The organism is Aeromonas sp. 604282 (assembly GCF_049170575.1).
GTDB lineage: Bacteria > Pseudomonadota > Gammaproteobacteria > Enterobacterales > Aeromonadaceae > Aeromonas > Aeromonas veronii_A.
Window position 1 is genome coordinate 111,899 of the sequence record NZ_JAAKMV010000008.1, and the last position, 57,217, is coordinate 169,115.

General features: G+C 57.3%; 51 protein-coding genes and 1 pseudogene (2 of these 52 cut by a window edge). 24 read left to right on the plus strand and 28 right to left on the minus strand.

Annotated elements, in window-relative coordinates; all coding sequences use genetic code 11:
• Positions 1-1,539 carry the 3' portion of a BCCT family transporter gene (locus tag G5367_RS11565; protein WP_216979519.1) on the plus strand. It extends 60 nt beyond the left edge of the window, so the window shows 1,539 of its 1,599 coding nt (coding positions 61-1,599); the start codon falls outside the window, past its left edge; the stop codon is at positions 1,537-1,539.
• Positions 1,540-1,658: 119 nt separating this feature from the next.
• Here the strand turns inward: G5367_RS11565 and G5367_RS11570 are convergent, their stop codons facing one another.
• On the minus strand, positions 1,659-2,897 hold the full coding sequence (locus G5367_RS11570; protein ID WP_421244394.1) for a multifunctional CCA addition/repair protein: 1,239 nt from the start codon (positions 2,895-2,897) through the stop codon (positions 1,659-1,661).
• Positions 2,898-3,128: 231 nt separating this feature from the next.
• Between G5367_RS11570 and mutY the strand changes: the two genes are divergently transcribed.
• The 3 genes from mutY (at position 3,129) to mltC (ending at position 5,680) form a co-directional block, all read left to right on the plus strand.
• A complete protein-coding gene (gene mutY, locus G5367_RS11575; RefSeq protein ID WP_421244393.1) occupies positions 3,129-4,181 on the plus strand; it encodes an A/G-specific adenine glycosylase in 1,053 nt (350 codons plus the stop codon).
• Positions 4,182-4,189: 8 nt separating this feature from the next.
• Positions 4,190-4,462 carry an oxidative damage protection protein gene (locus tag G5367_RS11580; RefSeq protein WP_005343152.1) on the plus strand — a complete coding sequence of 91 codons (273 nt, stop codon included), beginning with the start codon at positions 4,190-4,192 and terminating at the stop codon, positions 4,460-4,462.
• A gap of 114 nt (positions 4,463-4,576) precedes the next feature.
• On the plus strand, positions 4,577-5,680 hold the full coding sequence (gene mltC, locus G5367_RS11585) for a membrane-bound lytic murein transglycosylase MltC (RefSeq protein ID WP_421244392.1): 1,104 nt from the start codon (positions 4,577-4,579) through the stop codon (positions 5,678-5,680).
• Between the two features lie 85 nt (positions 5,681-5,765).
• Here mltC and G5367_RS11590 read toward each other — a convergent pair whose 3' ends face one another.
• The gene (locus tag G5367_RS11590) at positions 5,766-6,152 is read right to left on the minus strand and encodes a YgiW/YdeI family stress tolerance OB fold protein (protein WP_005335826.1); all 387 of its coding nucleotides are present in this window, start codon (positions 6,150-6,152) and stop codon (positions 5,766-5,768) included.
• Between the two features lie 254 nt (positions 6,153-6,406).
• On the opposite strand from G5367_RS11590, the gene G5367_RS11595 reads away from it, so the two are divergent.
• A complete protein-coding gene (locus G5367_RS11595) occupies positions 6,407-7,444 on the plus strand; it encodes an SGNH/GDSL hydrolase family protein (RefSeq protein WP_421244391.1) in 1,038 nt (345 codons plus the stop codon).
• A 265-nt stretch (positions 7,445-7,709) separates the two neighbouring features.
• Complete coding sequence (ompA, locus tag G5367_RS11600) at positions 7,710-8,747, plus strand: porin OmpA (RefSeq protein WP_216979514.1); 1,038 nt, start codon at positions 7,710-7,712, stop codon at positions 8,745-8,747.
• A 130-nt stretch (positions 8,748-8,877) separates the two neighbouring features.
• Here the strand turns inward: ompA and G5367_RS11605 are convergent, their stop codons facing one another.
• Positions 8,878-9,900, minus strand: coding sequence for a GGDEF domain-containing protein (locus G5367_RS11605; RefSeq protein WP_421244390.1), 1,023 nt, complete (start codon positions 9,898-9,900; stop codon positions 8,878-8,880).
• Between the two features lie 134 nt (positions 9,901-10,034).
• Here G5367_RS11605 and rnr point away from each other — a divergent pair, with 134 nt between their 5' ends.
• From rnr to G5367_RS11625, 4 genes are read left to right on the plus strand one after another with little or no spacing between them, the layout of a single operon-like run.
• Positions 10,035-12,434 (plus strand): ribonuclease R, encoded by a 2,400-nt coding sequence (rnr, locus tag G5367_RS11610; RefSeq protein WP_421244389.1) that lies wholly within the window; start codon positions 10,035-10,037, stop codon positions 12,432-12,434.
• Entirely contained in the window at positions 12,431-13,180 is a 750-nt protein-coding gene (gene rlmB / locus G5367_RS11615; protein WP_005343163.1) for a 23S rRNA (guanosine(2251)-2'-O)-methyltransferase RlmB, read from the plus strand. Before rnr ends, rlmB begins: the two co-directional genes overlap by 4 nt.
• A 2-nt stretch (positions 13,181-13,182) precedes the next feature.
• A complete protein-coding gene (locus G5367_RS11620) occupies positions 13,183-13,755 on the plus strand; it encodes a Crp/Fnr family transcriptional regulator (protein WP_421244388.1) in 573 nt (190 codons plus the stop codon).
• A 56-nt stretch (positions 13,756-13,811) separates the two neighbouring features.
• On the plus strand, positions 13,812-14,267 hold the full coding sequence (locus tag G5367_RS11625; protein ID WP_139410102.1) for a GNAT family N-acetyltransferase: 456 nt from the start codon (positions 13,812-13,814) through the stop codon (positions 14,265-14,267).
• A 72-nt stretch (positions 14,268-14,339) separates the two neighbouring features.
• Here G5367_RS11625 and srmB read toward each other — a convergent pair whose 3' ends face one another.
• Positions 14,340-15,563, minus strand: a complete 1,224-nt coding sequence (srmB, locus tag G5367_RS11630; protein ID WP_005335816.1) for an ATP-dependent RNA helicase SrmB — start codon at positions 15,561-15,563, stop codon at positions 14,340-14,342.
• A 119-nt stretch (positions 15,564-15,682) separates the two neighbouring features.
• Between srmB and G5367_RS11635 the strand changes: the two genes are divergently transcribed.
• The 3 genes from G5367_RS11635 (at position 15,683) to brnQ (G5367_RS11645) (ending at position 19,624) form a co-directional block, all read left to right on the plus strand.
• Positions 15,683-16,393 (plus strand): tRNA1(Val) (adenine(37)-N6)-methyltransferase, encoded by a 711-nt coding sequence (locus G5367_RS11635; RefSeq protein ID WP_270905670.1) that lies wholly within the window; start codon positions 15,683-15,685, stop codon positions 16,391-16,393.
• A 191-nt stretch (positions 16,394-16,584) separates the two neighbouring features.
• Complete coding sequence (gene brnQ, locus G5367_RS11640) at positions 16,585-17,889, plus strand: branched-chain amino acid transport system II carrier protein (RefSeq protein ID WP_157161477.1); 1,305 nt, start codon at positions 16,585-16,587, stop codon at positions 17,887-17,889.
• A gap of 457 nt (positions 17,890-18,346) precedes the next feature.
• Entirely contained in the window at positions 18,347-19,624 is a 1,278-nt protein-coding gene (gene brnQ, locus G5367_RS11645) for a branched-chain amino acid transport system II carrier protein (RefSeq protein WP_421244435.1), read from the plus strand.
• A gap of 73 nt (positions 19,625-19,697) precedes the next feature.
• Here brnQ (G5367_RS11645) and G5367_RS11650 read toward each other — a convergent pair whose 3' ends face one another.
• From G5367_RS11650 to G5367_RS11680, 7 genes are all read right to left on the minus strand, one after another.
• Positions 19,698-19,928: a hypothetical protein gene (locus G5367_RS11650; RefSeq protein ID WP_157161479.1), complete on the minus strand. Its 231-nt coding sequence runs from the start codon at positions 19,926-19,928 to the stop codon at positions 19,698-19,700.
• Positions 19,929-19,932: 4 nt separating this feature from the next.
• The gene (locus G5367_RS11655; RefSeq protein WP_005343179.1) at positions 19,933-20,394 is read right to left on the minus strand and encodes a chemotaxis protein CheX; all 462 of its coding nucleotides are present in this window, start codon (positions 20,392-20,394) and stop codon (positions 19,933-19,935) included.
• Positions 20,384-20,842 carry a zinc uptake transcriptional repressor Zur gene (zur, locus tag G5367_RS11660; protein WP_157161480.1) on the minus strand — a complete coding sequence of 153 codons (459 nt, stop codon included), beginning with the start codon at positions 20,840-20,842 and terminating at the stop codon, positions 20,384-20,386. Before zur ends, G5367_RS11655 begins: the two co-directional genes overlap by 11 nt.
• A 582-nt stretch (positions 20,843-21,424) precedes the next feature.
• Positions 21,425-21,688 (minus strand): pyocin activator PrtN family protein, encoded by a 264-nt coding sequence (locus G5367_RS11665; RefSeq protein ID WP_159157671.1) that lies wholly within the window; start codon positions 21,686-21,688, stop codon positions 21,425-21,427.
• Positions 21,689-21,739: 51 nt separating this feature from the next.
• Positions 21,740-23,422: a DUF927 domain-containing protein gene (locus tag G5367_RS11670; protein WP_421294366.1), complete on the minus strand. Its 1,683-nt coding sequence runs from the start codon at positions 23,420-23,422 to the stop codon at positions 21,740-21,742.
• An 11-nt stretch (positions 23,423-23,433) separates the two neighbouring features.
• On the minus strand, positions 23,434-23,658 hold the full coding sequence (locus G5367_RS11675) for a helix-turn-helix transcriptional regulator (protein WP_421205363.1): 225 nt from the start codon (positions 23,656-23,658) through the stop codon (positions 23,434-23,436).
• A gap of 137 nt (positions 23,659-23,795) precedes the next feature.
• Complete coding sequence (locus G5367_RS11680) at positions 23,796-24,206, minus strand: hypothetical protein (protein ID WP_203470779.1); 411 nt, start codon at positions 24,204-24,206, stop codon at positions 23,796-23,798.
• A gap of 566 nt (positions 24,207-24,772) precedes the next feature.
• Here G5367_RS11680 and G5367_RS11685 point away from each other — a divergent pair.
• Positions 24,773-25,066 (plus strand): annotated as a pseudogene (locus G5367_RS11685) (integrase core domain-containing protein); the annotation flags it as partial.
• A gap of 59 nt (positions 25,067-25,125) precedes the next feature.
• Here the strand turns inward: G5367_RS11685 and G5367_RS11690 are convergent.
• Positions 25,126-26,208 carry a hypothetical protein gene (locus G5367_RS11690; RefSeq protein WP_421287856.1) on the minus strand — a complete coding sequence of 361 codons (1,083 nt, stop codon included), beginning with the start codon at positions 26,206-26,208 and terminating at the stop codon, positions 25,126-25,128.
• Positions 26,205-26,828: a hypothetical protein gene (locus tag G5367_RS11695; RefSeq protein ID WP_203470777.1), complete on the minus strand. Its 624-nt coding sequence runs from the start codon at positions 26,826-26,828 to the stop codon at positions 26,205-26,207. The genes G5367_RS11690 and G5367_RS11695 overlap by 4 nt, the downstream gene beginning before the upstream one ends.
• A 338-nt stretch (positions 26,829-27,166) precedes the next feature.
• Here G5367_RS11695 and G5367_RS11700 point away from each other — a divergent pair, with 338 nt between their 5' ends.
• Entirely contained in the window at positions 27,167-30,916 is a 3,750-nt protein-coding gene (locus tag G5367_RS11700) for a hypothetical protein (protein WP_421294368.1), read from the plus strand.
• Positions 30,917-30,980: 64 nt separating this feature from the next.
• On the opposite strand, the gene G5367_RS11705 is transcribed toward G5367_RS11700, so the two are convergent.
• Positions 30,981-31,943 (minus strand): site-specific integrase, encoded by a 963-nt coding sequence (locus G5367_RS11705; protein ID WP_421294370.1) that lies wholly within the window; start codon positions 31,941-31,943, stop codon positions 30,981-30,983.
• Between the two features lie 232 nt (positions 31,944-32,175).
• Between G5367_RS11705 and dusA the strand changes: the two genes are divergently transcribed.
• Complete coding sequence (gene dusA, locus G5367_RS11710; protein WP_167571279.1) at positions 32,176-33,228, plus strand: tRNA dihydrouridine(20/20a) synthase DusA; 1,053 nt, start codon at positions 32,176-32,178, stop codon at positions 33,226-33,228.
• Between the two features lie 69 nt (positions 33,229-33,297).
• Here the strand turns inward: dusA and G5367_RS11715 are convergent, their stop codons facing one another.
• The 3 genes from G5367_RS11715 to G5367_RS11725 all read right to left on the minus strand — a co-directional run bounded on the left by G5367_RS11715 (position 33,298) and on the right by G5367_RS11725 (position 37,017).
• Complete coding sequence (locus tag G5367_RS11715; RefSeq protein ID WP_421244387.1) at positions 33,298-34,857, minus strand: methyl-accepting chemotaxis protein; 1,560 nt, start codon at positions 34,855-34,857, stop codon at positions 33,298-33,300.
• A gap of 137 nt (positions 34,858-34,994) precedes the next feature.
• Positions 34,995-35,294 (minus strand): hypothetical protein, encoded by a 300-nt coding sequence (locus G5367_RS11720; protein WP_013723462.1) that lies wholly within the window; start codon positions 35,292-35,294, stop codon positions 34,995-34,997.
• Positions 35,295-35,412: 118 nt separating this feature from the next.
• The gene (locus tag G5367_RS11725; protein WP_421244386.1) at positions 35,413-37,017 is read right to left on the minus strand and encodes a peptide ABC transporter substrate-binding protein; all 1,605 of its coding nucleotides are present in this window, start codon (positions 37,015-37,017) and stop codon (positions 35,413-35,415) included.
• A 184-nt stretch (positions 37,018-37,201) separates the two neighbouring features.
• On the opposite strand from G5367_RS11725, the gene G5367_RS11730 reads away from it, so the two are divergent.
• Together G5367_RS11730 and G5367_RS11735 are read left to right on the plus strand one after the other, a co-directional pair.
• Positions 37,202-37,909 carry a ParB-like protein gene (locus G5367_RS11730; protein WP_421213483.1) on the plus strand — a complete coding sequence of 236 codons (708 nt, stop codon included), beginning with the start codon at positions 37,202-37,204 and terminating at the stop codon, positions 37,907-37,909.
• A 209-nt stretch (positions 37,910-38,118) separates the two neighbouring features.
• Positions 38,119-38,547: a DUF2753 family protein gene (locus tag G5367_RS11735; protein WP_005335785.1), complete on the plus strand. Its 429-nt coding sequence runs from the start codon at positions 38,119-38,121 to the stop codon at positions 38,545-38,547.
• An 18-nt stretch (positions 38,548-38,565) separates the two neighbouring features.
• Here G5367_RS11735 and G5367_RS11740 read toward each other — a convergent pair whose 3' ends face one another.
• Complete coding sequence (locus tag G5367_RS11740; RefSeq protein ID WP_421244385.1) at positions 38,566-39,315, minus strand: enoyl-CoA hydratase-related protein; 750 nt, start codon at positions 39,313-39,315, stop codon at positions 38,566-38,568.
• A gap of 90 nt (positions 39,316-39,405) precedes the next feature.
• Between G5367_RS11740 and G5367_RS11745 the strand changes: the two genes are divergently transcribed.
• The 3 genes from G5367_RS11745 (at position 39,406) to G5367_RS11755 (ending at position 41,295) form a co-directional block, all read left to right on the plus strand.
• The gene (locus tag G5367_RS11745; RefSeq protein ID WP_005343188.1) at positions 39,406-39,855 is read left to right on the plus strand and encodes a copper chaperone PCu(A)C; all 450 of its coding nucleotides are present in this window, start codon (positions 39,406-39,408) and stop codon (positions 39,853-39,855) included.
• 95 nt (positions 39,856-39,950) lie between these two features.
• Entirely contained in the window at positions 39,951-40,583 is a 633-nt protein-coding gene (locus G5367_RS11750) for a TIGR04219 family outer membrane beta-barrel protein (protein ID WP_216979502.1), read from the plus strand.
• Positions 40,584-40,614: 31 nt separating this feature from the next.
• Positions 40,615-41,295: an SDR family oxidoreductase gene (locus G5367_RS11755; RefSeq protein WP_157162400.1), complete on the plus strand. Its 681-nt coding sequence runs from the start codon at positions 40,615-40,617 to the stop codon at positions 41,293-41,295.
• Positions 41,296-41,387: 92 nt separating this feature from the next.
• On the opposite strand, the gene G5367_RS11760 is transcribed toward G5367_RS11755, so the two are convergent.
• Complete coding sequence (locus G5367_RS11760; RefSeq protein WP_421213478.1) at positions 41,388-43,112, minus strand: proline--tRNA ligase; 1,725 nt, start codon at positions 43,110-43,112, stop codon at positions 41,388-41,390.
• Positions 43,113-43,385: 273 nt separating this feature from the next.
• Here G5367_RS11760 and rlmD point away from each other — a divergent pair, with 273 nt between their 5' ends.
• Positions 43,386-44,738, plus strand: coding sequence for a 23S rRNA (uracil(1939)-C(5))-methyltransferase RlmD (gene rlmD / locus G5367_RS11765; RefSeq protein ID WP_421294374.1), 1,353 nt, complete (start codon positions 43,386-43,388; stop codon positions 44,736-44,738).
• 78 nt (positions 44,739-44,816) lie between these two features.
• Here the strand turns inward: rlmD and G5367_RS11770 are convergent, their stop codons facing one another.
• The 3 genes from G5367_RS11770 to G5367_RS11780 are packed head-to-tail and all read right to left on the minus strand — an operon-like array spanning position 44,817 to position 48,296.
• Positions 44,817-45,386 (minus strand): PqiC family protein, encoded by a 570-nt coding sequence (locus G5367_RS11770; protein ID WP_421244384.1) that lies wholly within the window; start codon positions 45,384-45,386, stop codon positions 44,817-44,819.
• A complete protein-coding gene (gene pqiB / locus G5367_RS11775; protein WP_005343196.1) occupies positions 45,383-47,032 on the minus strand; it encodes an intermembrane transport protein PqiB in 1,650 nt (549 codons plus the stop codon). The genes G5367_RS11770 and pqiB overlap by 4 nt, the downstream gene beginning before the upstream one ends.
• A complete protein-coding gene (locus G5367_RS11780) occupies positions 47,025-48,296 on the minus strand; it encodes a PqiA/YebS family transporter subunit (RefSeq protein WP_288727194.1) in 1,272 nt (423 codons plus the stop codon). The genes pqiB and G5367_RS11780 overlap by 8 nt, the downstream gene beginning before the upstream one ends.
• 175 nt (positions 48,297-48,471) lie before the next feature.
• Between G5367_RS11780 and hfq the strand changes: the two genes are divergently transcribed.
• Positions 48,472-48,831: an RNA chaperone Hfq gene (gene hfq, locus G5367_RS11785; protein WP_005335772.1), complete on the plus strand. Its 360-nt coding sequence runs from the start codon at positions 48,472-48,474 to the stop codon at positions 48,829-48,831.
• Between the two features lie 131 nt (positions 48,832-48,962).
• Here hfq and G5367_RS11790 read toward each other — a convergent pair whose 3' ends face one another.
• The 6 genes from G5367_RS11790 to G5367_RS11815 form a co-directional block, all read right to left on the minus strand.
• The gene (locus G5367_RS11790; protein WP_421244383.1) at positions 48,963-49,553 is read right to left on the minus strand and encodes an HAD family hydrolase; all 591 of its coding nucleotides are present in this window, start codon (positions 49,551-49,553) and stop codon (positions 48,963-48,965) included.
• A 65-nt stretch (positions 49,554-49,618) separates the two neighbouring features.
• A complete protein-coding gene (locus tag G5367_RS11795; RefSeq protein ID WP_421244382.1) occupies positions 49,619-50,722 on the minus strand; it encodes an EAL and HDOD domain-containing protein in 1,104 nt (367 codons plus the stop codon).
• Between the two features lie 4 nt (positions 50,723-50,726).
• Positions 50,727-52,367 (minus strand): diguanylate cyclase domain-containing protein, encoded by a 1,641-nt coding sequence (locus tag G5367_RS11800; RefSeq protein ID WP_421244381.1) that lies wholly within the window; start codon positions 52,365-52,367, stop codon positions 50,727-50,729.
• A 253-nt stretch (positions 52,368-52,620) separates the two neighbouring features.
• Positions 52,621-54,657 (minus strand): exoribonuclease II, encoded by a 2,037-nt coding sequence (locus G5367_RS11805; protein WP_421244380.1) that lies wholly within the window; start codon positions 54,655-54,657, stop codon positions 52,621-52,623.
• Between the two features lie 99 nt (positions 54,658-54,756).
• Complete coding sequence (locus G5367_RS11810) at positions 54,757-55,656, minus strand: LysR family transcriptional regulator ArgP (RefSeq protein WP_421244379.1); 900 nt, start codon at positions 55,654-55,656, stop codon at positions 54,757-54,759.
• A gap of 199 nt (positions 55,657-55,855) precedes the next feature.
• Positions 55,856-56,506, minus strand: a complete 651-nt coding sequence (locus tag G5367_RS11815; RefSeq protein ID WP_236347198.1) for an acyl-homoserine-lactone synthase — start codon at positions 56,504-56,506, stop codon at positions 55,856-55,858.
• A gap of 62 nt (positions 56,507-56,568) precedes the next feature.
• Here G5367_RS11815 and G5367_RS11820 point away from each other — a divergent pair, with 62 nt between their 5' ends.
• Positions 56,569-57,217, plus strand: partial view of a LuxR family transcriptional regulator gene (locus tag G5367_RS11820; RefSeq protein WP_005343205.1) — the 5' portion only. Its footprint extends 134 nt past the window's final position; 649 of the gene's 783 nt are visible here — the first part of the coding sequence; its start codon is at positions 56,569-56,571; its stop codon lies off the right edge, out of view.

The following is a 57,217-nucleotide window of genomic DNA, read 5'->3' on the forward strand; positions in this document are numbered from 1 at the left end:
ACCGTTATCACCCTGTTTTTACTGTTTGGCGTTTTTGTTCCCGATACCGCAGCCGCCTGGTTTGTCGGTGCCAAGGATCAGATTATTGCCGGGTTCAAGTGGTACTACATTCTGGTGGTCGCCCTGTTCCTGTTCTTCGCTGTCTACCTGATGTTCAGCCGTTTTGGCAGCATCCGACTGGGTGACGACGACCAGGTACCGGAGTTCGGCTACTTCGCCTGGTTCTCCATGCTCTTTAGCGCGGGCATGGGTATCGGTCTGGTGTTCTGGAGCATTGCCGAGCCGATGAACCATCTGCAGGGCAATCCATTCATTACCGAAGGGATGACCCCGGAAGCGGCCCAGATCGCTATGCGCCTCACCTTCTTCCATTGGGGTCTGCACCCTTGGGCAATCTATGTGATCGTTGGCCTGTCGCTGGCCTTCTTCAGTTATCGCCGCAAGTTGCCGCTGGCGATCCGCTCTGTGCTTTATCCCATCCTTGGCGAGCGGATCTACGGCTTCTGGGGCCATGCGGCCGATGTGCTGGCTGTGTTCGGTACCGTGTTCGGGGTGGCGACCTCCCTCGGTCTGGGGGTCTCCCAGATGAATACCGGTCTCAACCAGATGTTCGGCATGGACGTATCGCAATCCAACCAGCTTTGGCTGATTGGTGGCATTAGCCTGATCGCCACTCTGTCCGCAGTCTCCGGGGTCGGGCGCGGGGTGAAGATCCTCTCTGAGCTCAATATCTGGCTGAGCGTATTCGTGCTTGCGCTCTTTCTGGTGTTGGGGCCGACCACCTATATCCTCAACGCCTATGTGCAGAACATTGGTGATTACCTGCAGAACATCGTCAAACTGAGCTTCTGGACCAACACCGAGGCCAACGGCACTTCGGCCTGGCAGTCGAGCTGGACGGCGTTTTACTGGGGCTGGTGGATTGCCTGGGCGCCGTTTGTCGGCATGTTTATCGCCCGCATCTCCAAGGGGCGTACTATCCGCGAGTTTGTGCTCGGCGTGCTGCTGGTGCCCTCGCTGCTCGGCATGTTCTGGCTCACCGTGTTTGGCGGTACGGCGATGAATCTGGAGCTGTTTGGTGGTGGCGGTGTGGTGGCTGCGGTCAATCAGGATGTGACGCTGGCGCTTTACAAGACGGTCGAACTGCTGCACTGGGATACCTTCGGCTGGATCGCCAAGGCTGTGCTGACCCTGCTCATCTGCACCTACTTCATCACCTCCAGTGACTCGGGCACGCTGGTCATCACCACTCTGCTCTCCATCGGTGATCAGGAGCCGCCGGTGTTGCACCGCGCAGTATGGGGTCTTGGGCAGGGGCTGGTTGCGGCCATCCTGCTGGTCTCCGGCGGCCTGGCAGCCTTGCAGGCGGCCAGCATTATAGCCGCGCTTCCGTTCTCGGTGATCATGTTGGCCATGTGCTATTCGCTGATACTGGGGCTCAAGCAAGAGAGCCAGCGCCAGTTCGAGTATCGTCAGAACCTCAAGCGCCACGATGGCTCATCCCATATGAGCCTGATGGAGCGAATTGGTCCCGCATAACGGCATCAGAAGGGGGCTGACACCCCTTCCTATGCAAACCTGGATGCAAAACGGCCGCCCTGGCGATGCTCTCCTTGCGGAGCTCATCATCAGGGCGGCCGTCTGTTATGGGGCCGAGGTTACTCTTCGATAAAGGTCCACTCATCCTTGATGCGGCTGATGGCATCGGTCCGCTTTTTGGCGAGCTGCTCCTTGATCTCTTCCCCTTTGAAACCGGCTGCCACTATCTCTTTCACCGGCACCGCTTGGGCGGCAGCCAACGCTTCGGCCACGTAGTCCGGCTCGGCGTAGACCCGATCCTCGAAACCGGTACGACCGTGGAAGTCGGCGCGACAGGCATCCAGCAGCTGGGCAAAGCGCTCGGGGCGACGCCAGGCATCTGCCTTGTCGAACACCTTGAGCAGGGTGGCGGGCTTGAGCTCAAAGGCGATGTGGATGTGGGTGTGCAGATCGCTCACCAGCAGCGCCAGATCCCGGCACTCGTTGGGTACCCGGAACCGTTCGCACAGGGCGCGAATAAGCGGCAGCCCCTTTTGGCCGTGACCATGATGGCTGGGCCAGAACTCCTTGGGGGTCACTCCCTTGCCGAGATCATGGCAGAGGGCGGCAAAGCGGACGGTCAGCTCGGGGGAGATCCGGCACGCCTGCTCCAGCACCATCAGGGTGTGGATGCCGGTGTCGATCTCCGGGTGCCACTTGGCCGGGGCGGGGACGCCAAACAAGGCATCGATTTCGGGGAAAAGCGCCTTGAGGGCGCCGCACTTGCGCAGCACCTCGATAAAGATCTGCGGGGTTGGCCCCATCAGCACCTTTTCCAGCTCCTTCCAGACTCGCTCCGGCGTGAGGTGGGCCAGCTCGCCAGCGGCCGTCATCTCGCTCATCAGGGCGAGGGTTTCCGGTGCTATGGTAAAGCCCTGAGCGTGGAAGCGGGCGGCGAAGCGGGCAACCCGCAGGATGCGCAATGGATCTTCGGCAAAGGCGGGGGAGACGTGGCGCAGCAGCCGCTTTTCCAAATCCTTGATGCCGCCGTAGGGATCATGGAGCTGGCCCTGATCATCCTCGGCGATGGCGTTGATGGTGAGATCCCGGCGCAGCAAATCCTGTTCCAGCGTCACATCGGGGGCGGCGTGGCATACAAAGCCGGTGTAGCCCTGACCCTGTTTGCGTTCGGTACGGGCGAGGGCATACTCCTGCTGGGTTTTGGGGTGAAGAAACACCGGAAAGTCGCGACCGACCTGGGTAAAACCCAGCGCCAGCATCTGCTCCACGGTGGCACCGACCACCAGATGATCCCTGTCGCCCTGCGGCAATCCCAGCAGGCGATCCCGCACTGCGCCCCCAACCAGATAAGTCTGCAAACCGTCTCTCCCGTCATCAATCGTGGGGCCGAGTATATCGTCTTTGTGACCGCTTTGCTGCCTGACCACCACCTGCCCACAGCGCCAGTCAGCAGGGCTTTGACTTGGGCGTGGCGAGGCCTTACGCTGCCGCACCAGACAGCTGGCGTGCCGGATGACTTTATGCCCGCGCAGGCCAGATGAGCCGAAGGAACCGCAGAGTTCCCCATATATCAACGACATGAGAACAACGTGAATCAATCAACCTTCGCAAGCAGGGTTCTGGAGTGGTACCAGCTTCATGGCCGCAAAACCCTGCCCTGGCAGCAGGAGAAGACCCCTTACCGGGTCTGGGTCTCAGAGATCATGCTGCAGCAGACTCAGGTCGCTACCGTGATCCCCTATTACCAACGTTTTATGGCACGCTTCCCCGATGTGGTGGCACTGGCTGATGCCCCCGTCGACGAGGTGCTGCACCACTGGACCGGGCTTGGCTACTATGCCCGGGCCCGCAATCTGCACAAGGCGGCCCAGCAGATCCGCGATCACCACCACGGCCTCTTTCCCGAGCGCTTTGACGAGGTGGTGGCGCTGCCGGGCATTGGTCGCTCAACCGCCGGGGCCGTGTTGTCGCTCTCTCTTGGTCAGCCTCACGCCATCCTTGATGGCAACGTGAAGCGGGTGCTCACCCGCTGGCTGGCGCTGCCGGGCTGGCCCGGCCAGAAACAGGTGGAGAACGAGCTGTGGGAGATCGCCATCCGGCTCACTCCCAAGCTGGGTGTGGCGCAATACAATCAGGCAATGATGGATATCGGAGCGACGATCTGCACCCGCAGCAAGCCTGCCTGTGATCGCTGTCCGGTGCGGACCGATTGCCAGGGGCTGTCGCAAGGCAAGCCCACCGCCTACCCCAATAGCAAGCCGAAAAAGAGCATTACGGCACGGGATGGCATCATGTTGCTGATCCGCCATGGCGATGAGTTGCTGCTGGAGAAGCGGCCGCCACAGGGGATCTGGGGCGGGCTCTACTGCTTCCCGCAGGCGGCTTCGCTGGCGGAGGTGGAGGGTCTGCTGGCGTCCCTTGGCCTGAGCCATCACGGTTATCGTGAACTGGCCGGGTTTCGCCATACCTTCAGTCACTTCCATCTCGATATCCAGCCGTTGCTGATTGACATTGATGAGGCGCAGCCGCTGCGGCTCATGGAAGCAGATAACCGACTCTGGTATAACTTACGCCATCCTGCCGAGGTGGGGCTGGCGGCCGCCACGGCCCGTCTGCTCGCCTATCCAGAGTTACAACCATAGAGGTCAACATGAGCCGTACTGTATTTTGCCAACGCCTGAAAAAAGAGGGCCCGGGTCTGGATTTCCAACTCTATCCCGGTGAGCTCGGCAAGCGGATTTTTGACAACATCAGCAAGGAAGCCTGGGCCGAGTGGCAGAAGAAGCAGGTGATGCTGATCAACGAGAAAAAGCTCAACATGATGAATCTTGAGCATCGCCAACTGCTGGAAAAAGAGATGGTCAGCTATCTGTTTGATGCAGGTGAAGTGCAGATCGAAGGTTACACCCCTCCCAGCCAGTAAACGATTGAACTGTAGTACCTGTGAGCGGGGAGTGGGCCAAAGGTGGCTAGCCTCCCCTTGTTTACTCGCGGCATATGAATGATGGGCGGCAGTGCCGCCCGGTTTGAGGATCCTATGGGCCGAATTTTCTGGCTGCTGTGCACCCTGCTATTTCTCTCTGCCTGCTCATCCTCCCCCAAGCCCAGCGGGAGTGAGGATGACGATCTCGTCAACGGCAAGGACATCCGCGGTTTTGAACACATGATCAGTGCGCTTTCCCATAATGTGAACGAGATATGGGGACGAGAGGCGCTGTTTGCGGGCAAGTTTGACTACGTCAAATACACGGATCAGTACAAGAGCCGGGCCCATATTGACTTCTCCAGCGGCCATATCATGGTCGAGACTGTCTCCGGCATCGACCCGCGCGCTCACCTGCGTCGCGCCATTATCGAGACCCTGCTTACTCCGGACGATCCAGCCGAAGTGGACCTTTACTCCGATCGGGAAATCATGCCCGGTGGCGAGCCTTTCCTCTACGGTCAGGTGCTGGACAATCAGCGCCAGCCTATTCGTTCATCCTGGCGTGCCGAGCGCTACGCCGACTATCTGCTCAACACTGCGATAAAGAAGCGTACACTGGGGATTCGCACCATCTTCTTCGTCGATATTCCCATGGTGGCCAACCACGAAGACAGGCGGGGCTACAAGTATGCCAGCCTGATCCGTGAAGCTTCCCGCAAATACGGGGTCTCTGAAAGCCTGATCTATGCGGTGATCAAGACCGAGAGCAGCTTCAACCCCTATGCGGTGAGCCATGCCAACGCTTATGGCCTGATGCAGGTGATTCCGGCCACTGCTGGTCGTGACGTTTATGTGCGGGTCAAGGGCAAGAACGGCCAGCCAACCCGGGAGGAGCTGTTCAACCCGGCCTACAACATCGATGTCGGTACAGCCTATCTGCACCTGTTGCAGACCGTCTATCTGGCGGATATCGAGGACCCGCGCTCCCGTCGTTATGCGGTGATCTCCGCCTATAACGGCGGTGCTGGCGGGGTGCTCAACACCTTCTCCAGCGATCGCAAGGCGGCCCCCGGCATGATCAACCAGCTCTCCCCCGAGGCGGTCTATCAGGTACTGACCGAACAGCATCCCAAGGCAGAGGCACGGCGCTATCTCTACAAGGTCAATCAGGCCGAGAAGGGGTTCAAGAGAGCCTTTGCCAGTCGGGCCGGTTAAGCGGTGACGCTGGGTTAACCATGCAAAAGGGCGCTTGATATCAAGCGCCCTTTTAACGTCTGGCGAGTTCGTCGTTGAAGTGGCCTTATTTGGCGATAAAGCCGCCCTTGGTCTGCGGGGCCGCGCCCACTTTCTCCAGGGTTTTCACTTCCACTTCAGTCTTGTTCCAGCTGTGGTCCACTTCACCACGGATGCGGATCTGATCATCCGGGCCCACTTCGGTGCCACGCCACACATCCTGATCCACTTCGACCTCCACCTCACCGCTGGCATCGCGGAACAGATAGTTCTCGCCGCCCAGGTGCTTGACCAGTTTCCCTTCCAGGGTGGCCCAGCTGTCATCGGCCAGATCTTTCAGTTGAGCAACGGAAACCTTGTTCTGCTCTTGCGGGCCGGTATAGGCCGCCATGGCAAAAGAGGAGACAGACATCAGGGTCAACAGTCCGATTACGCTTGCGCTTGCCTTGTTCATTTCATACTCCTGTCGTTGGTATGGGGGCATTGTGCCGGGGGGGATGTGAAACAAGCGTGAAAGAAATAGGCTGGTGTGATTGTTTGTTTTGTGAGTGCAAGCGATTTCATCGGTGGCGGAACATGTGTGATTTCATCTGGAACTGTAATCTGTCGCCTTCACCAGAAGTCAGTGGCATCAGACTCTTCCCATGCCTGTCGCCACTCGAGGACAAGTCCGCAGGTCTCACCTGCTTAATCGAAGAGCATAACAATATGAAAAAATGGCTTGTTTGTTTATTGGGGTTAATGGCATTAACCGCGCAAGCGGCAGAGGGACGCCAACCTTTTTCCCGGGTCGTGATGTTTGGTGACAGCCTCTCCGACACCGGCAAGATGTACAAAAAGATGCGGGGGTATCTCCCCTCCAGCCCACCCTACTTCAACGGGCGCTTCAGCAACGGCCCAGTGTGGCTGGAGCAGTTGGGTGACGAGCGTTTTCCCGGTCTGGTCGTGGCCAACGAGGCGGAAGGCGGTGCGACCGCGGTGGCCTATAACCATCTGGGGGCTCTGAATGGCTGGCTCGGTTTCTGGTCCTGGGATCCCAAATATCAGGTGATCAACAATCTCGATTACGAGATCGATCAGTTCCTGAAAAAGGACAAGTTCCGCCCCGATGATCTGGTGGTGATCTGGGTCGGTGCCAACGACTATCTGGCCTATGGCTGGAACACCGAGCGGGATGTGGATCGGGTGATCGATACCATCCGGCTGGCATCCAACCGGTTGGTGCTCAACGGCGCGCAGCAGATCCTGCTGTTCAACATTCCTGATCTGGGGCAGACCCCGTCAGCCCGCAGCATGAAGGTGGTGGAGAAGGTGCGCCATGTGGCCAGCTACCACAACCAGAAGTTGCAGAACCTCACTCGCGAGCTGGCTCCCCTTGACATCGTGAAGCTGTTCGAAGTGGACAAGCAGTTTGACGAGATGATGCGCGATCCTCAGCCGTTCGGGCTGAGTGACACAGAACACGCCTGCTACGGTGGTGGCTATACATGGAAGCCGTTCTCCGGCAGCGCCGCCGTGGTGGCTGCGACCCCGGCTTTGAGTGTCTCCGAAAGAGTGGCTATTGCCGGTAACCCGATCCTGGCGCAGGCGGTGGTGAGCGGGCAGGCAAAAGGGCGAGCAGCGACTCTCAACTGCGATGAGCATATGTTCTGGGATCAGGTGCATCCGACTAAGACGGTGCACAAGGTACTGAGCCAGCGTGTTGCTGACTTTATCGATCAGCACTACGAGTTTGTTCGTCACTGATATCGCTTCGGGCCAGCATGTTGCTGGCCTTTTTCTCATATCTGCCCTCATCTGTGCGTCTTTTTGCGTCACATTCAGTTCAAATAACAAACGTTTGTTGCTGTTTTTGTAACGTGGTTGCGTTAGAGTGTTTTTTGTTAATTGATATCAGTGACTTGAAAATAGGCTAACGTTGATATGCTGCGATCGCTTTTGGGTGGTTGCACCTATAAGACGAGGTGATATCAATCAACCTCCTCCTACATAAAGTTGCAGAGGCTCAAACATGAAAAAATCATTGATTACCTTGCTGGTTACCGGCTTGCTGGCGGCCAATGCCCAGGCTGCCGGTCAAGACAACACCTGGTATGGCGGTGCCAAACTGGGTTGGTCCAACTTCTACGGCATTGATGAAAGCAATGCCCTGACCCTTGGCAATGAGACCAACGATGCCTTGGGTGCAGGCGTGTTTGGCGGTTATCAGATCAACAAGAATCTTGGACTGGAGCTGGGTTACGACTACCTGGGCAAATATAAATACGACGCAGTGAAGAGCGGTGCAGCTTTTAGCGATGAGGTGACTGCACAGCTGGCTCAACTGACCCTGAAACTGGGTTTCCCGGTTACCGATAATCTGGATCTGTATGGTCGTGTCGGTGGCGGTTATGGCTGGGCTGATACCAAGAGCGATGTCTACAAAGATGACAGCCGCTTTGTCATGGTCGGAGCACTGGGGGCCGAGTATGCATTCAACCTCGACTGGGCTGCTCGCCTGGAGTACCAGTACACCACCCCGTATGGCAGCCGCGATGATACCGGTCTGAGAATGGATAACGGCCTGCTCTCGCTGGCTGCGGTTTATCGCTTTGGTCAGGTTGCCCCTGTGGCGCCCGCCCCAGCTCCGGAACCTGCTCCTGCACCTGTGATGGTTGAGAAGCAGTTCACCCTGAGCTCCGATGTGCTGTTTGACTTCAACAAGGCGACTCTCAAGCCAGAGGCCAGTCAGGCACTTGATAGCCTCTATAGTCAGATTGAACAAGCACGACCCAAAGATGGCGTGGCAACCGTAATTGGTCACACCGACCGTATCGGTTCCGATGCCTACAACCAGAAACTCTCCGAGCAGCGTGCCCAGACCGTTGCCAACTATCTGGTTGGTAAAGGGATTCCGGCCGCCAAGATCAATGTGGAAGGGCGTGGTAAATCCTCACCGGTTACCGGCGACAGTTGCGTCAGCAAGTCCAAGCGTGAGCTGATCGTCTGCCTGGCTCCGGATCGCCGTGTTGATGTGAAAGTCGAAGGTGTCAGCGAGGTGCAGGAGTAATCCTTCACACTGAGCTGCTCTTCACTGGGGCTGGAATGAACAGCCCCTGTCGGTGCAAGAGAGACCAAAAAGCCAGTCAGTTGAGCTGACTGGCTTTTTACATTGGCATTGCGGTCGGGCAGGGGACAAATCAGGAAGGGAGCGGCATCACCCGGTTGCGCCCCAGCTCCTTGGCCTTGTAGAGCAGCTTGTCGGTACGTTCGACCAGACAGTCTGCGCTCTCCTGACCGTTGAACTCACCCACGCCAAACGAGGCTGTGATGTGGTCGATGCGGCGGCCCGATTTGCGATCCAGAATCGACATCCGCTCGATGGCGCGGCGCATGCTTTCCGCCATCTGTCTGGCCAGCGCCAGCGAGCGATGGGGGATCAGCATGGCAAACTCTTCCCCACCCAGCCGATAGGCGGTGACCCCCTCCTTGCAGGCATCGCGCAGCCGTTTGCTAAAGGCACGCAGCACCTGATCGCCGAGCAGGTGACCGTACTCGTCGTTGAAATTTTTGAACCGATCGATATCGGCGAGGATCAGTGAAAAGGGGTGCTGACTGCGGATCAACCCCTCCAGCTCCAGATCGAAGGCTCGGCGGTTGAGCAGGTTGGTGAGAGCATCCTCGTTGGCCAGTTTGCGGGTTTCGTTGAGCGCGGCACGCAGCTCCTTGATCTCCTTCTCGGCATTGCTGAGCTGGCTGCGAAAGTGCATGGTGGACATGCGTACATCCCGCGATTCGCGCACCAAGTCTCGTAAGATGCCCATGGTATCTTCCAGGCTCAGCCCCTCATCGTCGATCTTGCTTAACTTGTCGAAGCTCTTGTCGAGCATCTCCTGAAACATACCGGTATCGGAGATGGCATCTTGCATCGAGTGACCCAGTTCATTGGCCATGGCGGCAAGGTTGAGCTTCATCGCCTCCATCTGCTGTTCGTCCTGCGCAGCCAGATATTGGTTATAGAGGCGCTCGCAGGTAGTGAGGGAGCAGGTTCCCTGCAGTTTGATGGCTTGATCGATCGCCTGGTTGAGTTCGGGCATGCTGGCCGAGACATAGTTGTACCAGAGGTGGTAGTTGTCCGGCGTAGTTGGGATTTGGTACTTGATCATCAGGGGAACTGCCTGCTTGAGATAGGCGGCAGATTGGGCAAATGTATCCTTACTCATGAGTTCTATGTCTCATCATGCCAGCGAACTGCACATAGTATGACAGAGAGATTGGCCAAAAGGCAGCCGATGGATGCCATTCGCCCCCCCCTCCGATATAATGGCACCGTTACCACCAATCCTAAGGCCTGCTTATGTCTCAAAAAGATCCTTTCCTCGAACGCGAGGCCGAAAAATACGAAAACCCCATTGCAAGTCGCGAGATGATCCTCGACCTCATCAAGGGCCATGAAAAGCCGATGTCACGGGAAGAGCTGGCAAAGGTCCTCAAGCTGACGGAAGAAGAGCCTCTGGAGGCCCTGCGCCGCCGCCTGCGCGCCATGGAGCGCGATGGTCAGCTGGTCTTTACCCGCAACCAGTGCTACGCCCTGCCGGATCGCCTGAATCTGGTGAAAGGCTATGTACTTGGTCACAAGGATGGCTTCGGTTTCCTGCGTCCGGAAGGTGGTGGTCCGGATCTGTTTCTGAATAACCGAGAGATGCAACGCCTGATGCACGGCGACTATGCGCTGGTGCAACCGACCGAGATCGACCGCAAGGGGCGTCAGGAAGCACGTCTGGTGCGTCTGCTCAAGTCACGCGAAGCGGATATCGTCGGTCGTTACTTCGTCGAAAACGGTGTCGGGTTTGTGGTACCCGACGACAGCCGCATCGGCCAAGACATCATCATCCCGGAAGGGGAGAACAAGGGCGCTCGCCAGAGCCAGGTCGTAGTCGTGCGCATCAATCAGCGCGCCACCGCCCGTTTCAATGCGGTCGGTACCGTCTTGGAAGTGCTGGGCGAAAACATGGCGCCCGGCATGGAGATCGAGATAGCCCTGCGTACCCACGGCATTCCGCACACTTGGCCGGAAGAGGTGATCAAGGAGGTTGCCGGTCTGGGCGAGCAGGTGCCGGAGAAGGCCAAAGAGGGTCGTATAGACCTGCGTGCCCTGCCGCTGGTCACCATCGACGGGGAAGATGCCCGTGACTTCGATGACGCCGTCTTCTGTGAAGCCAAGCGCGGTGGCGGCTGGCGTCTGTGGGTCGCCATTGCCGACGTTTCAGCCTACGTGAAGCCGGGCACGGCGCTGGATGCCGAAGCGTATCAGCGCGGCAACTCCGTCTACTTCCCCGAGTTCGTGGTGCCCATGCTGCCGGAGGTGCTCTCCAACGGCCTCTGCTCGCTCAATCCGCAAGTTGACCGTCTCTGCATGGTGTGCGAGATGACCATCTCCGCCGCTGGCCGCATGTCCGGCTACAAGTTCTACGAAGCGGTGATGAACTCCCATGCCCGACTGACCTACACCAAGGTGGCGGCGATCCTCGACGGGGATCCCAAGCTGCGTCAGCAGTACGAGCCGCTGGTGGGCCATATCGAGGAGCTCAACAACCTCTACAAGGCGCTCAAGCATGCCCGCCATCAGCGCGGTGCTGTGGAGTTCGAGAGTGAAGAGACCCGCTTCATCTTCAACGCCCAGCGCAAGATCGACCGTATCGTGCCGCTGGTGCGCAACGACGCCCACAAGATCATCGAAGAGTGCATGATCCAGGCGAACGTGGCCGCGGCCCGCTACATCGAGAAGAACGAGGCCGCCGCCCTGTTCCGCGTGCACGACCGTCCGGGTGAAGAGCGTCTGACCGGTTTCCGTGACTTCCTGGCCGAACTGGGTCTGGAGCTCAAGGGCGGTCTCGAGCCCGAGCCGAAAGATTTCGCCGAGCTGGCTGCCAAGTTTGAAGGGCGCCCGGATGCGGAGCTGCTCTCCACCATGCTGCTGCGCTCCATGCGTCAGGCCATCTATCAGGCCGACAACATCGGTCACTTCGGCCTGGCCCTGAAGTCCTACGCCCACTTCACCTCGCCGATCCGTCGTTACCCAGACCTGATCCTGCACCGTGCGATCAAGTATCAGACCGCCAAGGAGCAGCAGGCCAACCTGCGCCACAAGTGGACCCCGAGCGGTGGTTACCACTACCAGCTGGAAGAAGTGGATCCAATGGGCGAGCACTGCTCCATGACCGAGCGCCGTGCCGACGATGCCACTCGCGATGTGGCCGACTGGCTCAAGTGCGAGTACATGCTGGATCATGTGGGTGACGAGTTTGACGGCGTTATCGCCAGCGTCACCGGCTTTGGCTTCTTTGTCCGCCTGGCGGAGATCCACATCGACGGTCTGGTGCACGTCAGCACCCTCACCAACGACTACTACCAGTTCGACCCGCTGCACCAGCAGCTGATCGGCGAGAACTTCCGCCGCCGTTACCGTCTGGGCGACAAGGTGCGGGTCAAGGTGATGGGCGTCAATCTGGATGATCGCAAGATCGACTTCGTGATGGTCGAAGAGCCGCTCAAGGCCACCGGCAAGAACGCCAAAGAGATGGCGCGCAAGCAGGCCGAGATCAAGAAAGAGAAGGCCAAGAGTGCCGAGCGCCACGAAAAGCGCAAGGAGAAAGGGGGCAAGGACCACGGTAAACCCGCCAAGGGTGGCCGTGCCAAACCCAGCAACAGACGACCGGGCAAAAAAGCTCACGACAAGGCCAAGAGCACTAAATGAGTACTGAACTGATCTACGGCATTCACGCTGTATCCGCGCTGCTGGAGCGCACCCCGGAGCGTTTCATCGAGGTATGGGCGCTGAAAGGGCGGGATGACGACCGGCTGCAACCCCTGCTGGCCGAGCTGGAGTCCCTCGGCCTCAAGGTGCAGAGCGTGAACCGCAAGACCCTTGATGACAAAGCGGAAGGCAACAATCACCAGGGTATTATGGCCCGGGTGAAAGAGGCGCCGAAGCTGGCCGAGCACGATCTGGCCAGCCTGCTGGACGAGTTGGCGGCACAACAGAGCCAGCCCTTCCTGCTGGTGCTGGATGGCGTGACCGATCCGCACAACCTCGGCGCCTGCCTGCGCAGCGCCGATGCTGCCGGGGCTCATGCTGTCATCGTGCCGCGGGACAAGGCCACGGGTCTCACCCCGATCGTGCGCAAGGTTGCCTGTGGCGCGGCCGAAGTGGTGCCGCTCATTCAGGTCACCAACCTGGCCCGCACCCTGCGCGAATTGCAAGAGCGCGGCGTCTGGATCGTCGGCACCGCTGGCGAGGCCGATCACGACCTCTATCAGGCCAAACTGACCGGCCCGATGGCGCTGGTGATGGGTGCCGAAGGTAAAGGTATGCGTCGCCTGACCCGCGAACATTGCGACGAGCTGGTGAGCATCCCGATGGCAGGGGCGGTATCCAGCCTCAACGTCTCGGTGGCGACCGGCGTCTGCCTGTTTGAAGCCGTGCGTCAGCGTCGCTGTTAATCATGCTGACTGACAGACCCCCCTTCGATTGGGCGCAGGTCGCAGATAGAGAGGAGGCCGCGCGCCTCCTCTCTTTTGCCCGCCCGCTGACCCTCAGCCCGAAAAGCTGCCTCTGGCATGCCGGCGACAGCCCGGATCTGCTGGTCAGGGTGGAGCAGGGGCTGCTGCGGGCCAAGCTGGTGCTGGAGGATGGCCGCGAGTACATCAAGGAGTTCTACTGGGAGGGGGACGAGTTTCTCGACTTCCACCACCTGCTTAGTGGCGAGCCAGCCCGCTACAGCGTGGAGGCGCTGGAACCCTGCCATCTGCAGCTGTTCAGTCTGGCCGACTTGCGCCAGCTGCCCGGCTGGCCGCGCTGGTACCAGCACCTGTTGGAGGTGCAGCTGCGCATCAAGGAGGAGAAGGAGCAGTTGCTGCTGACCGGCAGCCCGCAGGCGCGCTATCAGCACTTTCTCGACAGTTTTCCCACGCTTGATGCCAGAGTGCCCGACCACCAGATCGCCGCCTATCTTGGCATTACTCCCATCAGCCTGAGCCGCATTCGCAAACGGCTGAAAGAACTTAACAAAGGTTAATGCAGGGGGCGGGCGCCACGATTATGCTGGCAGGCCGAACTGATAAGGAGTTGCCGATGAACTGGATCCTGAAACCCTGGTCTGAACTGACCACTGACGAGTTGTATGAGTTGCTGGCGCTGCGGGCCGAGGTGTTCGTGGTGGAGCAGACTTGCCCCTTTCAGGATCTGGACGGGCTCGATCGCCGCGAGGGGGTCTGGCACCTGCTCGGGTATCAGGGTGAGCTGCTGGCGGCCTATGCGCGGATCATGGCGCCCGGCATCGGCGACGAGAGCGGCGCCGCCATCGGCCGGGTGGTGACCTCACCCAAGGCGCGCGGCGGCGGTCTCGGTCACCAGCTGATCGGTGAGGCGGTCAAGGCGTGCGAGGCGCGCTGGCCGACCCACAGCATCTGGTTGGGGGCGCAGGCCCATCTGCAAGGCTTCTACGGCCAGCACGGTTTTGTGGCGGAAGGGGAAGGCTATCTCGAAGATGATATCCCCCATATGGGAATGCGCAGAGTGGCGGCATAACCACTCGTCAGAGTGATTCAGAATGCAGAAGGGCCATCCCGCGGGATGGCCCTTCTCTTGATCGCCAGGCGATCACTTCTTCTTTTTCTTCTTGGCGGACTTCTTCTTGTCGACCGGCTTTTTCTTCTTCACCGGTACCCGCGCTTCCTTGTGTTTCGGGCGCAGCTCGTCGATCACCCGGCGCTTGAGGCGCTCTTCGGTGTAGCGTTCGATCTTGGCGACCATCGCCATGTCGTGGGCTTCTACCAGGCTGATGGCACAGCCACGGTTGCCGGCGCGGCCGGTACGACCGATACGGTGGACGTAAACATCGGCGCCGTAGGGCATGTCGTAGTTGATGACATGGCTGACGTTCGGCAGGTCGATGCCGCGGGCGGCGACGTCGGTGGCGATCAGGAAGGGTACTTCCCCTTCGTGGAACTTGCGGATCGACTCGATACGCTTGCTCTGCTCCATCTCGCCACGGATCCAGGCGCAGGAGATACCTGCCGCCTGCAGCTGGCCGGAGAGCTCCGCCAGACGCTCGCGAGTCTTGACGAAGATAATGGCCTTCTGGGTTTCCGGATCTTTCAGGATGTGGGTCAGCAGCGCCAGCTTGTGGGCGGCGTCATCGGCCAGATGGATCCACTGGGTAATGGGGCGACGTTCGCTGCGGGGAGGTTCGGCATGCAGCTCCACCGGATCCTTGAGGATCTCGTTGGCGAACTTCTCAAGGCCGGCCCCTTCCAGGGTCGCGGAGAAGAGCATGGTGTGCTTGCGGTAGCGCGCCTCTTCCACGATGCGGTTCACATCCTTGATAAAGCCCATATCCAGCATGCGGTCCGCTTCATCCAGCACCAGCACTTCGATGTCGTGGCTCTCGAACTCCTCTTTCTCGATGTATTCGAGCAGACGGCCCGGGGTGGCCACCACGATGTCGGTGGTTTTGGTCAGGGCAGGCAACTGCTCTTCATGGCTGACGCCGCCGATGATAGTCTCGATGCTGAGGTTGGTGTGTGCCGCCAGCGCCTTGGCGTGGGCGGTCACCTGCAGCGCCAGCTCGCGGGTCGGGGTCAGGATCAGCATGCGGCAGGGGCCCGGCTTGCGGCGCGGGAAGTCCAGCAGGTGCTGGAGTGCCGGCAGCAGGAAAGAGGCGGTCTTGCCGGTACCGGTCGGAGCGGATGCCAGAATATCGCGGCCGTCCAGGGCTGGCTCCAGCACCATCTGCTGGATGGTGGTGGGGCGGGTGAATCCCATCTCGGCCAAGGCCCGGTTGAGGGCTGGGTGCAGGTCGAAATCATCAAAGGACTGGCTCATGGCAATACTCGGTCATTAAGGAAACGGCAGATTATAGGCGATTATCTCGTCGGCTCCTATTGGTGAGTGTGTCTTAGCCGCTATAATCGCCCACCATTTTTGCAGATGACGGGGGCCAGATGGGACGTAGTCGCGGATTTACCTTCAAACAGTTCCATATCAATCACGATCGCTGCGCCATGAAGGTGGGCACCGATGGCATTTTGCTCGGTGCCTGGGCGCCGGTCGAACAGGCGCGTCGAGTGCTCGATATCGGCACCGGCAGCGGCCTGATCGCTCTTATGCTGGCCCAGCGCAGCAGATCTGACTGCCGTCTTGATGCGGTCGAACTGGATATTAATGCGGCCAGTCAGGCGCGGGAGAATGCGGCTGCCTCTCCCTGGGGCGATCGGGTGACCATCATAGAGAGTGCCATTCAGGATTATCAGGCCGACCCTTATGATCTTGTCGTCTCCAACCCTCCCTATTTCGTGGCAGGCCAGTCATTTAGCGATCCGGCGCGGGCGTTGGCCCGCCATACCGGCGCCCTCGACAGCCACGCATTACTGGCGGCCTGCAATCGTTTGCTGAGCCCGAACGGGCAGGTAGCGCTGGTGCTGCCGACGGCGATGGCCGATGAAATTTTATGCATTTCGGCGAATTATGATCTGCATGGCATTTGTTATACAGCTGTTATCACCAGAGAGGGTAAAGAGGCAAATCGTGTTTTATTGCTACTTGGCAGAGGATTAAACAGGTGTGAGAGGGGTGAAATTGTTATCCATTCTGCTGATGGGGCCTATTCCGACAGATATATCCAACTGACCAACCCCTTCTATTTGAAGATGTAAATTTCGTCTTGAACTATTTTTTCACGCCATTATGCTGGTTCCAGATCGAGCGCCCGCTCCAGACCAGCTAAAACCACTGGTTGCGATGAAAAAACATGCGGGGCTCTTTTTTTATACCCCCTGAACACACCCGGTCAGCGACCGATAAAAACTATAACAAGCAATAATTTACAAGACAGACGAGGTTGAACTTGACGAAATCACTCACATTGTCCGATGTACTCGGATTAGGGTTTATGACCTTCGCCTTCTATCTGGGCGCCGGTAACATCATTTTCCCGCCGTTGGCCGGTTACATGGCTGGTGAGCACCTCTCCCTGGCGATGTTTGGCTTCCTGGTCACTGCCGTGGGCCTGCCTTTGGTGACCATTCTGGCCGTGGCGAAAGCCGGTAACGGTTGGGCTGGCATGACCAAGCTGCTGCCTGCCGGTGTCGCGACTGCGCTGGCTGTTGCCATCTATATCATCATCGGCCCGGCCTTTGCCGCGCCTCGTACCGGTCTGGTTGCCTACGAGATGGGCCTCAAGCCGTTCATCGGTGATATGGGGCAAGCGGGTCTGGCTGCCTATACCGTGATCTTCTTTGGTGTGGCCATTCTGGTCTCCATGAACCAGGGCAAGCTGATGGACGCCATCGGCAAATACCTGACTCCGGTACTGATGCTGCTGCTGCTGACTCTGGCGATCGGGGTATTTGTTGCGCCGCAAGGCTCCATGCCTGATGCGTCCGGTGACTATCAGAATAGCCCCTTCGTCAAAGGGATCCTGGAAGGCTACAACACCATGGACACCCTGGCGTCCCTGATGTTTGGCGCCCTGATCGTCGATCTGCTGCGCCAGAAAGGCATCAACGATTACAAGAGCCAGTTCAAGTATCTGGCCATTGCCGGCCTTATCTCTGCCGTTGGTCTGAGCGTGGTGTACGTCTCCCTGTTCCAGCTGGGTAACACTGCAGCCGGTGTGGCGACCGATGTCAGCAACGGTGGCGCCATCGTCAACGCCTACGTACTGAGTCTGTTTGGTCAACCGGGTCAGTTCATTCTGGCGGCTATCATCACTCTGGCGTGCTTCACCACTGCCGTCGGTCTGATCTCCGCCTGTTCCGATTTCTTCCACAATCTGACCGGCATGGCTTACAAGAAACTGGTGGTGTTGCTGGGCGTTATCTGTGCCGTGGTGGCCAACGTGGGTCTGAGCCAGTTGATCAGCCTCTCCATTCCGGTGCTGGTTGCCATCTATCCCGTTGCCGTGGCGCTGGTACTGGTCACCTTCCTGAAGGGTTATTTCGGCCGTCCCCGTCTGGTGTTCCGTGGGGTGTTGATGGTTGCCTTCCTGTTTGGTTGCCTGGATGGTCTGGGTGCTGCCGGCATGAAGATGGATGCGTTTGCCTTCCTGCCGCTGTTCGACAAGGGCCTCGCCTGGCTGATGCCGACCCTGCTGGCCTGCGTAGTTGGCATGATGGTGCGTCCGACCGAGATGGCTGCCGAAGCTGCCTGATCACGCCCGATGTGATATTGCCAAGAGCAAGAGCCTGCCCCGTGCAGGCTCTTTTGTTTTCTGTGAGCTTCGTTTCTCGCCTCGCTTTACACTGCCGTAGTTGTCACCGTTCGCAGATAGCATCTGAGCAGCCGTATTTGGCCGCTATAACCTGTTCCCCCCTTCTTACCTCCCATACGCCACGTGTGACACCTGTTTATGGAACGCCGAGTTGTTCGGCGATTAATTCCGCAGCAGTAAATTGTTTCAAGATATTAATTGGTGATTGAGATCGAACTCTTCTTCTTTATGCTAAAGATGGTGCGCCTCATCCGGTCCGAGGGCCGTGTGGGGGCGAGAGGTATTGTTACCGGTTATCTGCCAGGCAGTGGGTGCAATCAATAACAAGCTGATAAGGCAGATGAGGTTGAGTTTGACGAAATCATTGAAGTTGTCCGACGTATTCGGATTGGGGTTTATGACGTTTGCCTTCTATCTGGGGGCTGGCAATATCATTTTTCCGCCGCTGGCCGGTTTTATGGCTGGTGAGCATCTGCTGGCCGCCATGTGCGGCTTTTTGCTGACGGCAGTGGGCTTGCCGCTGATCACCCTGATTGCGGTGGCCAAGGGGAGTTCGGGGGGCGGCGCGAGTGGCTGGACCGGAATGACCCGCTATCTGCCCGCCGGGGTGGCGACGGCGCTGGCCATCGTCATCTATATCATCATGGGGCCCGCCTTTGCCATTCCCCGCACCGGTCTGGTCGCCTACGAGATGGGGCTCAAGCCCTGGCTCGGCGATGTCGGTCATGAGGGGCTGCTGATCTACACCCTGAGTTTCTTTGCGCTGGTGATCCTGGTGGCGCTCGATCGGGGCAAACTGCTCGATGCGATCGGCAAGTATCTGACCCCAGCCCTGATGGCGATGCTGCTTATTCTGGCGGTCGGGGTCTTTATGACGCCGCAGGGCACCATGCCTGATGCCAGCGGTGAGTACATAGATGCAGCCCTGACCAAGGGGATGCTGGAGGGGTACAACACCATGGATACCTTGGCCTCCCTGATGTTTGGCGCCCTGATCATCGGGTTGCTGCGCCAGAAGGGGATTGAGGATTATCGCAGCCAGTTCAAATATCTGACCATTGCGGGCTTGATCTCGGCGGTCGGGTTGTCGGCGGTGTATGTCTCACTCTTTCAGCTGGGCAACAGCGCCGGTGGGGTTGCGAGCGATATCAGCAATGGCGGCGCTATCGTCAATGCCTACGTCCTGAGCCTGTTTGGCCAACCGGGTCAGTTTATTCTGGCTGCCATCATCACCCTGGCCTGTTTTACCAGTGCGGTCGGCCTGCTCTGTGCCGGTGCTGACTACTTCCATGGCCTGACAGGTTGGGCCTATCGCAACTGGGTGATGCTGCTGGGGGCGCTCTGTGCACTGGTGGCCAATGTGGGGTTGAGCGAATTGATCGGCCTCTCCATCCCGGTGCTGGTGGCCATTTATCCGGTCGCCATCGCGCTGGTGCTGCTCACCTTCCTCAAGGGGTGGTTTGCCCATCCACGGCGGGTGTTTCGCGGCGTGCTGGCGGTCGCCTTTCTGTTTGGCTGTCTGGATGGGCCGAGAGCTGCCGGTATGAAGATGGATGCGTTTGCTTTCCTGCCGCTGTTCGACAATGGCCTTGCCTGGCTGATGCCGACCCTGCTGGCTTGCGTGGTAGGGATGGTGGTTCGCCCGCCCGAGAAGCTGGCTGCCGAGGCGGCTTGATTCAGAAACAACGAGATAGCAAAGAGGCCAGCATCTGCTGGCCTCTTCTGTTTCTGCCGAATCCGTTACCGGATCAGATTTGCGGGCCTGACGGCTTGGGTTTACCCTCCAGACCATACCAGTGGGTTTCCACCCGTCCGGCATGCCACTCGAAGGTGCCCCAAGGCTGCTTGGTCTCCCAGCGCGGGAAGTTGATGAGTACCCGGTTATCCTCGTATTTGTAGAGGGAGGTGCTGATCTGAATGTCCGACAGGATCAACAGCAGGGCCCAGCAGATGAAAATCCATTTCAATGCTTTCCACATAGGGTTACTCGAAGCAGATTTCGATGGTGGCGCGACCGAAATCCGATTCGAACGGCATCATGATCTTGGTGCCATCGGCACGGTGGGTGATGGTGTGGTTGGGGCCTGAGACGATGATGGGGGTCGCCATGTCAAACTCGTAGCCCTTCTCACCTAGCATCCGCTTGGCACCGCCGGTCACCATGTTGGTGATTTCACCGACCATGTCGGTCACCTCTTCGTTGATGGAGGCGGGCGCTTCCCCCAGCATACGGCGCATGATCTCCAGCGCCAGCCCCTTCTCGAAGCTGATGGAGAGGGAACCACGGGTCTGCGGGCCGACCATGCCGATCAGGCCGGAGACGTCGCCGCGCGCCAACTCATCCATCTTACGCTTCGGTTTGCCCGGTTTGAGTTCCAGCTGTGCCATGGTCGAGAGCACATTGAGCAGGGATAGCAGGAACGGATTTACAAAATCAGCCTTCATGATGACTTCCTACAGTGGGCGTACAACGGGCACATTGGCCATGTGCCTCTATCGTCTTATTGGTAATAGTAAAACCATGCAAGTGGGCCTGCTCGGAAAACGCGCTATCGATCGCCGTATCGTGAAGCTCGACCACATCCCCGCACTCGTCGCAGATCAACAACTGCATCGGGTGAGCGTGATCGAAGTGGCAGCAGAAGATAAACGCGTTGAGAGATTCCACCTTGTGAGCAAAACCCTGCTCGAGCAAAAAATCGAGTGCCCGATAGACGGTTGGCGGCTTGGCATTGGCTTCGGTTTGTTGCAGCAGGGCTAACAAATCATAGGCGCTGATGGCGTTGCCGTGTGCCGCCAGCAGGCGAAATACCTGACGTCGGGTCGGGGTGAAGCGGATCCCTCGCTGTATACAGAGTCGCTCGGCTCGTTGTAAAAGTTGGTCTTGATTCATGATCGCGCAGATACCCTTTCTATTAGCCGGATACTATCACAGGGCTTCGCATGGCGCGGCGACAAAATTCATTTTCTGGGGCTGCTTCACGTTGTGATAAAATCCGCCCCTTTCTTTAGCCAACCCGGATGATTTTTATGCAGGCGCAGCGTTTTTCCATCGCCCCCATGCTGGATTGGTGAGATTTTTTCTCTAGCCCTTATCAGGCGCGGCCTTCAATTTCCATGGGGCAGATATGGGGCAGGTGGTGGCCAAAACAGCTTTAATCAGGAGTTTTCTCAAGCTTTTCAGCTCTTCTTGTCTACTCTGCGAATATGTCCCAACAACTTTGTTCGTTAAAGACAAAAATCAATATCATCAACAGGTTATGTTTATGTTGGTGACCATTTGATTATACCCACTCGAGATCTTAAGAGCGAATAGGAGGGAACATGGGTAGCAGTATCGCCATGCTGTTCTGCCTATGTGCATTCCTTGGTCTGTTTGCTGTGCAGTCAGGGGCGTCTACCACCTGCATCAGACCACTGACAAAGACCAAAAATAAAAAAAGCCCGCGATTCGCGGGCTGGCCTTTCCAGGAGATTATCTTCGAGCCTCCATCTTCGTGATCGCCGTTAACCTGCGTGTTTCTTTCTCCCTCTGCTGGTCTATATAGTTGGCTAGGTCAGTCAGGTGTACCAGATAGTCGCTCTTTTGGCTGGTTCTGAACGTTGGGATGGGTAGCATCCCTGCATTTGCCCGCTGTCTGGCAGTTTGATACGACAAGCCAAAATATTCATTGCATATATCTTTTAGAAGCACGACTGGTTTCTCGTATTGTGCTAGGAGCATAAAAACGGTTTGCATGCTGTCACCTCACAACAGAGCCGATGGAACTGGGAAAACCGGGAAATCCATTCAATCAACCTCCAGCTCGGTCAAGCCTCTCTTGATACGTTCTGGCCAGATGGCAAAATAGCGGACCGATTTTTTCTCCTGTACGACTTTGAGAGTCAATCTATCTAACTCATTGAATTGCAACCAATCTCTTTTGACTAATCGCAGCATCTGTGAACGGTATTGAGGGCGCAAATTCAGCGCATTTTTCAGCACATCAGGTTTGATTAACCATTGCTGCTCCCCCTGATGTGTTCTGTAGTAACCAACCCCAGAGTTCAACCGGCCTTCCTGGGGCCTTATATGCGGTCCCCAAGCCTGTATGGCTGCCTTCAGCATATAGAACAACCGATAATCCTCGGTATCTAGACCATGGCCACGGTGTTTTAGCCATTGGCTAAAAGCATGGTTGACCGCATCCACGGAGTGATGCTCAGGCCAAGGCAATAGGCTGAAATTGTTTGCCATTATCAGCGCGACCTGGACCAGGGCAAAACGCCGGATCACTCGCATCACTTGTGGACTGACGGAATAGCCAAGGGTGGTCTCCGCGTCTTCTTTCATCAGCTCGCTACGATAATGGAGGAGATCCGAAACTTTTCGTGCTAGCTCCGCCTCCTCATAACTAACCAATCGGCTTACCCATGCAGGGAACAAGGTGCCGTAGTAGCATTTACAACGTCGCTTTAACTCGTCTGACAGCAGGTCTCCCCGTTTGAAGCCGTGGAGTGTATCAAACATGCCATATTGGCCTGTTATCGGGATCTCAATCACTCGGCTCAGCTGTCCTGCCAATGGTTCTTTACCTAGTTGTGCCAAGTGTTCAGCCAGCGTTACCTCCCCGTTTGACAGGGCAATGGTTCGCCAAGATTCGCCTATGGCTAACTGGCCCGTTTCGTTGGATCTCAGCTTGGGTCTACCATTACAAATTGAGTAGACAGCTACATCCGCATCTTCAGCTTTGGCCAGAGATAATTCATCCAGAAAAAGCGGGACATCGTGGTGTAGTGCTGCGGCCGCAGCTAGGCCATTGGCTGTGCTCAACCAAGTTCGCATGAGTGGCTCATCGCCTAAGACTGAAGTCGCTACCTTCATTGCTGTGGATTTACCAGTGCCCGAGTCGCCATAGAGATGGAAGATCACGTTTTCGACGCCTGAGCTACTGAGCAGAGGCGCACTCAGAGCGACTCCACAGCAAAAAATCAGCAGCGGATTACCAATGCAGACTTTGCCAATCTCTTCCTGCCACTGTTCCAGCGTGCCAGATGACCTCAGCTCCATATCCAGTCCCTTGCGCAGAAGGTACAGCTTTTCATTATTTCTGGGGGCCCCCCAGCTTGGAGTGACAAAACCTTCTCGGTGCCACCCAGTTCGTTCAGCACAGGTCGCAGGTTCAGCACGTTGGATCTCACTGAGTAGATAGCGCTGGATACGTGGCCATGCGTGGGGGCTAAGTTCCAGTGGATAGCCAGAATCGATTAGCATTTCCCGAACCTGCCTGCTGTTATCACCCTGAAGATGCTTAACTAAGACGATATCTTGTAAGTACACCCCATCCAGATTTTTCCACTCAAGCAGGACGCCATAGCTACGCTTCTGATCCGCCGCGCGGGTTCGGACTCGCACCTTGATGTGCCCTCCAATCTTTACCCAACGTTCGGATTCCCTGCATTCCAGTGCATCTGGCAGTAATCGAAACTCCATAAGCACCTCCCTCAAATGTTATTTAGATATTGCTGAATGTCAGACAGCTTGAATCTAATTGAACGTCCGGTGGGGCCTAACCTGATGGGGACTGGTAAGATTCCTGCTTTTACAAGGCGCCGAACTGTCGACTGTGAAAGGGAAGTCAGTTCAACAACTTCAGCCATCGTTAACAATGTTCTCTTTTGTGTTTCAGCCATACATCCTCCGGTTTTTTCATGTGTTGGCAGGAGCATTCTGAATGTTGTAGGTAGAAAACATCGTCGCTGAAACTGCCCTTTTAGGACAAAATGAAAAAATAAAATTCATTTATAAAACAATTTAATGGAGCCTTTAGCTCATGAGCTGGTTTTACAGGTCCATTTACTGTTTATTAGCGTATTGTTTTTTGATGCGCTAATAGAGTGAGACTTTCACATGTGAAAGCTCTTGCTCTTTCTTGACTCTTCACCAGAAGTAGTAATTTTTGATAACGATGCCAGATTTTGGGCGTGGTGGCAGTGTATCCTTTGTTTTGTAAACCCATATCACCAATATTGAAAACAACATTGATAATGCGACCTGCCAGTATAAAAACAGTGATGGGAAAAAGAGGAATATCAACAAATAAAAGCGGATAGGATGTCCAACCATAAAGGACAAGAGGGGCCAGCCCCACAGTGTGACAGGGTAACAAACCAGCAGCCAGCCGAACTTGGTGTCCTGAATCGCCATCAATCCTATGGTGACGATCAACATCATAAATATGTTTTTCACATGGCGCATGCTGAATTCCTCTGTTCACCTATTGCTAATAGGTTAACACGAGGCAGAAAAATGCAACTCTTCAGTCATGCTGGCTTGGGTTTTTCGTCGAGTGCTGTTTCCGGTAGCTGTACAGCGACCAGATAAATACCAAGGTAAAAAAAACCAGCAGTAGTGCCATACCATATAAGAAGCCTTCGGTCATTGCCTAACCCTCAAACAGTACATATCAGAAAGGATGTCTCACGATGGGGAATTTCTCAATAACCACATGAAAAATATTGAAAATTGTTCTATATGTACAAACTTGATGCCTGACTTGTGAAATGCATGAGAGGTGTGAGCGAAGGCCTCTCTATGACCAAAGTAAGGTTATGGAAACTTCCCACCAAGTCCTGAACAAACCCCAGCCAGCTCCTTTCCACATAACTATCTATCTGGAATCTTGCTGCATGAATTCCACAATTGTGGAAGGTCTCTACCGAGCTCTGCGCGGAATTAGTTTGTATGGAGATGCTATTCACCTGACAGTTGCCCACAAAAGGGAGTGGTCATATGGCTTCAAACCGGTATCCCTACCCGCAGACCGCAGACCGCAGACCGCAGACCGCAGACCGCAGACCGCAGAGCAACGGCTTTATCGAACGGCTGCATCGCACATTGCTGGATGAACACTTCCGTATCAAGGGGAGGGCGACCTGGTATGAGTCGGTAGAACAGATGCAGACAGACCTGGATAGCTACCTGGAGCACTACAACACTCAGCGGCCACATCAAGGCGGGATGATGGAGGGTCAAACCCCCTACAATATGTTCAAGAAGGGTCTGAAATTGATACCGAAGGAAGTGCGCACTAAAGTAGCGCAAACAAGACACCGGTTTGAGGCCGGTGTCAGGTGATAACTAGATCTGTACAAATGGTGCTTGCACCATCGACATCAGAATCTCTGTATTCTGTATTAATAAACCCATGCGTTTCCCACAACACGAACCGCCTCACTATCGGCCACCCAAGATTGCCCTGTAAGCTCCTGAGCCAAATTCTTGAGTAAGTCATTGACCTCCGCACGTAGCAGTTTCAGCGACTCGAATTTTTCCTCAGAATCGATAATCTTCCGAATTCCGTCCGGCGTAATCAGGCCCATTGTCCATTGCTTATTGTCGATCATTCGATCCAGCTGCTGCCTTGTTGCGGCAATCAATGCCAACTCCTGGTAGAAAGAGAAGCTAATCGGTTGCTCCTCAAAGTGATAGACGAGTCCAGCGATCTCGTAGCTATTCACGGAGATGGACGACGGGTTATCACAGTCCGCTTTCAAATTTTTGAGCATACGGACAATCTTTTTAATGCAACCAAGACAGCGTTGGTCTTTCTCATTCACTTTGTCGATGTGGAGGAAAGGTCTGTTGCAGAATGTCGTATTGCTATTCTTTTGGAATATGTAGACTTCCCGATCTTTTTTATTTTGGCTCGATTGGTATGTTGCCGAGTCATGCCAGTGGGAAGGTACAACGTCTACCTTCCGCTTCAGGCTACCACCAGAAAGCCCAATTGCTTTGTCACCAGTGATATCCACTTCTGCTCCCCAAAATGCGGCTTTCAACTCAACTTCCAACTCGTTGCGAAGAGACGCAAGCTGTTCAATCCCGCTAGGCCCGACCCAAGGGTAGTAGGTTGACGCTTTAGTGCCGGTGCTATCGTAGGTCAGATAATCGTTCAGCAGGACCAGTATATCTATATCGCTTACTCCTCGAATGTGTACATTCAGCGGAACGGATCCTTGATAATCAAAAACAACATTTGTATTGATACGATTTATGATCTGATTTTTGACACGCTCTCCCTCAGCGATCGAGTTTTTGGTGTATACGGGATCGACTTCCTGCATGATGCCGAGTGCATACTTTGACCACTCTCCAGTCGAGCGGGATTCGAATTTTTCCAGGCCAGCGACACTTTCATATAGGCTATCCATGGTCATGGTTTTACCTTGTCGCCGCGCCTTGAGATCCGACAGCCTTCTACTTACGTCCTTACTCATCCTTTTCTCCTGATGAATTTCATCGATCCTACCGTTCCGCGGCTCTTCGCTGTGAAGTACTCGCCTTCTGCAGTTTCCAACCCTTTGGAAATCCTCATCTCCGCATAGCCCTTATGGGCGTTGAGATCCAGATTGCCAACCTTTGGTTGGTTCGTGTAGCTATACATAAGCATCCAGCAGCCATCGACCTCTGGAATAAGTGCAACTGAGATGCTGTGGGATGTAGATGACTTCGTCTCAAGCCGAACCCGGATTTTTTCCCAGGTCTGTGAAATGAGAAGTTCTCCTTGCCAATAGTGAGCAACGCTTCCATCGTCAGCATAAGTCTTCCCCTCACAGGTCCATGTACCAGCAATATAAGGTATCTGAGACAAGTAGCTTAGGGGACGCCAGGCAAATTTATTGAAACACCAGTGTATGCCGGTATAGATAACCCCGGCGGTAAGCGGAATGACTAGGAAATACTTCCCCCACTCTGGTAATCCAATTTTTGCCAACCCTTCCGAGAGCCCTATTCCCACAGCAGGTAGGAGTGACACTATCAAGCTCGCCAGCATTCCTAGCCAGCGGCCAATCGTGCTCCTGCTATGACCAATGATTGAATATTCGTGCTCTTGCAAATGTTATCCCTCGAGGCCAATCCAAGCGTGAAGGCAGCTCAGCTGAACTCTCCAACACGAGAAAGAAATAAGAGTTAGTCACAGCACTGCTGTCACGTTTTCGAGGCAGCCTTTGAAGACTGCGCTTCAGGGAAGGACAAGCTACCGTGCTGAGACTCGATGGCGTATTATGCGGTAAAATTGGTCTCCACAACAGAGCAGTATTTTTCTCCGCTTGAGTGGACAGGTTTTTTAAATTCTTTCTGTCTGTATTGCATCTGTGGCGACGTCAGTTTGAAAGAACATCGTATCCAGCGGCCGCTCCCTACGAGAATGCTATTACGTCAAGGTGATTAGTAATGAGATGGATTTCTGCCCACAATTTACAAGAATGGTCTAACACGCTAACTGCTCGTACAACGTTTCCTGGTTTGGTTGCAGACCTCATCACCGCGTCGGCTTCAAATATCACAGCGTTTCGCTTTCCTAACCGAGAGAAGGGACAAGTCCGGGGATTTGATGGCGTTCTCGATGCAACAGGGGCCCCCCCTTTCGTTCCAGACGGCCCTTCAATATGGGAGTTTGGTGTCACGAGCAATGTAGCAATTAAGGCTGAAAGTGATTTTAATAAACGAACCCAGGAAGTTGACCCGTTAGTCCGTGCGAATACAACGTTTGTCTTCGTGACGCCAAGGACATGGGATTTACCGAGCAAACAGATTCCTGTTTGGTTGAGTGAGAAACGAGCTCTTGGAGAATGGAAGGATGTACTGTGTTTTGATGGTGTTGCCCTAGAACATTGGCTGGATAGACATCCTGCAGTTGCATCACACTATGCAAGACATGAGATGGGGCTTGCGCCTGTCACTGGCGCCTATAGTGCAAGTGAGTTCTGGAACGAGTTCTCAACGCGTTTTTCACCAACTCTAACCGAAGAGGTGTTACTCGCTGGTCGCGAGGAACAGAGTGCTGAGCTCCTACGAAAATTGTCGGAAGGTGGCAGTCGGTTGGCATTTGCCGCTGACTCCGCCGATGAGGTGATTGCATTCGTGGTCGCCACAATCCGCAAAGCAACTCCAGAAGTACGGGCGTTTCTAGAGGCTCGTACTATGGTCGTTGATAGTACAGATGCAGCTCGACACCTAGTCTCTAGAAAAGATTTAATTTTTCTGCCAAGAGGTCAGGCGCGTACACTTGTTGGTGTGTTGTCTCAATCAGGCCCGACCGTAATAAGTGCGGGCGCTGATGAGCAACGCAGCCAGCATGATGTACTTGCTAGACCTACTAGCTCCCAATTATCTAAAGCCCTTGTTACGATGGGACTCGACGAGTCAGAAACCTATGAGCTGGCCCGCAGATGTGGGAGGAGCTTGGCTGTTCTTGCCCGTCAGATCCCTAGTGGAACAGCTCAACCTCCAGAATGGTTGGGAAAATCAGAGTCGTTGATTCCTGCTCTTTTGGCTGGTGCATGGAAACCATCCCGTGTAGCCGATACAGAGGTACTTAAAAGTTTAGGGGGAAAGGCCACTTACGAAGAGGTTGAAGCCCCACTACGAGGACTTACGAAACTCACTGATCCTCCAATAGATCGAGTTGACGATGTATGGGCCATGAGATCGTCTGTAGATGCATTCGTTCATCTTGGGCATCTGATTGGCGGAGAACATTTGGTTCGATTTGCCGAACAAGCTAGAGCTGTTTTTTCTCAAGTGATTACCCCTCCCAAGGCAGAAGATATTTTTCGTCTGTCCGCTTCTAAAGATGAGACACATAGTCAGTGGCTCCGTGAAGGGATGATGACTACGCTACTTCATATGGCTGCACTTCATGAGCAGGCTGAGTTTGTCGTGACAGGGTCTACTCCTCAGCGCTTTGTTGACGAAATTGTGCGCGGATTGCCGAATTTATCTACCGATCATCGTCTACTAGAAAGTCTGCAAGACCACCTCCCATTGCTTGCCGAGGCCGCACCTATCCCTTTCTTTGAGGCCCTTGAGAGTCTGCTTGAGGGCAATGCTGAAAAAATCAGACCTATTTTCTCTGAGAGTGACGACTTTTTTGTGCCAGCTAGCGCTCACACAGGAGTTTTGTGGGCCCTTGAGCTGCTTGCTTGGGATGAAAATCAGCTTCTTCGTGCGGCAACGTGTTTAGCTAAACTCGCAGCCATTGACCCCGGTGGCAAGCTGGCAAACCGTCCAATAAATAGTCTTCGTGATATTCTTCTCTCTTGGTCTCCACACACAAATGCAACGTACAAGCAGCGAATCGGGGTTTTGTCTCATATTGTTCAAGCTGAACCATCTATCGCATGGCCTTTACTTGAGAAGCTTCTGCCTAGTACTCACGATATTGTTAGTCCAACACAGAAGCCGAAGTTTGCCGAGGCGTCACCAGGAGGGAAAGAAACACTAACCTACGGCATCGTTTGGGCGACACAATCTGCTGTTGTTGAATTAGCGGTCGAGCATGCACAGTTAGTACCGGAGCGATGGAAGACTTTGATAGGTATCCTCCACGAGCTGCAACCGGCCAGCTTCGAGCACGTAGTGAATGCACTAGAAGGGTGTTTTAATACACAAAATGCCGAAGAGCGCTTCGATATTTGGGATATATTACGCAAAGAGGTCAATAGGCATCGCGCATTCAATAGTGCAGATTGGGCTCTAAAAGATGGACAGCTTGCTCGTCTGGATAACTTGGTTGTGCAGTATCAGCCAGATGACCCACTTCTGGTTATGACTTGGCTTTTCGACGACGGAATGCCTGATGTTATGGGTATAGTGAGAGATGACCCAATTGCCACGATCCAATCTGCACGGGTTGATGCTCTAAGAGAGCTCAAGGCAACCCAGGGTGTGTTGGGCTTAACCAATTTAGCTGCGAGGGTTAAGCAACCATTCCAAATCATCGAGCCACTTTCAAAACTTGAATTCGGAGAGGAAGAGTATCTTTCTTTCGTTAGACGCCTCCTTGCATTGGATGGAGAAGCAAGAGCTCTAGCTACTGCAGTCGTAGCCCAGGCATTTGCGACCTTTGGGCCTTCTTGGATAAGACGCATTGAGCATCTAAGGGGGGAAATTGACCTCTCTGCAGCTGAATTTGCTGAGCTTTTTTTGAGTCTCCCTAATGAAAGGCAAAGCTGGGATGTGGTGGCGAGCTTTGGTGCTGATGTGGACGATGCGTATTGGCGTCAAAAGAGAGCGTTTGGCTTTCGCGGAACCTTCGAAGAGATGGAGTATGCTGTTGATCGTTATCGTGCTTGTGGGCGTACTCTAGCTGCAATTGAAGCTACTCATCAGTTGTTGGGGAATGTAGCTTCCTCAACAATACTGGGCCTCCTTGAAGCGGCCATTACAGTAATCAATACGGATGTAAGTAGTTCCGGCGGTATGCTCACGTATTATGTAGAGCATATGTTTGAAGAGCTAAATAAACGGCCTGACGTTGCTCGTGAAGAGTTGGCCCGTATGGAGTTTGCATATTTACCATTGCTTATCAAACGAAATAAGCGCTTAACCTTACACAAGATGCTTGTTGAAAGCCCAGAGTTTTTTATTTCTGCCATCTGTACAGTGTTCAAACCGGCTAATGGTGACGCGCCAATAACGTCTGAGCAGGAACGGAAATTAGCTAATGCGGCATATAAACTTTTAAATAGTTTGGATATTCTTCCTGGCCAGGAAGGAGACAGGATCGATTTCGAGAAACTGAAAGCGTGGTTTGATGATGTGCGTCACCGAGCTATAGAGGTAGATCGCGTCACAGTAACTGACTCACGCATTGGACATATGCTAGCTCACGCGCCAATTGATCCTGAGGATCAAGTTTGGCCTCATAAAACAGTTCGCCAGCTCATTGAGCAGATCTCGTCTGATAAGATGGAGGGTGCGATTCGTATAGAGCGTGCCAATATGCGTGGTGTGTATACCAAAGCTATCGGTGAAGGCGGGAGGCAAGAGCGTGAACTTGCACAACAAGCAAGGGCCTGGGCTCTTGCGATACCTGATTACCCTCGAACTGCTAGCTTGCTTTATTCAATAGCGGATATGTGGCTTGAAGATGGTGTTCGAGCAGATACCAAGGCTGCGAAAGATGCGCTACGTTGGTAGCCCATTCTCGTACGGTGATCTCATAGGACTGTGAATGGGAGCTGATGCTCCCACCTTTCCCACTTTATTTGGCCTCTTCTACCACTTTCACCTTGGCCTGTTGTAGCCGTTCAAACTTGGCGTGTACCCGGTTTGGGTAGAGGTCGGTGTAGATCTGCCAGAGGATATTGATGTTTCTATGGCCGGTGACCTGGGCGACTTCATCTATGACGAAGCCAGCCTCAAACAGACGGCAGGCACCTTCGCGGCGGAGGTCGTGCCAGCGTAAGTCTTCAATACCAAGCTCTGTTCTGACTCGCTGAAAACCGGCAGTGACGCTCTTGCCGTTGTAGGGGAAGACACGAGCGTCGGTTCTGGGTTGACGCTTGAGGATCTCCCAAGCCTCACCCAGCAAAGGAACCAGCATATGGTTCCCTATCTTTTTTCTAGGGTCTTTACGGTCTTCAACCAGCACGGCCCGGTTTTTCTCATCTACGCCAGACCACTTGATCTTGCACACTTCGCTTATCCGCATGCAGCTCAGGATGGCGAAGTTGAGAAGGTCTGTGTAGGGGATCTTGGCCATGCCGTGACTCTGCCGTTTTTCCAGCCCCAGGATGATCCTTTCCAGTTCATTGCTTACTGGGCGGCGTGTGCGCTTCTGGGCTTTTCCCACCAGTTTCAGGTTGTTGAGGGTCTTGCGTGCTTCCAGGATTAGCTTGTTGTCGACCGGGATATTGAAGACGGGGTTGGCGGCTGCAAAAACAGAACCAAGGTAGCTGATGTCGTGAGCAATGGTGGCTGGAGACGCCCCCGCATCTCTTCTGGCTTGGCAGTGATCGACCAAGTCTTTGATGGTGAGCTCGTCGGCATTGAGCTTGGCGATATCGCAATCGGCAACTAGGTCGAGGCAATAAGCCTTGGTTCTGCCTATGGTTGGGCTGATGGCTGGGTGGGTACGGTAGAGCGAAATGAGTTCGCGGATGGTGGGGGTGGGTTGTACCTGTCCTGGCAAACCATCCCTCTCGATCATCGCAACCATCTGCATTCCCCAGCTCTTGGCGTCGGACTGTCTGCCAAAGGTTCGGGATTCTCGGTATACTACCTCTTCGCCTTTATGTTCCCTGACGGTACAGCGATAGCGTAACTCGCCTTTGCTGGTCTTACGTTTTTCTATTGTGTAGCCGGCCATAGATACCTCGTGGAGTACACCTGCCCCATGAAATGGTGGGGCAGATATGGGGCAGGTTCAATCAACAAATGTCTGGAAACACCCGCAAATGACTCAGAAACAAATCAGTGAAAACCCCGTTAAATCAGGCTCTGAGGCCATATCTGGCAAGCCTGCCCACCGCCAGACATTCTCGATTGCCCCCATGCTGGACTGGACTGATCGGCATTGCCGTTACTTTCATCGACTGATGAGTCGCCAGACCTTGCTTTATACCGAAATGGTGACCACCGGCGCCATCATCCATGGCAAGGGGGATTATCTGGGTTACAGCGAGCAGGAGCACCCCATTTCCCTGCAGCTGGGGGGCAGCAATCCGGCCGATCTGGCGCGCTGTGCCAAGCTGGCCGAGGAGCGCGGCTATGACGAGGTGAACATCAACGTCGGCTGCCCCTCCGATCGGGTGCAAAACGGCCGCTTTGGTGCCTGCCTGATGGGTGAACCGGCGCTGGTGGCGGACTGCGTCAAGGCGATGCGCGATGTGGTCGATATTCCGGTGACGGTGAAGACCCGTATCGGTATCGACGATCAGGACTCTTACGAGTTTTTGCAGGCCTTTATCGAACAGGTGCGCGATGCCGGTTGCGACACCTTTATCGTCCATGCCCGCAAGGCGTGGCTGAGTGGCCTGAGCCCCAAGGAGAACCGCGAGATCCCGCCCCTCGATTATCCTCGGGTCTATCGGGTCAAGCAGGATTACCCGGAGCTCACCATCGCCCTCAACGGCGGCGTCACCTCCATGGAGCAGACTCTGGAGCACCTGCAACACGTCGATGGCGTCATGATGGGGCGTGAAGCCTATCAGAACCCCTACATTCTGGCGCAGGTGGACAATCTGGTGTTCGGTCAGAACAACGCTGTGCCGAGCCGCCACGAGGTGGTGCGGATGATGCTGCCCTATATCGAGCAGGAGCTGGCCAAGGGCAACTATCTCTCCCACATGACCCGCCATATGCTGGGGCTGTTCCAGAACATGCAGGGGGCTCGCGCCTGGCGCCGTCACCTGAGTGAGAACGCCTGCAAACCGGGGGCGGATATTCAGGTGGTGCTGGATGCCATGGCCAAGGTGCCGGAGTTTGCCGCCAGCGAGACGGCCGAATAAGCCAGTTGTGCCAAGGCAAGAGCAGCAAAAAAGCGCGTCAGTTGACGCGCTTTTTTGATCGCTGTCGCTTCAATATCTGAACTGGTTGATCAGTCGCGAGAGATCCTGCAGCCGCTCTACCAGCAGGGTGATGCCATCGAGGGCCTGCCTGCTGTTGTCGGCGGTGTGGCTGGCAAGTTGGTGGATCTGGTGTACCCCTTCATCGAGCGTCGCCGTCACGTCGGCCTGCTGACTCACCGCCTGGGCGATCTCGTCGCTGGTGCGGGTTACCTGCCCCAACATTTGGTTTATCTGGGTGAGCACGTCGGCGGTGGTGCCCGCGTGCTGCTGGCAGCGCACCGAGGTCTGCGCCCCTTGCGTCATCCCGTCCGACAGCTGTCGTGTAGTCTGTTGCAGCGCCTGGATCATCTCGTGGATCTCGCTGGTCGAGGAACGGGTCTTCTGGGCCAGCGCCCTCACTTCATCCGCCACCACGGCAAAACCGCGCCCCTGTTCGCCCGCCCGGGCGGCCTCGATGGCCGCATTGAGGGCGAGCAGGTTGGTCTGGTCGGCGATTTGACTGATCACCTCCAAAATGCCGCTGATCTTCTGGCTGTCGCTGGTGAGCTGGGCCAGCACGGCGTGGTTGGCATCCAGCTCCTGATGGAGTTGGTTGACGGCAGAACGGGTGGTCGCCAATGCTTGCAGCCCCTCGTCGGAGACCTGCTGTACCTCTATAACCAGATTGCTCGCTTCATGGGCACTGTGGGCCACATCCCGAATGGAGTGGCTCAGCTCGGTGATGGCGGTCGCCAGCTGCTCGCTGTGGGCGCGCTGCTGCTGCAGGTGGGTATCGATGGTCTGGATATTGCCTCGGTCATCTTCGGCTGCCTGCAGGATCTGCTGGTTGGTGTCGGCGCTGCGCCCGACCACGGCCTTGAGCTCGGCCTGCTTCATCCGCAGGGCCAGTTCGACGGCCGCCAGAGTGTCGCGCCGTCGGGTGTAGAGCACCTGACAGAGGCGGGTTCCCTTGTCTTGATCGGCAAGGGTGAGCAGATGAGCCAGCCGTTGCTGCAATCGCCAGCCGTGGGTTGCCTGTGCCAACAGCAACAAGGCGGTGGGCAGCAGCCATAACAGGTTGCCGGTAGCAAAGGTAGCAAGGGTGGTGAACAAGGCAGAAGCGGAGAGCCAGAGGGACAGCCGACCCGGTTCAATGTGACACCGGCTCAGCCAGGGGAGCGCCTTGCCGCTGCGCAGCAGGCCATAGAGCTGCTCGGCCCAGGCCACATCGCTGGCGGCGGGTTTGGTGCGCACCGACTGGAACTCGACGATCTCCTTCTGCGCATTGAGGATCGGGGTGACGTAAGCGTTTACCCAATAGAACTGACCGCTTTTGGCGCGGTTCTTGACCAGCCCCATCCAGCTTTTGCCCTGTCGCAGCCGCTGCCACATGTCGGCGAAGGCCGCTTTGGGCATGTCGGGGTGTCGCACCAGATTGTGGGGCACCCCTTCCATTTCGGCCGCACCGTACCCGGCCACATCACAGAAGTGCTGGTTGGCATAGGTAATATGACTGGCGGGATCCGTGGTCGAGATGAGTGCGATGTTGTCGGGGAAGTGTATCTCCCCCTCCTGATGGAGTCTGGTCATGTGTCGTTCCTGAAAAAGCCAAATAACTGATAACTATGTTTTTTATTGTCGTTCTCAGTTAATCATTCTAAGGCTCTTCAGTGACCCGAACTTGGCTTGGGTCAATTAATCAACACAATGAATTGATGAAGTGAGGGTCAGCTGGCCGGTGTGAAATCGTGAACTTCACCCTTTCTTGGGGCGAGGCGAGGATCATCATCTTTGTACTCATGTACAAGCTGCATGGTTTTGCAGAAGCTGGCTTGTTTGTCGTACTCCTGACGAGCCAACTCGATGGCCCGCTCGGCCCGGCGCCGTTCCATCTTGTCAGACTTGCGATCGCTGAACTGTTGCTGCTGATGCAGCATCCAGCCGACAAACTCTTGCTGGCATTGGGATTCGCTATTGGCCTGCGCAGGCAGGGTCCACAACAACGAGAGCAGTATCAAATAACGCATGTCTGACTGGGTATTGAAGATTAATTGAACAGAAGGGGCGGCATTTTAGGCTGGAAATCGAGGTGTGAACAGTATCAATAGCGAGGCCCTGCGGGGCCTCGCATCGTTGTGGCCGGAGTCAGTGTTTGACGAGGTAGAGCTGGCGGCTGTAGGCCACATCTTCCGGGTTGTTGATGGGGTAGCCTTTGAGCCATGGCTTGATGAGTCGGGCATTGGTGTACTGGTAGATGGGGGCTATAGGGGCCTGATCCAGCAGGATCGCCTCCGCCTCGCCAAACAGCTTGCTGCGGCTGGCGGCATCCTGAGTGCTGGCCGCCTCTGCCAGTAGCTGGTCATAACGGGCATTGGCAAAGCCAGCCATATTGCCGCTGTGGCGGGAGCCCCACAGGCCGAGGAACGCTGACGGGTCGTTGTAATCGGCGACCCAGGAGGAGCGGATCACCTCGAACTGACCGCTCTGGCGGCTGTCGAGATAGGTTTTCCACTCCTGATTGGTCAGCTCGACCTTGGCGCCCAGCTTCTGCTTCCACATGCTGGCGATGGCCAGCGCCATCTTCTTGTGAATTTCCGCGGTGTTGTAGAGCAGGGTCAGCTTGAGCGGCTTGTCCGGGCCGTAACCGGCCTCCTTGAGCAGGGCCTTGGCCTTGCTGTCCAGCGCCGGTTGGCTGCTGGTGGAGAGCAGGTTGGCGGCCGGGGTAAAGCTGGCGGTCACATCCGGAGTGAAGTGATAAGCCGGTTTCTCGCCGGTGCCGAGCACTTTGTCGGCGATCAGGGCGCGGTCGATGGTGTAGGAGAGCGCCTTGCGCACCCGCACATCGTTCAGTGGTGCCTGACGGGTATTGAAGGCGTAGTAGTAGGTGCCGAGCTGATCCGGGGTGTAGACCTCATTCGGGATCTGCTGCTTCAGCTTGTCGTACTGCTCCTTGGGGAAGGATTCGGTGATATGCAGATCGCCCGCCAGATAGCGGTTGGTGGCCGCGCTCTCCTGATTGATAGGCATGAAGATCACCTTGGTCAATACGGTATGGGCCCGATCCCAGTAATAAGGGTTGGGGGTCAGCTCCAGCTTCTCGTTGACCACCCGGTTGTTCAGCACAAAGGCACCGTTGCCCACCAGTTTGCCGGGTTGGGTCCACAGGTTGCCGTACTGCTCGATGCTGGCTTGATGGAGCGGCGACAGGCTGGGGTGGCTCAGCAGGTTCAGGAAGTAGGGCACCGGCTGGGAGAGGGTCACCTGCAGGGTGTGGTCATCGAGGGCCTTGACCCCCAGCCCGCTGGCAGGCAATTTGCCAGCCATGATCTCGTCCACCTTGTCGAAGCGGGCAAGTTGGGCAAACCAGGCGAAAGTGGCCGCCTCTTTCGGGTCGACCAGCTTGCGCCAACCGTAGACGAAGTCGCCGGCCTTGACCGGATCGCCGTTGGACCAGCGCGCATCCGGGCGCAGATGGAAGGTAAAGAACTGGTTGCCCTTGTTCTCCCAGCTGGCCGCCACCCCGGCAACCGGTTTGCCATCCGGCCCCTGAGTCAGCAGCCCCTCGAACAGATCCCGCAGTACCTGCAACTCCGGCAGGCCGACCAGCTTGAGCGGACTCAGGCTCGCAGGTTCATCCTTGAGGTGGCGAACGACAATCTGCTCGGCGGCGAGTTGTGTTCCGGCGGGAATATCGGCAGCCTGGACAGCAGCACAGCCCAGCAGGGCCAGCAAGGGGCTCCATCCTTTCATGGGTCGGATCCTTCAAATAGTGTGAAGCGGAGAGAAAACTCGGCGAGAAAATATCGCCGACAGATGGGAAATCATGATATCCCGTTTGCTGGTCTGACCGCCAGCATTCGACTCTCACTCCCCATCGGGGTAGAAGAGCGTTCCCGGCGTCTGTGCAGTTCAATGTGGTGAGGAGTGTCAAACGATGAAAGCATGGTTATTGCTGGCCGGTGTGCTGAGCCAGGGGGCCTGGGCGTTGGCCCCGTGCCAGAGCGACACGGCGGTGGGCAACTGGTGCGAGATCGGCATCGATGCCTTGCACCCGACTCAGGGGGGCGTCGGCCAGATCCAGGTCGATGAGACCCAGGCCACATTGGCGGGCATGAGCGCAAAGCAGCTCGACAAGTTGATGAAAAAGAAAGAGATCCCCGTGGTCATTGCGCCGGATGGCAGCTACTGGCTGGTGGACCGCCACCATCTCACCAAGGCGTTGTGGCAGCAGGGCGTCAAGGATGCCCGGGTCAAGGTGATTGGCCGTCTGCAGGACAAAGCCAACTTCTGGAGCCAGATGCAGAACAACCACTGGGCCTGGCTCAAGGATGAGAAGGGGCAGCCGCTGACCCCGGAGCAGTTGCCGACCAGCATCGACAAGCTGCCTGATTACCCCTATCGCACCCTCGCCGGACTGTTGCAGGATTCGGGCTACTTTCGCAAGGATAAACAGGTCTATTTCGTCGAGTTTGCCTGGGCCAGCTGGCTCGGCAAGCAGATGCAGTGGATGCCGGTAGATAGCACCAATCTGGCGGCACGGCTGCAACAGGCCAAACGGCTCGCCTGCGGCAGCGATGCCAGTGACTTGCCCGGTTATCCTGGCAAGCAGTGCAGTCTCAACCAGTCCAAAAGCGCGCAGTGAGCGGATGCGCGATACGGCATCCAGAGCTGCCGAGGATAAAAGAGGGCGCCCCTTGTGTCGCCCTCTTTCTGTCTGGAGGTGAGTATTGCGCATGATGGTTTTGGCAAGGTCGCCAGAGGTATGAGAGATCTTGCACTAACCCTCTGGTTGATATTTATTCTCAATTAGCCATGATAATACTCCCACCATGACGGATTCGGGAGAGCGAGATGACACCGCAAAGTTGGCAACGATACATGCTGGAGGCGGAGCGTGCCTGGCAGGCCGGTTCGCTGGGGGCGGCGATCTGTTTTTATCAGCAGGCGCTGGGGGATGTTTACGAGATGACCCAGGTCGAGTTGACCGAACTGGCCACCATGCGGGTCGCCACCTGTCACCGGCTGGCCGACTTCTGGCGGGCGATGGATGAGCCGACTTACGAGCTGCGCTACCTGAAGCTTGCCTCCGAGCTGGTGACGGCGTTGGTGCCACAATGCCCCAACCGGGAGTGTGAGGCACTGATCAGCGAGCTGGGTTGCTGTCGCGGCGCTCTGCTCGCCTTTCTCAAGCGCCACCCCAATCCGGAAATTGCCCGGCTGATCCAGCTGCAGGACAAGGTACAGGGCTGCGAGCTGATCGGCCGTTTTCGCCTCAACTAACTGGCGTTGAGCGGCAGCTCAGCCCCGCCGTTTGAGTTTCTGGGCGATGCGCTGTTGCGCCTCTTCCCCTTGCAGTGCCTGGGCGAAGGCGCGCGCCTCTAGATCGATGACGAAGTGCACCGCCTGTTTAAGCTCCTGTTTCAGCAGCGCCTTGCTCTTTTGCAGCGCTCTGGGCGGTTTGGCTGCCAGCTTCAGCCCCTGCTCGCGGGCAAAGGAGAACACTCCTTCGGCCGCTACCACCTTGTTGGCCAGCCCTAATCGCAGCGCCTCTTCGGTATCAATCGCCTCGGCCAGCAGCAACAGCTCGGCCGCCTTGAGGTGACCCACTAAGCGCGGCAGCAGCAGGCTGGAGGCGAACTCCGGCACCAGCCCCAGCTCGACGAAAGGAAGCTGCAAGCGGGCGTTATCCGCCAGATAGACCAGATCGCAATGCAGCAGAATGGTGGTGCCAATCCCCACCGCCGGGCCTGCAACAGCGGCGATCACGGGTTTGGGGAAATCGGCCAGAGTGTGGAGGAACTGCAGGATGGGGTCGTCGGGCTCCAGCGAGCTCTTGCCCATAAAGTCGGCCAGATCATTGCCCGCGGTAAAGCAATCTTGCTGCCCCTGCAACAGCAGGACATGCACCTCCTCATCAGCTGCCGCCTCTCGCAGCGCGGCCACCAGTTGCTTATAGAGCTCGGTATTGAGGGCGTTGCGCTTGTCGGGGCGGTTGAGGGTCAGGGTGAGCAAGCCATCCTGCTGCTCGGCAATGAGAATGGGGGCCATGTCTAAATCCTTGTTATTGAAAGGTGCATAAAAGGTTTCTGCTGGGGTAACCTTGGGGCCGTTTAACAACATCATAAAAGGATTTCAACCATGTTTAAACGTGCGTTTTATTCTCTGCTGCTGGTTGGCATGGCGGCGCCGGCGCTGGCCAAGGTCGAGGCCGTCGATGGCTATGTGCGCCTGTTGCCGCCGGGCACTCCCAACACCGCCGCCTTCATGGTGCTCAAAAATGACGCCGACCAGTCGGTCAAGCTGGTGGCGGCGGCTTCTGCTGCCGCCGGGCGTGCCGAGTTGCACACGCACCTGCACGAAAATGGTGTGATGAAGATGCGTCAGGTCGAGAGTATCGAGATCCCTGCCAAGGGCGAAGCGGTGCTGAAACCGGGCAGCCTGCACATCATGCTGTTCGAGGTGGGCACGCTCTCCGAACAGACCCCTTTCCCGCTCACTCTCACCATGGACGATGGTCAGAAGCTTGATCTGTCACTGCCAGTGAAGCCGATTGAGCCGATGGCAGAGATGAAGCATATGAAGCACTGACATTTGTCGTCGTTTGTTCAGGATTGACGCTGGGTATTTTGGCTGCACCGAGTAAAATAGTGCTCTTTTCCATGTATGCAAGAGGAAGTGACGTAATGAAAAAGACGCTGATTGCCGGTTTTGTGCTGGCTCTGTGCAGCCAGAGTGCCATGGCCGCTGACGACTGGCGTTTTGCCGCCGGTGCTGACGTATGGGCCGCCAAGGGCAGTGGTCAGGCTTATGGCCATAGCGCCGATGGCAGCTATGACGACAGCTACAACTGGAACGGCTATCTGCAACTGGAGCACGGCATCATCCTCCTGCCGAACGCCAAGTTTGAAGTCTCTGATTTCAGCACCTCCGGTGGCAACTTCAAGAACGACCTGACCGCCTACGATCTGAGCCTCTACTACCGTCTGTTCAACAACGATTTGTTCAAGATCGATCTGGGTATGACCGGTCGTCACTACGATGGCGAGCAGGTTTACTCCGGTCGCAAGGGTTATGACGAAGATACTCTGATGGCCTATGCCGGCAGCGAAGTGAAGATCCCGGGCACCGGCATCGCCTTTTTCGGTGATCTGCGCACCCACGATGCAGACAACTATGACTACCGTCTGGGTGGTTCCTACAAGTTTTCTTCCATGCCGATCAAGCTGCGTGCCGGTTGGCGTGAAGCCAAGATCGACTTCGACAGCGTTGACCAGCGTATCGATGGCTGGTTCATGGGTGGTGAGTTCACTTTCTAATCTGAGCGTCAGCTGATGACGAGGAGCAATAATGGGTCACATCATAGTGACAGGTGCCGGTTCTGGTCTCGGCCGGGCCCTGACCATCGGACTGGTTGAGCGGGGTCATCAGGTCTCCATGATGGGGCGCCGTTATCAGCGACTGCAGGAGCAGGAACAACTGCTCGGCAGCGCGGTGATCGGCATCGCAGCCGATCTGGCGCACCATGAAGAGGTCGATGTCGCCTTCGCCGCGGCGGTGGAGTGGGGCGGCCTGCCCGACATGGTGATCCACTGCGCCGGGGTGGGCGAGTTTGGCCCGGTCGGTGTTTACACCGCCGAGCAGATCCGCCGGGTGGTGGAGAGCAATCTCATCTCCACCATTCTGGTGGCCCAGCAGACGGTACGGCTTATCGGTGACAAGGGCGGGGTACTGGCCAATGTGCTCTCCTCCGCCGCTCAGGTGGGCAAAGCCAACGAGAGCCTCTACTGCGCCTCCAAATGGGGGATGCGTGGCTTTCTGGAGTCGTTGCGCGCCGAGCTGAAAGGCTCACCGCTGCGGCTGGTCAACCTCTACCCGAGCGGGATCCGCAGCGAATTCTGGGACAACTCGGATCACGTGGACCCGAGTGGCTTCATGACTCCGGAAGATGCGGCGGCCTATATGCTCGACGCACTGGAAGCCAGAAGCAGCTGCCACGTGACCGACCTCTTTATCGGTCGCAATCCCTGAGGCGAAGCCCACCATCCGGTTGCCGTCGTCAGCACACAAAAACAAAAAGCGCGCCAAATGGCGCGCTTTCTTATATCGGGAAGAGGGCGGAATTAACGGCCCAGCTTGGCCTTGAGCATGGCGATGATGTCGCTGATGGCCACTTCTTGCTTCTCGCCAGTGCGGCGGCACTTGTACTCCACCACGCCGTTGTCCAGACCGCGATCGCCGATGACGATGGCGTGCGGGATGCCCAGCAGTTCCATGTCGGCGAACATCACGCCCGGGCGCTCTTTACGGTCGTCGAACAGCACGTCCACACCGGCCGCTTTCAGCTCGGCGTAGAACTGCTGTGCCTGCTCGGCCACGCGCTCGGATTTGTGCATGTTCATCGGCACGATGGCCACTTCGAACGGAGCGATGGCGTCCGGCCAGATGATGCCGTACTGGTCGTTGTTCTGCTCGATGGCCGCAGCCACCAGACGGGAAACCCCGATACCGTAGCAGCCCATCTCCATGGTGACGGACTTGCCAGCTTCGTTCAGCACGCTCGCCTTCATCGCTTCGGAGTACTTGGTGCCCAGCTGGAAGATGTGGCCCACTTCGATACCGCGCTTGAGCAGCAGCTTGCCCTGGCCGCACGGGCTCGGGTCGCCTTCTACTACGTTGCGCAGGTCGGCAACTTCGTAAGCGGTGATGTCGCGATCCCAGTTGGCGCCGGTCAGGTGGAAGCCGGTCTCGTTGGCGCCGCAGACGAAGTCCGCCAGATGGGCAGCGCTGCGATCGACGATGATGCGACCGGCAAAGCCGACCGGGCCGATGGAACCTGCATCGCAACCGGCGGCAGCTTTGATCTGCTCGTCGTTGGCGAAGGTCAGCGGGTTGGCCACGCCAGCCAGTTTCTCGGCCTTGATTTCGTTCAGCTCGTGGTCGCCACGCAGTACCAGCGCGATGACGGCCTGCTTGCCGTGCTCATCTTCCTCTGCCAGTACCAGCAGGGTCTTGGCAATGGCGGTCGGTGCCACGTTCAGGAAAGCGGCCACTTCGTCGATGGTGTGGACGTTCGGGGTGGCAACCTTAGTCAGGGTTGCGGTGGCAGCAGCGCGCTCACCAGCCGGTGCCAGGGCTTCGGCCATCTCGATGTTGGCGGCGTAATCGGAGCTATCGGAGAAGGCGATCAAGTCTTCACCGCTCTCTGCCAGCACCTGGAATTCGTGGGAACCGGTACCACCGATGGAGCCGGTATCGGCCTGCACCGGACGGAAGTTCAGACCCATGCGGGTGAACGCCTTGCAGTAGGCAGCGTGCATCTTCTCGTAGGTATCTACCAGAGATTCCTTGTCGATGTGGAAGGAGTAGGCATCCTTCATCAGGAATTCGCGGCCACGCATCACGCCGAAACGGGGGCGCACTTCGTCGCGGAATTTGGTCTGGATCTGGTAGAGGTTGAGCGGCAGCTGTTTGTAGCTGTTCACTTCGTAACGCACCAGCGCAGTGATCACCTCTTCGTGGGTCGGGCCCAGTACGAAGGGGCGGTTGTGGCGGTCGGTCAGACGGCACAGCTCGGGACCGTAGTCATCCCAGCGGCCGGACTCCTGCCACAGCTCGGCGGGTTGTACCACCGGCATGGAGACTTCGACGGCACCAGCATTGTTCATCTCTTCGCGAACAATGTTCTCGATTTTCTTCAGTACCCGCAGACCGGTTGGCAACCAGGCATACATGCCGGAGGCCAGTTTACGGATCATCCCGGCGCGCAGCATCAGCTGGTGGCTGACAACTTCAGCGTCGGAGGGGGTTTCCTTGAGAGTGGAAAGCAGATATTGGCTGGTACGCATCGCGGTAGACCTTAGCTAGAACGGGCGCGGGGCCCAGGATAATTTCAAGGGCGGAATTTTAACAGGCTGGGCGTTATGGCCCAAGGGCTAAATTTGCCGCAACCCGAAAGGTGGCCACGCCCGGCAGATGGTCAGGGCAATGACCATTGCAACAAGCAGGCTTTTTATGCCTGCAATTTGGCCGGATCTCCGCTAAACTCTGCCACCTTTTCTCGATGGGCATGGCTTTGCCGCGTTCATCACCCCCCATTTTTAGTACTTTTGGAGCCGCTCATGCCGTTAGTGGGACATCAACACCAGATCGAGATCCTGGAACTGACCGACAAAGGAGATGGCAAAGGACGCCTGTTCGATCGCCCCCTGTTTGTCGAAGGTCTGCTGCCCGGTGAGCAGGCGCTGGTGGAGCTGACCGAGGTCAAGCCGAACTATCTGCACGGCAAGGTTGCCGAGCTGCTCCAGCCCTCCGCCGATCGGGTTGCCGATTTCTGCCCCAACACCGAGTGCGGTGGCTGTCAGGTGCGCCCGCTGGCCTATCCGGCCCAGCTCAAGCTCAAGCAGGCACTGGTGCAGAGCGCACTGGAACAGGTCGGGCTGGGTGACACCCCGGTCAAGGATATCCTTGGCATGGAGAGCCCGTTCGCCTATCGCAACAAGGCGCAATATGCGGTGCGTGGCTGTGACGCCGGTGCCGAGATCGGTTTTTATCGCAAGCATTCCCACGATCTCATCACCGCCGATGACTGTGCGGTGCAGGATCCGCTGCATGTGGAGCTGAACGCCCGGGTGCGCAACTGGATGCGCGCGCATGACATCGCCGCCTATGACGAAGTGAACCACAGAGGCTGTGTGCGCAACCTGATGACCCGCAAGGGCTTCAAGAGCGGCGAGCTGATGGTGGTGCTGGTGACGCTGGGCGAGGAGCTGCCGTTCGAAGCCGAGCTGCTGGCAGCCCTGAGCGATCTGCCGGTCACTACCCTGGTGCAGAACATCAACGATGAGCGCACCAACCGCATTCTGGGCGCCACCAACCGGGTGCTGCTCGGCGAAGGGGTGATCCGCGACAAGATCCACGAACTCGAGTTCGAGATCTCGCCGCTATCCTTCTTCCAGAACAACCCGACCCAGACCGATGTGCTCTACTCCAGCGCCCTCGAGTATGCCGAGCTGACCGGTAACGAGACTGTGTTCGACATCTATTGCGGTATCGGCACCATCTCCCTGTTCCTGGCTGGCAAGGCCGCCAAGGTCGTCGGGATCGAGTCGGTGGAGAGCGCCATCAGCGATGCCCGCCGCAACGCTGCCCTCAACGGCATCGAGCACACCGAATTCCACGTCGGCAAGGCCGAGCAGCTGATGCCCGAGCTGCACGCTCAGGGCGTGACCGCTGAAGTGGTGGTAATGGATCCGCCCCGCAAAGGCTGTGACAAGGCCGTATTGCAGACCCTGGTCGCTATGGCGCCCCGTCGTCTGGTCTATGTCTCCTGCAACCCGCAGACCCTGGCCCGCGATCTTGCCTGGCTGGTCAAGCAGGGCTTCGTGCTGGACGAGGTGCAGCCGGTCGATATGTTCCCGCACTCCATGCATGTGGAAGCGGTTGCCCGCCTGAGCCTGCCTGCCAAGGCATAAGTCGCCCCCGACTCTTGCCCATAAAAAACGACGCCAGCTGGCGTCGTTTTTTTATCTCTGCAATCGGCGGATGGGCGATTAGCTGGCGCTCTGGCGCACCTCGGCGGCGATCTGGTCGAGCAGCTGTTGCCAGCCCTGACCCAGTTCGTTCACCAGTGCGTTGTAGCCATCGGCTGGCAGCCCCCGCTCCTGACGGAAGGGGGCATCGCGCAACACGGTGCCATCTTCCGCCAGCAGGCGCCAGCGGCCGCTCAGTACGGCGCTGCCGTCATGACGGCCCTGAAAGCGCTCCACCAGAATGGTCAGCACCGGCCCCTTGCGGGCGCCATCCTGCCGCACCACCCAGCCCGGCAGGCGGCTGGAGAGGCCATTGAGGGTGAGCTGGTTGAGCTGATCGTCCAGCGCACCGGCCCAGCGATGGTACTCGGTGAAGTGCAGCTCTTGCCCTTCCAGCTGATAGACCAGACTGATCCGGTCGAGCTGGCTGGCCAGCGCCACCGGGCGCAGCACCAGCTGGTGCTGCGGTTGGGCCGGGGCCGTCACGGGTTGCTGACTGTCGGCATCGAGCGAGTAGTAGTGCAGGCTTGGCTGGCTGCTGCAACCCGCCAGCAGGCCCAGCAGAGCCAGCGTCAGGATCTCTTTTTTCATTGTTTGCCTCGCTTGGGCTCAGGGTCTGATGGATGCGCGCGATCGAAGATCAGCGAGCTGGGCTGCTCGTTGAGGGAGTGCACCAGCGGCTGCAGTTCGCGCATCAACTGATTGAGAGTCTGCACCGACTGACGCAGATCCTGATTGGTCTGCGACTGGGCGTCATAGGCCTGCAGGGTCTCCTGCAACTGTTTGAGGCTCTCGTTCAGCGAGGCTGGCAATTGCTGGGTCGCCTCCTTGCCGGTCAGCTTGTCCAGATTGGCACTGAGGGCGCTGATGTTTTTCAGGGTGCCATCCAGGGTGGAGAGGGAGCTGTTGACCTTGGTCAGGGTAGTCGCCATGTCCATGTCGACAAACTTGTCGAGGATGAGGTTCACCTTGCGCTCGATCTGATCCAGCCCACCCTGCACGGTGGGAAAGACCTGATAACCGGCCAGCTTGACCTGATCAAAGCGGGGAGCTGTTGGGTAGAAGTTGAGATCGATGATCTTGCCACCGGTCAGCAGACTCGAGGTCTTGAGGCTGGCACGCAATCCCTCCTTGAACTGCTTGCTGAATAGGGCGCGCCACTGATCCTTCTCCGCCTTGGCATAGCGGTGGGAGAGACGCTGCACTTCGATGCGGGCCAGCACCGGGATCTGTCGGTTCTGGAAGATGCGAACCCCTTTCTCCTCGACCATGTAGGGGGCCGAGATGACGGTGCCGACCCGTATACCGCGGTACTGCACCGCCGCGCCCGGGTGAAGGCCCGCCACGTTGTCGTCGAACAGGAAGACGTAGTCGATGAACTGATCCAGGCTACCGGCCAGTACGCTAGCCTCATCCTGGAACAGGGTAAACTCGTCGTGCTGCTTGACCGGCTCACCCGGAGACCAGCCGGCAGGCAGGCCCATGGTGATACCGCCGTCGACCAGGCTTTCCAGCGAGTCCATCTTCACTTTCATCCCCTCGCTGCTCATGGAGACCTCGAAGCCCGGGGTCAGCCAGAAGCGGGAGTTGCTGCTCACCAGAATGTCGTAAGGGGCGTTGATGAAGATCTGATACTGCATCTCGCTCTTCTCGGGCAGGAACTTCGCCTCTTCCACCTGACCTATAGTAAAGCCCTGATAGTTGATGGGAGAGCCTTCCCCGAGAGCTCGGGCGTCGCGGCTGGTGAGGGAGAGCCGTAGCCCTTTGGCATCCAGCGAGGCGAGGGGCGGTTTGTCCAGCATGACGTATTCGTCCCGCGCCCGACCTTTCTTGCCCGGGGCAAGCTCGATATAAGCGCCTGAGAGCAACGTGCTGAGGCCGGAGACCCCTTCACGGCCCACTCTGGGCTTGACTACCCAGAACTGGCTGTCATCGCGCAGCATGCCGGAGGCCGCATTAGTCAGCCGTCCTTTCAGCACTGCATGGCTGTAGTCATCGCTCAGCTCGACGGCCTCGATGCGGCCGACATCCACCTCGCGTGAACGGATCACCGTCTTGCCTGCGACTATGCCCTCGGCGGTGGCGACCGTGAGGGTGAAGCTGGGGCCTTGCGAATACCAGTGCTGGAACAGCATCCAGAGACCGATGAAGAGCGCCAGCAGCGGCACCATCCAGATTGCGGCGGCGGAGCTCAGAAAGTCAGAGCCCGGTTTCCACCTTGTTTTACGCTCACTCACGTTCGCGTTCTCCTTGTTGTAAATCCCAGATCAGGCGCGAGTCGAAGCTCATGGCGGCAACCATGGTGATCAGCACGACACCAGCAAATGCGACGGCCGCAGGGCCGGGGTAGATGGTCATCAGGTTGTCGAGCCGGATCAGGCCCGCAAGGATGGCCACCACGAAGACATCGATCATCGACCAGCGTCCGACAAATTCGGTCATGCGATAGAGTTTGAGTTTACCGAGCGGCGACTCGGCATGGCCGCGTTGTACCATGTAGCAGAGCCAGAACAGCGCCACGATTTTTACCAGCGGCACTACCACGCTGGCGAAAAAGATCACTGCTGCGATGGGATAGGATCCCATGGCCCAGAGCAGCACTACGCCGCCGAGGATGGTGGAGGGGCTGTCATCACCGAGAAACACCGTATCCATGATGGGATAGACGTTGGCCGGAATGTAGAGAATGGCGGAGGTGAACAGCAGCGCCCAGGTACGGTTCAGGCCGCCCGGCTTGCGGGCGTGCAGGTGACTACCGCAGCGGGAACAGCTGTGGGTGCCAGCCTCGCTCAGGGCGCCGCAAATATGGCAGCCCACCAGACCGGATTCCAGCGCCCCGGCTTCGGGGTCTATCTCCCGTGGCTCGGTGGGACCGAACAGCCGCTGCCAGAGCCACATCTGATCAAGCGAGGAGATCATCTTGATGAGCAGCACCGTGTAGCCGACGAAGGCCCAGAACGACAAGCCCATATGGATGTCGGCCATCCCCATCAGTTTGACCAGCGAGATAAGTACCCCCACCAGAAAGACATCCACCATCAGCCAGGGTTTGATCCGGCAGAGCAGGCGGCCGAGAGAGCGCAGGGCATTGTTGTGCAAATCCTTGTCGATACGCCACAGCACCAGCATGATGGAGCCCATGTAGACCAGCGGTAGGCCGATCAGGGTGATACTGAGTACGGCGCCGAGAAACAGGTAGCCCTCGTCTACTAGGGTCGAGATGCACTGGATAAAGGTCATCTCCTGGCCTATCCCCTTTGCCGAGAAGGACATGAAGGTAAAGGAGTTGGAGAGTACGAACATGATGAGCGCCGCAAACCCGTAGGAGATGGGACGCAACTCCTGCTGCGGCAGATGACGGCTCAGGGTGTGACCACAGCGAGGACAACTGCTTGCCTGTCCCACCTCGAGCGGCGTGGCCGGGATCAGCAGATCACACTCTTCGCAGGCGGTGGCATCATGAACATAGCTGGCGTGGTGTTGGTGTGAAGCCGAATGCAAGATAAAACCCCAGATTTGGCTCGCAAGAGAACCGGAAGCGGCGATTATCGCAGTTGTCCCGGTCTGCGACCAGTCCTGCGGTGGCGTGATTATTGGCGGGAGTGAGAATGACTTTGACAAGGCTGTGCCCATTTAGCACAATCAAACGCCACTTTTTTCCGCGGGACAATAATTTATGACAACTGAATCCCCAAGCTACTCCACGATTGAGCAAGCCTTCTCCCTCGGGAATGGGCAAGATTCTGCCCTCAACTGGTTGCGCAAGAACCGCAGTCAGGTCGCCATTTTTCTGGTGAGCGGCATCAAGCTGGAAGGCACTATCAGCGGTTTTGATCAGTACAGTGTGCTGTTGACCGATGCACACGGCAACCAGCAACTGGTCTACAAAGCCAAGATCTCTACCATCGCCATGCACACCGGCCGTCCGCAAGTGAACATCCAGCGTGCCCGCAAGCCACGTGTCTCTATGGCGCCGCGCCCCCATGGTGCGCCGGGCCGCTATGATGACAATCAGGGCGGTGGCAACAACGAGTAATCGTTCTTTCCGACCCTCTGCGCCGACGTGTCCAGCGTCAGCGACTGACGGAGCTGGCTCTCATTCTCAACCCTGTCCCGTATGAGATCCAGCTCCGGTTATCGCCCCTTGTTGGGCGATATTCTTCTGCACTACATCGCTATGCCGATCGGTTTACCTGCTTTGACCATGCAGGTCTGCATACCCGCTGCTTCTCCGGCCTGTACCCCGATACCGGTATCTTCAAACACCAGACAGCCTGATGGCTCGACCCCCAGCTTGCTGGCGACCAGCAGGAAGGTGTCCGGATTGGGCTTGTGTAGCTCCACATCGTCGGCCGTGACCACCACCTTAAAGTAGCGATCCAGCCCGGTATTGCGCAGCACCGCTTCGGCGTTGATGCGAGGAGAACCTGTACCGATCCCCATCGGAATGACACCTTGATAGCGTTCGACCAGTGTCTGCATGGCGGGAAACACGGTCGCCTTGTGCAGGTTGGCCACATAGTGGGCAGTCTTGCAGCGGTTCACTTCGAGCGGGTCGAGGGGGATCTGCTGCTCCTGTGTCACCAGCAGGGCGATCTTGCGGCTCGGCATACCGCCCAGTTCATAGAACCAGTCGGCATCGAAGCGAAAACCAAATTCACGGGCGGTGTGTTCCCAGGCGGCGAGATGCAGCGGCATGGAGTCGACCAGGGTGCCATCCAGGTCAAAGATCAGGCCTTGGAATCCGGAAAGTGTCATGGTGCGGGTCAGTCTCTGAAAAAAGGGAGCCCATTCTAGCCAGAGCCTCCCCGGCCTGCCATCACCTAGCTGGTGAGAAACGCTTGCCCCCACATTTGCGCCTGAAAATAGACGGGGGTGAGCCTGGTCGGGTCGAGCTGGTATTTCGGTGCCAGCTGCTCCAGCAGAGCCCAGTTGCCCTGTTCATAGGTCCTGACCAGCTGGAACAGGTGGAACAGCGGCCCTTCGTGCCGCTCGATGGCTCGCTTTACGTTGTTGGGCAGGTGGGCCTTCAGCGACTCTGATAGCAGGGAACCATCGAGTACCAGCCCTACCAGAAAAGCCCAGCTTGCTTCGCGTTTGTCGAGGGCGGTGAGGGCGATAAGTTCGCAGAAGCGGCCGCGAGCGATGGCCATTCGGGTAGAGGCCTCCGGCATATGCTGGCTCACCCGGGCCAGGCCGTTGATCAGCACAAACTTGCGGATCTCCTGCTCTCCCAGATAGGAGAGGGCGCGGGAAACCGAGGTGATGGGGGCTGCATGATCGAAGCCGGGCGCGTTGACATAGGTGAGTAGCTGGCCCGGGAGCAAGGCATCCTGCTCCAGCAGGCGAGCCACCTGGGCAAAGGAGAACTCCTCGTGGCAGATAAGTTGAAGGATCTGCTGCACAAGTGCCATGTCGGGCTGGGTGGCACGTTGATTGACCAGCTCGGGGCGGGCGAGAAAACCACCGGCAAAGAAGTCGACTCCGGCCTCTCGCAGCGGGAGAAAATCTTCCCAGGTTTCGATATCGAGGGCCATCCGCTTGTGTTCGGTGGGCTGGCAGATCCCCTCTTCCCCCATCCAGAATACCAGCAGACGGCTGGCACCGAGCCAGCGTGGCTCACGACTGACCCCATGTACAGCAAGCCGGCGTCGACTGTCTCGCCATTGTTCCAACACCGGAAAGGAGGCGGGCAGCCGTTCGCTGGAAGCCTCTACCAGCGGGATCGCATCCTGATCAAACAGCAGGGGGCGCTGTTCATCGAGCTGCTCGTGGGTGAAAGGCACCAGATATTGGCGCCCTTGTGCCAGCAGGCGGCAATGTTGCGCCAGTGAAGGCCATTCGGCCGGTGAGCTGAGCTGATAGTCGATGCCGTAGGCCACCAGAGCCAGGCGACGATTGAAGATGGGGTAGCGACGCAACAGCATGGGTTCACCGATAGGCCAGAGTGCGGGCCCTCCCTTGTGACTTGGCGTGGTAGAGCGCCTGGTCAGCCTGTTCAGTCAGGGTCTGCCATGCTCCGTCCAGGGAGGGAACCAGATAGCTAAAGCCTATGCTAACCGTAATGAAATCAGCAACCCGCGAGGCGGGATGGGGCAGTTTTAATTGCGCCAGTCCGGCATGGATCCTCTCGGCCAGTTGCTCGGCTTCACCGGGTTGTGGGGCGCAAAGCAGGATGACGAACTCTTCTCCGCCATAACGAGCCACCAGATTGGTAGAGCGTCGCTCGGCCTCCCGCAGTACGCGGGCTACCTGCTGCAGGCACTCATCCCCCTTGGTATGACCGAAGTGATCGTTATAGGCCTTGAAGTCGTCGACATCGATCATCAATACCGCCAGCGGATTCTGGGTGCGCCGTGCCCACTCCCACTCCCGTTGCATGGTGATGTCCCACTGGCGCCGGTTGGCGATACCAGTCAGAGGATCTTCCAGCGAGAGCAGGGAGAGGCGTTGATTGGCCTCTTCCAGCGCCCTATTGGTTTCGGCCAGTTGTATCGTGCGTTCGGCGACCCGGGCTTCCAGCTGGCGGTTGAGCTGCTCCAGCTGCTCCTGAGTGCGCTGGCGGATCAACAACTGTGACAGGATGGCGGCGTACTGTTTGAAGATCTCGCTCTGATAGGCTTTGAGCGGGCGGTGCCACAGCAGGTTGTCGGCGGCGATCCAGCCGATGGGGATGGCGCCATCCCAGAGCGATACCATGGCGTTCCAGCCCTGTCCCACCTGCTGTTTCTCGTAGTAGAGAGGGGTATCTTCCAGCACCAGCACGTAATCCTTGCGCTTGAGCGCCTCCTGCACCGTGGGGTGATCCGGGATAGGACTGACAAAGTCGTGTTCGTCTACCAGCTCTCCCTCTTCACTGGTGCCCCAGGTGCCGCGCATGGTTTTGCCATCGGGTTCGATCAGGAAGATGGCGACCCGATCGAACTGCAGCTCCTTGCGGGCCAGCAGCACGGCGTCCCGCAGCAGATCGTTCTCGCTGCGACAGCGGGAGAGGGTGACGCTGACCATGTGCAGCGCCTGCAACATTGTGAGGAAGGAGCCCTGCAGTGCCTGACTCTGTACCAGATCGGTCTGGGTATGGAGCCGCTGGTCCCGCTCCTGATTGACCTGGCTGGAGAGCAGGTGATTGCTGAGCTCGGCAGTCAGATAGTGAATAAGGAGCTGGATGCCCTGGCGCTGGTGGGAGGAGAGGCGGTCTATGCGGCGGCGGGTCTCCAGATAGATGACCCCTTCCAGTTTCATGTGACGTTTGAGAGGGAAACAGGCGCGTAGCTGTGGCTGGGCGGGCTCCACATTTTCGCCAGGATCTGGCGGTGGCTGGAGCTGCTCGATCACCAGTTGTCCCTTGTCCATTGCCTTGTCGATCAGGTGGTGGGGTAGTGTTAGCTGTTCTAGCTGGGCTAGATCCAGTTCGATCACGCCCTGATCCAGCTGAAAACTGTAGAGCTGTGCTTCAGGAGCTCTCAGCCAGAGGTAAAGGCGTTCTGCATCGGTCTTTTCACGGATGGTGGCGAGGCTCACTTCGCATAACTGAGCGAAGTTGGTGAAGTGTTCCGGGTCCCATTCCTGCATACCAGTATCCCTTGGATTGTACCCAAGCGAGTATAAACATATTTCTCTTTGATTAATATGTCAGAAAGGAGATGTGTCGCACATATTGGTTGCATTCCAGGTTATGTGTGGAAACATTCACTGCTTTTATTGCCAATTATGGCGAAAACTGTGCGTAGTTGCGCCACCTGTAGCAGCGTGCATGGCAGATGTGGAGCAAAAAAGAGCCCGCACGATGGCGGGCTCTCGGGCAGATTCGATGACTCTGCGTGGCTTACTCAGCCTGGGAGGCTGGCTGCGCTGGCGTTTCACTGCTATCGGCTGACGTGCTCTCTGCCAACGGGGCTTCCGGTGCCGGACCCGGCACCAGCTCCACCGCCGGCTTGGCAATGAGGGAGCGGGTCTCTTCCACCGCTTCTGTCAGCTTGACCTCAATGATCTGACCGAGCTCGTAGACCACCTCGGTCTTGTCCAGATAGACGCGACCGTTGTCCCAGTTGCACTCCAGCCGATCCTTGTTGTCGAGGATATGACGGGCAGGCATGAAGACCACGGCGCCGTTCTCCTGCAGACGCAGCTTGAGGCCAGCACGCATCACGTCGATGATCTCGGCGTTGAACACCTTGTCGGTGCCAGCATCGGCCTTGAGGTAGCGGACATAGAGCCAGTCGCCGATGTCGCGCTCCACCATGCGGTGCAGGCGGCGGCAGGCGGTCAGGTGCTCGGTGAGCTCGGTGCTCGGGCGCTCGCCCGGGGTTTTGCCCGCGATGACCGCTTTGAGCAGACGATGGTTGACCATATCGCCGTATTTTCGAATAGGTGAGGTCCAGGTGGCGTAGGCATCCAGACCCAGGCCGTAATGTGCGCCCGGCTCGGAGGACATCAGTGCATAGCTCTGGAAGCGGCGGATCTTGCCATCCAGCCAGCGGGTATCGAGGTTGTCGATCCAGCGGCGCAGGGCGCAGAAGCCGGAGAGGCTGGCGATCTCGTCACGTTCGAACGGGGCCTCGGCGCTTTTCAGCAGGTCGATGGCGCCGTCGAGGGACTCTTCGTCAAAGCCTGTGTGGACGTTGAAGATGCCGTAGCCGACGCTCTTGCCCAGTACGCGACCGGCGCAGATGTTGGCGGCGATCATCGACTCTTCCACCATGCGGTTGGCGATGCGGCGTGGCTCGACGTGGATGGCCAGCACTTCGCCATTCTCGCCCAGCTCGAAGTCGTAGTCGGGACGATCCGGGAATACCAGTGCATGCTCGGTGCGCCACTTGATGCGCGCCTCGGTCATCGCCTTCATCAGCGGCAGCTGGGCCAGCACGCCGGCGTCGATATCCAGCTCTTTGCCATGCTCGGCCCAGTCGGAGACGTCGTCATAGTTGAGGCGGGCGTGGGAGCAGATGCGGGCGGCGAAGAACTCGGTCTCCTCCAGCAGCAGACCATCTTCGGCGATCAGCAGACGGGCACATAGAGTGTTGCGCTCTTCGCCCTCTTTCAGGGAGCAGAGCTCGTCGGAGAGGGTGCGCGGGATCATCGGCACGTTGCGGCCCGGCATATAGACGGTGAAGGCGCGCTGGGCGGCTTCCTTGTCCAGCTCGCTCCCTTCGGCCACATAGGCGGTCGGGTCGGCGATGGCGACCAGCAGCTCCCAGCCGTTGTCCAGCTTGGTGATGGCCAGCGCATCGTCCATGTCCTTGGTCTTGGCACCGTCGATGGTGAAAAAAGGCACCTTGGTCAGGTCACGACGGGGCAGCTCCTCTTCTTCGATCACCTTCCACTCCGGCAGATCAGCTGGTTCGACCTGGGCCAGGTTGTGGCGCGCCAGCACCACCCACCAAGGCACGTTGTGATCTTCCTGAGCGGCGATCTTCTGGGTGATCTCGGCAGAGAAGTTGCCGTCAACCAGCGCGTGGCGTTTGAGGGTGGCGACCACCCAGTCCCCTTCCTTGAACTCTTTTTCGTCCAGACCCTTCTTGACGCGGGCCTTGATGGCATCCTTGATCAGCGGGTGGTCGGCGACCACGTTGAGACGGTCGCGGAACATCTTGACCCGTGCCACGAAGCGGGTGACGGACTGCTCCAGCAGGGCATCCGGCTCGGCCACTTCCTTCTCTTTTTCGGTGCGGATCAGGGCGCTCACCCGGTCACCGTGCATCACCTTCTTCATGTAGGGAGGTGGCACGAAATAGCTGGTCTTCTCATCGACCTCCAGAAAGCCGAAGCCCCGATCGGAGGCGCGGATAACACCCTCTTTCTTGGGGATGTTTTCGCGGATTTGTTGCTTGAGCTGGGCCAGCAGCGGATTGTCTTGGAACATAAGTGAGGAACCTGAAGTGAAAACCTGGGTGAAGACCTGATGAAGGATCGCCCAGCACTATACGTTTTTAGCCCTGCAAAGCCAAGGTGAATGGCCTGCTCAGCGTGGTTTCAACTGCGATCTGGCATAGTCAATGAGACGTTGGGATAGCTGCTTGTGTACCCCCTTTTCCAGTACCCAGCGGTGCCAGTAGAGGCGTTCTGTCAGAACATGGTTGGGACTGAGGTTGAGCAGTGACCCGCCAGCGAGCTGGCCTCTGATCTGCAACTCGGGGATGAGACAATAGGCCAGGCCCTGTTCGGCCATGGCGACAAAGGCCTCGGACGAGTGAACCGTGTGGCAGGGATAACCGCCGGGCTCCAGCCCGAAGTGTTTCGCCATGAAGCTGACATGCATGTCGTCGCGTTGATCGAAGGCCACTGCCGGAGCCTTGGCCAGCGCCTCCCGGGTCAGACCGTGGGGAAAGTGGCGCGCCACGAACGCGGGGCTGGCGGTAAGCAGATAGTTCATTTCGCCCAGATCATCGACGCAGCAACCGGCCAGTGGCTGGGGATGCAAGCTGACCGCACCAAAGGCCTGACCCTCGCGTACCTTGTCGAGGGTGCGGCACTCGTCATCCACCAGCAGGTTGAGTTCGATGGGATGCTGCTCCAGCAAGGGGGCGATGGCGGGCAAAAACCAGGTTGCCAGGCTGTCGGCATTGACGGCGATACTGATCCGGATGGGGGCTTGTGGTGTGGCGGGAGCCAGCTCACCAGCCAGTTCCAGCTCGAGCTGGTGGACCTGACGATAGTGTGCCAGCAGCTTCTGGCCGAGCTGGGTCGCCTGCAACGGCTGGCTGCGGATGAGCAGCGGCTCGGCAAACTGTTGCTCCAGTAGTTTGATCCGCTGGGAGATGGCGGACTGGGTCATGTGCAGTGATTTGGCGGCCCGCTCGAAGTTCTGCTCCTGCAATACCGCATCCAGTGCCCGCAGCAGTTTGTAGTCCAGCTCTTTCATCTTCCCTCCCTTGCGTTGCTTCTGGGCTGACTCTACGTCACTCGGCAGGGGACAACAATGGGTGGTGACAGGGCCGTTACGCTGTGATTTCTGACAGTAGTGATCAGGTTGTTGAGGGAGGATACTGCCCGCTGACCCATGGGTTAGCCTGCGGGCTCATAGCGATCTGTTTATCCCGGGTCTGTTTTCCCGGGATTTTTTATGGCTGCGTTGCCAGCGCCGGTGATGGTTGCTGCAGTAGAGAGTGGCTGGTTTGATAGTGGCCCAGCAGAGGTTTACCAACGGCGTGGGCGAAGCGTTCATCCAGATGGAAGCGGATCCCCACCCCGCGCACGGCCCCCAGATCCACCGCCTGGCGATGGCCGAGGCGCTCGATGGGCAGGCCGAGGCGGCGGAAGATGCGCTCTACCGGCAGGCTGACGACAGCGACCAGCTCCCGGATCCCGTGAGCATGGGCGAAGGCATAGACTTCGCGAAAGATGACGCAGGTGAGCTCGCTGACGCCATTGACCATCCGCGGAGCACGGCTGGCATCGATGGCAAGACGGGTCAGTTCCCAGACATCGGGGGTACGCGGTGCACTTTCACCGGCAAGGGCGGTGGGGAAGATGGTGGGCAGCATATAGGCATCGGCACAGTTGAGCAGTCGAATACAGCCGCATAGCCCTTGCTTATCCTCGATCAGCACCCAATGGGTGTCTGGCGTATCAAAACTGTCACGCTCAAGTCCCCGATGGGACTCTACATCCCAGCCGAGCCGGTCGGAAAAGACGCGATTTCGAAAGCGATAGAGTTCATCCTCTACCTCATTTCGTGGATGCTCTCTCAATTTTCCTTTGAAAACCAACATTATGGGCCCTCTGTCTTGCTATTCGCCGTTATAATCACATGTCTGGCCAAGGGGGCTTTCATATGAAAAGAGACCAACTGCTTGAGTATCTCGAACATTTCACTTCGGTGACGGATGGCAACCGTCTGGCCGAGCTGATCGGTCACTTCACGCTCGGGATGGGCTACGACTACTACCGCTTCGCGCTGATCCTGCCGATGTCGATGCAAAGACCCAAGGTGGTGCTGTTCAATCACTGCCCTGACTCCTGGGTGCAGGCCTATACCGAAAACAACATGCTGGCATGTGATCCGGTGATCCAGCTGGCGCGCAAGCAGACCTTGCCCATCTACTGGAATCGCCTCGATGAGCGAGCAAGCTTTCTGCAAGAGGGAAGCATGGATGTGATGGGGCTGGCAGCCGAGTTCGGGCTGCGCAACGGCATCTCCTTCCCCTTGCACGGTGCCGCCGGGGAGAACGGTATTCTCTCCTTCATTACCTCGGAACGCGCCTCGAGCGATCTGCTGTTGGAGTCGTCGCCCATCCTCTCATGGATGTCCAACTACATCTTCGATGCCGCGATCCGGGTGGTGCGTTTCAGCATGATGGACAGTGTGGGCAAAGAGCCCCTGACCGAGCGCGAAACAGAGTGCCTGTTCTGGGCCAGTGAAGGAAAGACCTCCAGCGAGATTGCCTGCATTCTCGGCATCACGGAGCGCACAGTGAATTACC

Bases quoted from the DNA above. Each gene is read 5' to 3' on its own strand.
- G5367_RS11580 (WP_005343152.1), top strand. From the start codon at position 4,190: ATGAGCCGTACTGTATTTTGCCAACGCCTGAAAAAAGAGGGCCCGGGT.
- mltC (WP_421244392.1), top strand. From the start codon at position 4,577: ATGGGCCGAATTTTCTGGCTGCTGTGCACCCTGCTATTTCTCTCTGCC.
- G5367_RS11590 (WP_005335826.1), bottom strand. From the start codon at position 6,152: ATGAACAAGGCAAGCGCAAGCGTAATCGGACTGTTGACCCTGATGTCT.
- G5367_RS11595 (WP_421244391.1), top strand. From the start codon at position 6,407: ATGAAAAAATGGCTTGTTTGTTTATTGGGGTTAATGGCATTAACCGCG.
- ompA (WP_216979514.1), top strand. From the start codon at position 7,710: ATGAAAAAATCATTGATTACCTTGCTGGTTACCGGCTTGCTGGCGGCC.
- G5367_RS11605 (WP_421244390.1), bottom strand. From the start codon at position 9,900: ATGAGTAAGGATACATTTGCCCAATCTGCCGCCTATCTCAAGCAGGCA.
- rnr (WP_421244389.1), top strand. From the start codon at position 10,035: ATGTCTCAAAAAGATCCTTTCCTCGAACGCGAGGCCGAAAAATACGAA.
- rlmB (WP_005343163.1), top strand. From the start codon at position 12,431: ATGAGTACTGAACTGATCTACGGCATTCACGCTGTATCCGCGCTGCTG.
- G5367_RS11620 (WP_421244388.1), top strand. From the start codon at position 13,183: ATGCTGACTGACAGACCCCCCTTCGATTGGGCGCAGGTCGCAGATAGA.
- G5367_RS11625 (WP_139410102.1), top strand. From the start codon at position 13,812: ATGAACTGGATCCTGAAACCCTGGTCTGAACTGACCACTGACGAGTTG.
- srmB (WP_005335816.1), bottom strand. From the start codon at position 15,563: ATGAGCCAGTCCTTTGATGATTTCGACCTGCACCCAGCCCTCAACCGG.
- G5367_RS11635 (WP_270905670.1), top strand. From the start codon at position 15,683: ATGGGACGTAGTCGCGGATTTACCTTCAAACAGTTCCATATCAATCAC.
- brnQ (WP_421244435.1), top strand. From the start codon at position 18,347: ATGACGTTTGCCTTCTATCTGGGGGCTGGCAATATCATTTTTCCGCCG.
- G5367_RS11650 (WP_157161479.1), bottom strand. From the start codon at position 19,928: ATGTGGAAAGCATTGAAATGGATTTTCATCTGCTGGGCCCTGCTGTTG.
- G5367_RS11655 (WP_005343179.1), bottom strand. From the start codon at position 20,394: ATGAAGGCTGATTTTGTAAATCCGTTCCTGCTATCCCTGCTCAATGTG.
- zur (WP_157161480.1), bottom strand. From the start codon at position 20,842: ATGAATCAAGACCAACTTTTACAACGAGCCGAGCGACTCTGTATACAG.
- G5367_RS11665 (WP_159157671.1), bottom strand. From the start codon at position 21,688: ATGCAAACCGTTTTTATGCTCCTAGCACAATACGAGAAACCAGTCGTG.
- G5367_RS11670 (WP_421294366.1), bottom strand. From the start codon at position 23,422: ATGGAGTTTCGATTACTGCCAGATGCACTGGAATGCAGGGAATCCGAA.
- G5367_RS11675 (WP_421205363.1), bottom strand. From the start codon at position 23,658: ATGCTCCTGCCAACACATGAAAAAACCGGAGGATGTATGGCTGAAACA.
- G5367_RS11690 (WP_421287856.1), bottom strand. From the start codon at position 26,208: ATGAGTAAGGACGTAAGTAGAAGGCTGTCGGATCTCAAGGCGCGGCGA.
- G5367_RS11700 (WP_421294368.1), top strand. From the start codon at position 27,167: ATGAGATGGATTTCTGCCCACAATTTACAAGAATGGTCTAACACGCTA.
- G5367_RS11705 (WP_421294370.1), bottom strand. From the start codon at position 31,943: ATGCAGATGGTTGCGATGATCGAGAGGGATGGTTTGCCAGGACAGGTA.
- dusA (WP_167571279.1), top strand. From the start codon at position 32,176: ATGACTCAGAAACAAATCAGTGAAAACCCCGTTAAATCAGGCTCTGAG.
- G5367_RS11715 (WP_421244387.1), bottom strand. From the start codon at position 34,857: ATGACCAGACTCCATCAGGAGGGGGAGATACACTTCCCCGACAACATC.
- G5367_RS11720 (WP_013723462.1), bottom strand. From the start codon at position 35,294: ATGCGTTATTTGATACTGCTCTCGTTGTTGTGGACCCTGCCTGCGCAG.
- G5367_RS11725 (WP_421244386.1), bottom strand. From the start codon at position 37,017: ATGAAAGGATGGAGCCCCTTGCTGGCCCTGCTGGGCTGTGCTGCTGTC.
- G5367_RS11730 (WP_421213483.1), top strand. From the start codon at position 37,202: ATGAAAGCATGGTTATTGCTGGCCGGTGTGCTGAGCCAGGGGGCCTGG.
- G5367_RS11735 (WP_005335785.1), top strand. From the start codon at position 38,119: ATGACACCGCAAAGTTGGCAACGATACATGCTGGAGGCGGAGCGTGCC.
- G5367_RS11740 (WP_421244385.1), bottom strand. From the start codon at position 39,315: ATGGCCCCCATTCTCATTGCCGAGCAGCAGGATGGCTTGCTCACCCTG.
- G5367_RS11745 (WP_005343188.1), top strand. From the start codon at position 39,406: ATGTTTAAACGTGCGTTTTATTCTCTGCTGCTGGTTGGCATGGCGGCG.
- G5367_RS11750 (WP_216979502.1), top strand. From the start codon at position 39,951: ATGAAAAAGACGCTGATTGCCGGTTTTGTGCTGGCTCTGTGCAGCCAG.
- G5367_RS11755 (WP_157162400.1), top strand. From the start codon at position 40,615: ATGGGTCACATCATAGTGACAGGTGCCGGTTCTGGTCTCGGCCGGGCC.
- G5367_RS11760 (WP_421213478.1), bottom strand. From the start codon at position 43,112: ATGCGTACCAGCCAATATCTGCTTTCCACTCTCAAGGAAACCCCCTCC.
- rlmD (WP_421294374.1), top strand. From the start codon at position 43,386: ATGCCGTTAGTGGGACATCAACACCAGATCGAGATCCTGGAACTGACC.
- G5367_RS11770 (WP_421244384.1), bottom strand. From the start codon at position 45,386: ATGAAAAAAGAGATCCTGACGCTGGCTCTGCTGGGCCTGCTGGCGGGT.
- hfq (WP_005335772.1), top strand. From the start codon at position 48,472: ATGACAACTGAATCCCCAAGCTACTCCACGATTGAGCAAGCCTTCTCC.
- G5367_RS11790 (WP_421244383.1), bottom strand. From the start codon at position 49,553: ATGACACTTTCCGGATTCCAAGGCCTGATCTTTGACCTGGATGGCACC.
- G5367_RS11795 (WP_421244382.1), bottom strand. From the start codon at position 50,722: ATGCTGTTGCGTCGCTACCCCATCTTCAATCGTCGCCTGGCTCTGGTG.
- G5367_RS11800 (WP_421244381.1), bottom strand. From the start codon at position 52,367: ATGCAGGAATGGGACCCGGAACACTTCACCAACTTCGCTCAGTTATGC.
- G5367_RS11805 (WP_421244380.1), bottom strand. From the start codon at position 54,657: ATGTTCCAAGACAATCCGCTGCTGGCCCAGCTCAAGCAACAAATCCGC.
- G5367_RS11810 (WP_421244379.1), bottom strand. From the start codon at position 55,656: ATGAAAGAGCTGGACTACAAACTGCTGCGGGCACTGGATGCGGTATTG.
- G5367_RS11815 (WP_236347198.1), bottom strand. From the start codon at position 56,506: ATGTTGGTTTTCAAAGGAAAATTGAGAGAGCATCCACGAAATGAGGTA.